The organism is Vibrio hyugaensis, from assembly GCF_002906655.1.
Classification (GTDB): Bacteria; Pseudomonadota; Gammaproteobacteria; order Enterobacterales; family Vibrionaceae; genus Vibrio; species Vibrio hyugaensis.
Map to the genome: position 1 here is coordinate 2,072,989 of NZ_CP025794.1, position 57,671 is coordinate 2,130,659.

Here is a 57,671-nt window from a genome sequence, read left to right on the forward strand (position 1 = left end):
AGATCGAGATCACACAAAGCCACAAACAAAAATGCCCCAACCAATAGTTGGGGCATTTCTGTATAACTTTGCTCGAACGCGGTGTAGGGGCTTAGTGCAGACCGCCAACGTATTTCGACAGAACTTCGATGTCTTCGTCTGTCATTTTCTTTGCGATGTCACGCATCATGGCATTCATATCATTACCACGAGCACCATCACGGAACTTCTCTAACTGAGCTTTGATGTAGTCAGCTTGCTGACCAGAAATTTTAGGGAAACCTGAAAGCTCAGTGCCGTTACCACGAGGACCGTGACACGCGATACATGCGGTTAGACCACGCTCTGCATCACCAGCGGTGTAAAGTACCTTACCTTGCTCGACCACATTTTCAGGGGTTGAGCTCTCTGCAATAGGTAAAGAGGCATAGTAAGCAGATAGATCCGCGATGTCTTCATCACTTAGTGGCATAGCCATACCACTCATTACAGGATCGTAACGACCTTGTTTACCACCACTAGTCATACCTAGTTTTAGATCTTTTAATTGCTTCTCAAGATACTTAGCGTGTTGGCCTGCAAGATTCGGGTACATTGCTAGTGCACTGTTACCATCTGCTCCGTGACAGGCGACACAGGTTTGTGATTTTGCTTTACCAGCTTCAATATTACCTTGGGCCCATACTGAGCAACTGGCTAAAAGACTCAAAATTAGCGCTAATTTCTTCATGACATTCCATTATAATTATCAAGCTTCCAGTACCACGGAATGTGAACATACCGCGTACACTCATGGTACAATAGGCGACCTTATGCCGAGCACGGTTATTTTACACAATTTCACAAAAAAGTAATCAATCGACTACACAAAGTCGAGATGGAGTTAACAGTGAGCGTAAAAATTCATTACCAAAACACGCATTTCATCACCAGCGCACCCGATATTCGTCACTTACCGGAGGACGAAGGTGTCGAAATTGCGTTTGCAGGACGCTCAAACGCTGGTAAATCGAGTGCACTGAATCGCCTGACTAACCAAAAAAGTCTAGCGAAGACATCAAAGACCCCAGGTCGTACTCAATTGATCAACCTTTTCAAAGTACAAGAAGGTTGTCATATCGTCGATTTGCCAGGATACGGCTTCGCTCAAGTACCGGTTGAGATGAAGAACAAATGGCAAAAGTCATTAGGTGAATACCTACAGAAACGTGAGTGTCTAAAAGGTCTCGTGGTTCTAATGGACATTCGTCACCCAATGAAAGACCTCGACCAACAAATGATTTTCTGGGCAATCGACAGCCGCATCCCTGTGCAAGTACTGCTGACTAAAGCTGACAAGCTAAAAAGCGGCGCTCGTAAACAGGTACTACTGAAAATTCGCAAACAAGCAGAGACGTTTGGTGGCGATGTATCGGTTGATGTGTTCTCTTCATTGAAAGGTCTGGGAGTTGATCAGCTTCGTGCCAAGCTGGACGTTTGGTTTGCACCGGCAATCGCACACCTTCTTGAAGAAGACGAACAAGATGACGCTCAAGAGAGCAACGAAGAATAATTAACAAAATTTGTTAAATTTTTTCGACACAGCCCTGCCTTTTGGTGGGGCTTTTGCTTATCTGGGGGCAAGAAAGGTGAATTTGAGGCAATAAAAATCCCCACCTTCCTGGCAGGGATAACGGGAGAGAAAAATTGGTAATTATTGTTATGTGGCGAAGCATTACTGAACTGAGATTCGATTTCAATAGGTTAAAAAGCAATCTTATCTTCTACCTCAAACCAAACACTCTCACCCACACGGCACAATAGTCCTATTATTCATATAGTTAAGTTAAGAAAAACGTCAAAAAGACGTGACTTAGTTTCTTTCGAGAAAAAATAATAGTGTGACTGGCGTAAATTTACAGCATGAATAACGCAATAAATTGGAATGAAAAAACTAGATTTGACAGTAACTTAGAGAGGTCTAAAGAAGCGCATTTTTGCGGGCAATTTTAACTTATTGATCAAAAAGAAAAATTTCCTTTCGCCCAATAAAAAACGCCCCAGTCAAAAACTGACTGGGGCGGCTGAATCAGCCTAATCCAATAACGTGAAACAAAAGGTCTGAAAGATAGAACATCTTACCTCTGTACCCTACGAGAGATAATGTACAACAATTGGTCAGATTTGCAAAGAATTTTTGTAATTTTTTTTCATGAAAGTTTTATTAAGCAACAATAATTCTCATAATTGAATTGCTTTTTTATTAGCACAAAAAAGCCAGCGTTTGTGCGCTGGCTCATATTTAATTAGTAAAATTGATTTAAAAGTGACTAGTGTGCTTGGTCCCAGTTATCACCGTGACCTGCTTCTGCCACTAAAGGCACTTTCAGTTCTGCTGCAGATTCCATCAAATTCTGTACTTTATTTTCAATTTCGGACAAAGAAGACTCTTCAACTTCAAAAACCAATTCATCGTGTACTTGCATGAGAAGTTTCACTCGATCATTACCTTCTTGCTGAATCCACTCATCCACTAATAACATCGCTTTCTTGATGATATCCGCAGCGGTACCCTGCATCGGCGCGTTAATCGCGGCACGCTCAGCAGCTTTACGACGCATACCGTTACGAGATTGAATTTCTGGAAGATGCAGGCGACGACCAAAAATCGTCTCTACGTAACCTTGTGCAGAAGCAGTACTACGCGTGTCTTCCATGTACTGCATTACACCAGGATAACGTTCGAAGTACTTGTCCATGTAAGCTTGCGCTTCACCACGCGGAATACCGAGCTGTTTTGCTAAGCCAAATGCGCTCATGCCGTAAATCAAACCAAAGTTAACCGCTTTTGCACGACGACGCTGTTCACTTGAGACTTGGTCGATAGAAACACCCATGATTTCTGCCGCCGTTGCTGCGTGGATATCTTTACCATCACGGAACGCATCAAGCAGCGCTTGGTCACCTGACAGGTGCGCCATAATACGCAATTCAATTTGAGAGTAGTCGACTGCCAAGATCTTATATCCCGTCGGTGCAATAAATGCCTGACGAATACGACGACCTTCTTCGTTACGAATTGGAATGTTCTGCAAGTTAGGATCGGTTGAAGATAGACGTCCCGTTGCAGTAACGGCTTGGTGGTAAGAAGTATGCACACGGCCCGTTGATGGGTTGATCATCTTCGGCAACTTATCGGTGTAAGTTGATTTTAGCTTCGCCAGACCACGGTATTCCAAAATCAGTTTTGGTAGTGGGTAATCCAGAGCCAGTTCTTGCAGCACTTCTTCATTAGTAGAAGGTGTGCCTGATGGCGTCTTCTTGATAACTGGTAGACCCATTTTTTCAAACAGAAGCGCTTGCAGCTGCTTCGGTGAGTTCATGTTGAACTCTTGTTCTGCAATCTCATAGGCTTTCTGCTCAAGCTCATCCAGACGTGCGGCGATCTCTACCGACTGCGCACTAAGCTTCATGTCATCAATCAGTACACCTGTGCGTTCAATGCGAGACAGCACTGGTACAAGTGGCATTTCGATTTCTTCGTATACGGTTTTTAGCTTCTCATCTTGCTCGATGTTGGCAAACAAACGATTATGTAGACGAAGTGTCACGTCCGCATCTTCCGCTGCGTATGGTGAAGCTTCATCCAGATCGATTTGGTTGAAGGTCAGTTGATTCTTACCTTTACCTGCGATTTGCTCGAATGAAATGCAGCTGTGTTGTAGAAAGCGCAGTGCCAAGCTGTCCATATCGTGTTTGCCACCTACGCTGTTGTAAACGTAAGACGCTAACATAGTGTCGTGCTTGATACCTTTCATCTCAATGCCGTAGCGAGCTAGCACAGATGCGTCGTATTTTAAGTTTTGACCAACTTTCGATTGAGCTTCATCTTCAAGAATTGGCTTAAGCTGTTCGAGTACCCAATCACGATCAAGTTGCTGAGGCGCATCTAGATAGTCATGGGCCACTGGTACATAAGCCGCAATGCCTTCATCGGTCGCAAATGATAGACCTACTAGGTTTGCCACCATGTAATCTAGGCTGTCGGTTTCGGTATCAAACGCAAATAACTCAGACGCTTTTAGTTTGTCTAACCAAGCATTAAATGAAGCTTCATCCAGGATGGTTTCGTATTGGCTACGGTCGATTTTTACTGCTGAGGTGTCCATATCTGCTTTAGATGAAGCAGAACCACCACGCGCTGTACCCGTTGATTCATCCGCTTCAACGACACCTGTGCCGCCTTCTAATAGCTCATTTAACCAAGATTTGAACGTCAACTGACCGTACAATTTAATCAGCTCGTCTGTACTCGGTTCCGCTTTTAATAGTGATTCTGGCGTTTCTTCCAGTTCCACATCCAGCTTAATGGTTGCCAACTCATAAGACATCATCGCATCGTCTTTGTTGTCCACAAGCTTCTTCGCCATGGTTTTGGAACCACGGAAACCAAGCGCAGCGATATCGTCGAGGTTTTCATACAGCTTAGTTAGACCGCCGATCCCCTGCAGAAGTGCAGTTGCAGTTTTATCACCAACACCCGGAACGCCAGGGATGTTGTCGACTTTATCGCCCATCAACGCTAGGTAATCGATGATCAGCTCTGGTGGGATACCAAACTTCTCAATCACCCCTTCACGATCCATCACGACGTTAGTCATGGTATTGATCAAGGTGACGTTATCATCGACAAGCTGAGCCATGTCTTTATCGCCCGTACTGATCAAAACCGGCATGCCCTGTTGTGATGCTTGATAAGCCAAAGTTCCGATAACATCATCAGCTTCTACGCCAGGAATACAGATCAGTGGCAGACCCATTGCACGAATGACGTTATGCAGTGGCTCAATTTGGCAACGAAGATCATCCGGCATTGGTGGACGGTTCGCTTTGTATTCTGGGTACATATCGTCTCGGAAGGTTTTACCCTTCGCATCGAAAACCACCGCAATGCGATCCGAAGCAAACTGACGCATCATACTGCGTAACATGTTCACCACTCCGTAAACTGCGTTAGTTGGAATTTCACCGTTACTCATCGTGCCTGGGTAAGCGTGAAAAGCGCGATATAGATAAGAAGAACCGTCGATCAGAATCAACGGATTTTCAGGAATACTTGCCATAATTGTCTGTATCCAAATCAGTACTTAATAGATCTGCTTAGAATGCCATGACTGCTGATCCGAATCTATCTTGTTCGCTCGATCAAGTTCGCGGAAATTTTCCGATGTTATTCACGAAAAACACCTCTCACTGTGGATAACTCTGTTTATAGAAATTATCCACTGGTTATCCCATGGAAATAAAGACAGAAAAAAACAAATGTAAGCCATTGTTTTAATAGTTATTATTTTAAATAAAAAGACAAGAACAACGATCCTAAAATGATCATGACATGTGGAAAAGTTGCCGATAGAGGCGTCAATTAGAAATCACAGAAAAGAAAAAAGCGACCCAGTTGGGTCGCCTAGCAGAAGTGGTAAAGCTATTTCCATTTGTATGGCAGCTTAACCAAGAAGCTATAAATTACACTGGAAGCAATGTGAGCAATGTCGTGTCAAAAAGAATTAGTGCAAGTTCTGGGGAAAATGTTTCATTACCTTCTCAACACTCGGTTAATTAGCAATTCAACGTCCTTGTGAACTTTCCTCATTCCTTAAGACAGGTTTAATAATAATGATTCTCATTTAACAGTCAATACCTAAATGAGAAAAAATCTCATTTATTTTTTATAGCGCCTTAATGAAGTGCACTCTAGACTCACGTAAGTTCGGTTTTTCTTCAAACTTTTCAATGATGTATTCATTTCTTAGCAACAAGCGAAGCATGGCAGGAAATTGGTTACGAGATTTCACTTTTAAAGTTTTGTAGCCCTGCTCTACTACCCATTCCTCTTGCGCTTCTAATAACATTTGCGCCACGCCTTCATTGCGCGCTTCTGGTGCTACGCCACCAAACCAACTGTAGAAGGTATATTCATCTAACTCGTAGCCGATTTTAAAACCTAGGACCGTCCCTGCTTTCTCAGCCACTAGGATTAAACTTTTTTTATCTCCTAGGCGCTCAGCCATGGATTCAACCGTCTCACCATGTGCAAACTCAGTAACACGAGCTACCACTTGGATCGCCTCTTCCAGCGTGCCTTCACGAATCAGCATTGTCATTGTCTTACTCTCCAGAAATAAATATACCCAAGTAACTTCAAGCCGTGTGTATTCCGTCTTGAGGTTACTTGGGTATATTCAGACCGACAACAATTGTCGGTCTGGCTTTTCTCATTGAGCGATAATTACTCGTCTGTCGCTTCTTGCGCTTTGACTAGGTGCTCTGCAGTTTGTGCGTTTTCTTCCGCTAACCACTCTGCTACATCTTTCGCGAAGTAAGTCAGGATGCCATCCGCGCCTGCACGTTTGAAGCAAAGCAGAGATTCCATCACGGTCTCGTGCTCTTTCAGCCAACCATTCATGATGGCTGCTTTATGCATCGCGTACTCACCAGAAACTTGGTAAGCGAACGTTGGAACTTGAAGCTCAGTCTTAACACGGCGAACCACATCAAGGTAAGGCATGCCTGGCTTAACCATCACCATGTCAGCGCCTTCATTAATATCAAGAGCCACTTCATGTAGCGCTTCATCCGTGTTCGCAGGATCCATTTGGTAGTTTTTCTTGTTGCCACCTTTTAGGTTCGCTGATGAACCAACTGCATCACGGAATGGACCGTAGTAGTTTGATGCGTACTTCGCAGAGTAAGCCATGATTTGAGTATGGATGTGACCCGCTTCTTCTAACGCTTCACGGATTTTACCGATACGGCCATCCATCATGTCTGATGGTGCAACCACGTCTGCGCCCGCTTCTGCGTGAGACAGCGCTTGTTTTACAAGTACCTCGGTTGTTTCATCATTCATCACATAGCCATCTTCATCGATAATGCCGTCTTGACCATGTGTAGTGAATGGGTCGAGTGCCACGTCTGTGATCACGCCGATTTGAGGGACGTGCTCTTTTAATGCACGTACTGCGCGCTGAACTAACCCTTCTGGGTTGTAGGCTTCAGCAGCACATAAGCTTTTAGCGTCTTGGTTTACGACAGGGAAAAGCGCGATCGCTGGTACGCCTAGGTTTGCTAGGTATTGTGCTTCTTCTAGCATTAAATCAATCGACAAACGTTCTACACCCGGCATCGATTCAACACTTTCACGACGATCTTTGCCCATCAAAATGAACATTGGGTAAATCAGATCGTTTACTGAAACTTGGTTTTCAGCCATCAGACGACGACTAAAATCGTGCTTACGCATACGACGCATACGGCGTGCAGGGAATGGACCTTGAATTGATACAGACACCACTTTCTCCTTGTCTGGAAGGTTACGATGATCAAATCATCTGGTGGCAAAATCATATCACTCTTGATGCACCTTGCGAGCAGCAATATGGAAAAACGGCATGAAAAAAACCGAAAATGACCCAGCACTCACACTCAAGTATACTTCTCACTAATTCCATACACCGATGAACCATAGAGACCAACCATGATCGATACTCACGCTCATATTTACGCTAGCGAATTTGATAACGACCGCGACGAGGTGGTGAAACGTGCTTTAGAACAAGGCATTGATAGAATTCTGCTACCAAACATCGATCTTGAATCTATTGAGCCGATGCTAAAAACCGAGGCGGCTTATCCTGAGGTTTGTCGCTCAATGATGGGTCTGCATCCATGTTATGTAGATGGCAATGTTGAGCAAACGCTGGAAGTCATCCGCGGCTGGTTTGAAAAGCATAACTTCATTGCAGTGGGTGAAATCGGTATCGACCTGTACTGGGATAAAACTTTCCGCGCAGAACAAGAGATGGCGTTTGTGACTCAGTTAAACTGGGCAAAAGAGATGAATTTACCTGTCGTTATCCACACACGTGACTCAATTGAAGAAACGCTGACTTTACTTCGTCAAGAACAAGACGGCAGCTTGCGTGGTGTATTCCACTGTTTTGGTGGCAGCGTAGAAGAAGCACAGGCGATCAACGAGCTTGGGTTCCACTTAGGTCTGGGCGGTGTATCAACCTTCAAAAACGGCGGTATGGATAAGGTAATCCCTCATTTGGATATGAACTGGGTGATTCTAGAAACAGACTGCCCGTACCTTGCACCAGTACCACATCGTGGTAAACGTAACGAGCCGGCTTACACTTCTTTAGTGGCTGCGCGCGTGGCCGAACTGCGTGGGGAAAGCCTTGAAGTGATTGATCAAATCACAACGAGCAATGCCGAAACTCTGTTTAATTTGAAGTAACCTTTGAATGAATATCGTGACGGTGAGCTGATTTTTTTAAACTTTCCGTCGCATTTCCTATGAATACGTCGAAATTTTCGTGACCTTTAATTCCACCGTCAATACGCCCAAGTTTTGTTAATCAATGGGACCCGAAACAACGTTCCGTATATTATTTCCAAATAATATGCTTAAGAAGCAAATCTATACCATCGCCATTATTGAAGTATGTACATGATTTCACATAAAATCCCCATCGGCTTATAAAATAAAAAAGATGGGATTCGCAATGTGTAATCACGGAGTGTATTTGCAACGTCAACAACGCAGTTGGTTTCAAAAATTGATCGGAATTAAAGAAGTGTATGTCTGCTCAAAATGCGGCTACGAAATAAAGCTTCGATAAACTGCAGATACAAAAAAGCGGCTTATGTAAGCCGCTTTTTTAATACTAATTTTAAATTACTCTTCCACTTCTTGTTCGTCATCTTTGCGGGTGTAGAAGCGCGCGAAGAACAAGCCCACCTCAAACAGCAAACACATTGGGATTGCTAAAAGGGTTTGCGAGATCATATCCGGCGGCGTCAATAGCATGCCGACAATAAACGCACACACAATAATGTATGGACGCTTCTCTTTCAGATCTTGTGGTGTCGTTGCGCCTGTCCAACATAGCAAGATAATCGCAACTGGCACTTCAAACGCAATACCAAACGCCATAAACAGCGCCAGTACAAAATCGAGGTAGCTCGAAATGTCGGTTGCAAACTCGACTCCACCCAATGAGATAGCAGTAAAGAAGCCAAACACCAACGGAAATACCACGAAGTACGCGAACGCCACACCGCAGTAAAACAGCAACGAACTTGAGAACAACAATGGCATAATCAAACGACGTTCATGCTTGTACAACCCGGGCGCCACAAATGCCCAAACTTGGTACAAAATAAACGGCACCGCGACAAACACCGATGCGATAAGCGTTAGCTTCAGCGGTGTAAAGAAGGGTGAAGCCACATCGGTTGCGATCATCGTCGCGCCTTCAGGTAAACGCTCTACCAAAGGTGCAGAAACAAATTCGTAAATGTGGTTGGAGAAATAAATTAGCCCAACAAACACGACCAATACTGCGGCAATTGCTTTTAGCAGTCGATTGCGAAGTTCTAATAGATGACTAATTAAAGGTTGTGTCTGCTCGACGGTAGACATGGCAAACCTCTTTTTTAAAACCAGATCAAAAAGGAGCTACCAATGTCTAGTAGCTCCTCCTAATGAGACTATTCGGCTTTCTTATCTGCCGCTGTAACCTTAATCTCTTCCGCTTTCTCAACGGTTTCAGTCGCTTTTGCAGCTTCTTGCGGCTCTGCGTCTGATTTGGTTGGTTCCGCGTAAGGGCGGTTTACAGATTGCGCGGCTTTCTTCAGTTCTTCAACGGAAGACTTTAGCTCAGGAGACAGATCATCCATCCCCATTTGCTCAGCTTTACGCAAGTTTTCTTGCAGTTCTTGGACTTTCAGCTCGTGAGACAATTCGTCTTTGACGCTATTTGCCATACTCTTCGCTGCTCCGACAAAACGAGAGACACTGCGGATGGCATGTGGCAAACGCTCGGGACCAAGAACAACCAGACCAACAACAGATATTAATACCAGTTCCCAAAAACCGATATCAAACACGTTTTACGCCTGCTCTTTGTCTTTTTTCGTTTCAGGAGCCGCTTCTTTCTTTTGCTGCTCTTCTAGACTTTTTGGCTCGAAGTCTGCGTCTTTGTCGTCTTTCTTCGCAGACTCATCTTCGCTCATTGCTTTTTTGAAGCCCTTAACGGCACCACCCAGATCGCCACCGATACCACGTAGTTTCTTAGTTCCGAATAGCAATACAACAATTACAGCAATGATTAGAAGTTGCCAAACACTGATACCACCCATTCTTTTTACCTCGGGTCTTTAAACAAAATTATTTCAAGAGTTTAACGTCTACCGACGATAAGCTCGCCAACTAAGCAGCCAAAATGTGACCCCTGCGATACCACAAGCGATCGATAGCTGCCCATAAGCGTTATCCACCAATATTGCCGAGCATACGACTAAAGTGGCGCCAACGCCAAATAAAAACTTTCCTGTCGCCTGCTGACGCTTGCTCTGACGATAACCTTGATAGAGCTGATCCATACGTTGGTTCATGGCTTTACCTTGCTTAAGGCTATCGTAAAGTAGCTCTGGCAGTTCCGGTAACTTCTCTGCCCAAAACGGTGCGCGGTCTTTGATGGCATTCACCAAAGCTTGCGGACCGACTTGGTTCATCATCCATTCTTCAAGGAAAGGTTTCGCCGTTTCCCACAAATCAAGTTGTGGATACAGTTGGCGACCTAGCCCTTCGACGTACAACAGCGTCTTTTGCAACAGCACAAGCTGCGGCTGCACTTCCATATTGAATCGACGCGCAGTGTTGAACAAATTCAACAGTACGTGACCGAAAGAGATTTCACACAGTGGTTTAGCAAAGATTGGTTCACACACAATGCGAATCGCAAATTCAAATTCATCGACATTGGTATCGGCAGGTACCCACCCCGAATCAACGTGCAATTCCGCTACGCGGCGGTAATCACGATTGAAGAAAGCGAGGAAGTTTTCCGCCAGATAACGTTTGTCTTCACTGTTAAGTGTACCAACGATCCCGCAATCCAGCCCAATCCACATCGGATTATCTGGATGCTCCGGTTTAACGAACACGTTGCCCGGGTGCATGTCAGCATGGAAAAAGCTGTCTCGGAACACCTGAGTGAAGAAGACACTCACACCGCGTTCCGCGAGCAATTTCATATTGGTGCCATTCGCTTCCAAGCCTTCAATATCAGAGACTTGGATGCCATATATTCGCTCAGAAACCATGACAGTTTCATTACTAAAGTCAGGAAAAACTTCTGGTACGTAAAGCTCTTCACTGCCTTCGAAGTTGCGACGCAGTTGAATCGCGTTCGCTGCTTCACGACGCAAATCGAGTTCATCAAGTAAGGTTTTTTCGTACTCGCGAACCACTTCAACTGGTTTCAAACGACGTGCTTCAGGCATCGCTCCGGCGACTATACGCGCCATTCGGTGCATCAGTTTTAGATCTGAATCAATGACCGGACGAATATCTGGACGGATGACCTTTAATACCACTTCTTGGTTAGTGTCTTTTAATCGCGCGGTATGCACCTGAGCAATCGACGCAGACGCTAACGGTTTGATATCAAATTCAGTAAACCAGTTTTCTAATGGACCGCCCAGAGCGAGTTCCATTTGTTCTTTCGCTAACTGCCCATCAAATGGCGCAACTTGGTCTTGCAAAAGCGCAAGAGGATCAGCGATATGTGGAGGGAAAAGGTCACGGCGGGTCGACATCATCTGACCAAACTTAATCCAAACCGGACCTAGTTCTTGCAGAGCGAGACGAAGACGCTCACCTAACGGTTTCTCTGGGTGCTTGTTCTTAATCCAGAATAAGCTTTTGCGCATCAAAAGCGGCGCTTTGGTCAGTTGATGATCAGGCAACAACTCATCCAAGCCGTATTCTAGCTGAACTTTAATGATTTGATATAAGCGCTTTATTTCTGCTGGCGTCATGAGTTCTCCAGCGCAGGCTTATCCGAGTCGAACTTATTTAGTAGTACGTTTAGGCGCGCTTCGACACGAGAAGCTTGACTGCGAACGTCATCCACTTGGTCACAGAAGTAGGCGATTTCCAGCGGTGCTGGCGCCAATTTCCATTCTTCTGTTACCACTTGAGCAAGGTGGCGTTGGTGTTTTTTCCGCTTGAGAAGCAAAGAAACCGCCGACGTTTTTGGTGCCTTGCACAAAGGTATGTGCCACGACATCCCCCGTCACTCGAGACAGCCACTCTTCAATATCTGGCTTGCAATCGACCATCAATTGAGAGAATTTCTGTGCAAGTTGGATGTCACCTTCAAGCTCAAGTTTGTCTTGCTTGATAAGGCGAGTGATGTTGGCTTGATCGCGCAGCTCAGGAAGTACGCTTAGATTCAGCGACAGATAACAATCTGGCTGACCTTCGTAATTGCCCAAAACATCGATTTGCTGGCTGAAGATGAACGTCAGCGTCTTATTGATTTCTTTGAGGTGAATTTGAATCACCTGACCTTTAAGACGTGACAAACGACGACCCAATTCAGGGTCATCTTTAATCAGCGTATTTAGTGTCGTTTCAATAACGGCAGTGATAAGAGGTTCAAATGGCATACCGCTTATCCTTAGAACTTGTAGCCGCGGTGCAGCGCCACAATACCACCCGTTAGGTTGTAGTATTTGGTGTTTTCGAAGCCCGCTTCTTTCATCATGCCTTCCAGCGTGTCTTGGTCTGGGTGCATACGGATAGATTCTGCTAGGTAACGGTAGCTGTCTGCGTCATTTGCCACTAGCTCACCCATTTTTGGCAATAGGTGGAACGAGTACGCGTCGTACACTTTTGATAGTGGGTCTAGGATTGGTTTTGAGAACTCAAGTACCAACAAACGACCACCTGGCTTCAATACGCGGAACATAGAGCGCAGCGCTTTGTCTTTATCGGTGACGTTACGTAGACAGAAGCTGATAGTGATCACGTCAAAGTAATCATCTGGGAACGGCAGTTCTTCTGCGTTCGCTTGAACGTAATGCACGTTACCCACAATGCCGTTATCACGCAGTTTGTCACGACCGACATTCAGCATTGAGTTGTTGATGTCCGCTAGGATCACGTGACCTTGGTCGCCAACAATGCGTGAGAATTTCGCTGTTAAATCGCCTGTACCACCACCTAGATCGAGAACGCGTTGTCCCGGACGAGCGCCACTGCAATCAATAGTAAAACGCTTCCAAAGGCGGTGAACACCACCTGACATCAAGTCATTCATGATGTCGTATTTTGCTGCCACTGAGTGGAAAACTTCGGCAACTTTGGTCACTTTTTCGTCTTTTGCCACTGTGGTAAAACCAAAGTGGGTAGTGTCGTTATCTAACGCTGTATTTGATTGCACACTTGTGTCCGTCATTCTGATTCCTCTTGGGCAGCACTTTTTCACTTCGGGGCGGTTGATAACAAATAGGGTCGCCCACTGTACTGCGGGCGATTAGTTTACTTTATCCTCAGCCGGATGTCTTTCTACTAAAGAAGCATTTTCCGAAAATGACTCTGTCTGCGCCAACTGAGCAAGATCTGGCGAGATTGGACGTTTTACTTCCACTCCTAGTTGCTTAAAGCTTTCCGCTTGACGGATCACGTTGCCTCGCCCTGTTGCTAGCTTATTCATTGCGCCTTGGTACGTTTGGTTGGCTTTGTCTAGTGCACCGCCCAGCCCTTCCATATCATCAACAAACAAACGCAGTTTGTCGTACAATTTTGCCGCTCGCTCAGCGATCAACTGAGCGTTTTCATTTTGGCGTTCGTTACGCCACAAGTTATCTATCGTACGTAGCGCCACCAGCAAAGTGGTAGGGCTGACCAAAATAATGTTTTGCTCCATCGCGTCTTTGACCAAGCTCGGGTCAGCTTGTATCGCCACTTGAAATGCAGGTTCCACCGGAATAAACATCAGTACGTAGTCTAGGCTCTGAATGCCTTTTAGCTGATGGTAATCTTTAAGGCTCAAGCCTTTGATGTGTGCGCGCAGCGCGGCTAGGTGATCGCTCAGCGCCTGCTCTCGTTGAATGTCGTTCTCTGCGTTGAAGTAGCGCTCGTACGCCACCAGCGCCATTTTCGAATCGACCACCACTTGTTTGTTTTGCGGTAAGTGAACTATCACATCCGGCTGATAGCGTTTGCCTGCTTCGTTTTGCAAGCTCACCTGAGTTTGGTACTCGTGCCCTTCACGCAAACCAGATTCTGCCAATACACGAGCCAGAACCACTTCACCCCAGTTGCCCTGCTGCTTGTTGTCACCTTTCAGAGCTTGAGTCAGATTGACCGCTTCTCGGGTCATGTGCTCATTCAAGCGTTGCAGGTTCTTCAACTCATGCACCAAGGTGTGACGCTCTTTGGCTTCTTGACTAAAGCTATCATTGACTTGCTTTTTGAACCCTTCTAACTGCTCTTTGAGTGGAGACAGCAAACCTTCCAAACTCTGACGGTTTTGCATGTCGACTTTGGCGGTTTTCTCTTCAAACAACTGATTCGCTAAGTGTTCAAATTGCTGCTTCAAACGCACTTCTGCTTGCTCAAGAATTTGCAGCTTTTCTGCATTAGCTTGGTTAATTTGCTCATGGCGCGCTTGCTGCTCACCAAGTTGGGTTTCAAGGCGCGACTTGTGTTCACGCATCTGCCCTAGCTCATCAAAATACTGCTGACGCTCCTGTTTCACCGCTTCGAAGTAACGTAGCTTTTCCATCGCCGCCATCAATTTGCCATGAGTTTGGCGCACCTCGAATGCCGCTTTATCGCGCTCGTCATCAAGCTCATCCAATTCTTGCTGTGCTTCAGCGAGGCTTTGCTTCACTTGTTCAAGTTGTTGTTGATGAAGCTGTTTTTCAGAGGAGAGCTGTTGTTCGAGCAATTGAGTTTGCGTGGCAAAGCGTTGTTTAACCCACCAACCCACTGCAACACCGCTGATGGTCGCGGTAAAAAGAGAAGACAGAATGAGAGATTGATGCTCAAGAATCCATTGCATAATAGCGAGTTAGCCTGTGTTTTTTATCTTTAATAATGGTATTTACATACTGGATAAATGTCCAGTTTGTTGGATGAAAAATCCTCGCATACACTAGGCGCTCCGTACAACATACTCACCCAAGCTCAAATCAGCATCAATGAGCAGCACTTCATCACACAGAGGTATCATGAACGAGCGTCGCGCCCTAGGATTTGGGCTATCAGCGGTATTACTTTGGTCAACAGTAGCGACCGCATTTAAATTGACTTTGGCGGAATTCACACCGATTCAGATGCTTACCATAGCGAGTATTGTTTCGGCTATCGCACTTATCACTGTGTGTGGTGCACAGGGCAAGCTCAACCAACTGGGTAACACATTTTTATCTAACCCTTGGTATTACCTATTGCTTGGTTTGATTAACCCACTGGCTTATTACCTGATCTTATTCAAAGCTTATGACTTGCTACCTGCGTCTCAAGCACAAGCAATTAACTACAGTTGGGCAATCACCCTTACCTTAATGGCGGCGGTTTTCTTGGGTCAGAAAATCCGAGGTAAAGACTGGATCGCTTGTGGTTTTAGTTACCTCGGCGTGATTGTGATTGCGACTAAAGGTAATGTGTTAGGAATGGATTTTGAAAGCCCACTGGGTGTTGGCTTGGCATTACTTTCGACCCTGCTTTGGGCAAGCTACTGGATTCTTAATACCAAAAACAAAGCCGACCCTGTGGTAGGTGTCTTACTTGGCTTCTTGGTTGCGATTCCATTTGCGATTGGTTTAAGTGTTTATGAAGGCGCGAATTGGGGCCAAATCACAGCCAAAGGCTGGGCAGCAGTGACTTATGTCGGCTTGTTTGAAATGGGCATCACCTTTGTATTGTGGTTATCCGCACTCAAACTGACCGAAAATACCGCGCGTATCAGCAACCTAATTTTCGCTTCACCATTTATCTCTTTAATGCTGCTTGCCACCATCATTGGCGAAGACATTCATCCATCCACTTTGATTGGCTTGGTATTGATCATCAGCGGCTTAGTCATTCAGCAAGTGAAGTTTGGCAGAAAGCAAAAAAAAGCGAATACTGCCCAGTAGTCATATCCGAAACTATTGCAAAAATGAGACGGGATTTATAAAAAAGAGAGCTAGCTAACAGTTTACTCGATTAATGAAGTGTTCCTTGCTTGGATTTGTTCGGGCTTTGGATACGATATAGCCAAAGCCCGATATGAACGTCTAATCAGATGTTAACAACACAAATCCAAGGGCGCTCAGGATGCTTTATTAACTATGTTTCGCTTCGCTATCTCTCCTGCATTGATGACAGACTGGAAACTCGCTCTGCAACAGTGCTGTGATGCCACTAAGGCGCACGGTCAGCTCTATAAATTTAGCTACACTCATCAATGGCGATTGAGTGAAGTCGCCACATCACCGCAGCACCACCGCGAAATTGTAGCGATTTTAGATATCGCGACCGACCGATTCCAACCTGCTCACTTCGATGCTGAGCAAGTTTCCTTTGAGTCACAAACATTAAGCTACTGCCCTGTTTGGTTGCCCAACGGAAAATTGTTTGCAGCTCTGGCTTTGGTTCATCCAAACCAACAGAAGCAAACGGTGGCTGCTTGGTTAAGCGCCATCGCTGGACGAATTAGCTTTGACATAAGCCAAACCTACCTTAAAGAACAACAGCGCCATCAAGTTCAATTGCCAGAATCGCTGCCGACCCTGCAAGAGTTCATCGATTGTTTAGAAGATCATACGTGGATAAAGAGTACCGACGGTCGCTATGCCATGACCAATCGCAGCGTGGAAAACTCATGGCAAATGACCGGCAGCGACATTGTTGGTAAGAATGACTTTGAATTGTTCAGCAGCAAACGAGCTAAGAAGTTCATCGACACCGACCAATTAGTGATCGCGACAGGCAGCCAAAACACCGTTGAAGAATGCACCCTGATAGATGACAACAACAACCCCACTTGGCTTGAAACCATCAAATCACCGATCCGAGATCACAGTGGTGAATTAATTGGTATTTTGGGGATGACAAGAAACGTCACACGCCGAAAAATGGTCGAAACTCAGCTCTCACTCGCATCGAAAATCTTCGACAACTCCCATGAAGGTATGGTGATTACTGACCGCAAAGCGAACATCCTCGATGTAAACAGTGCCTTTACTCATATTACAGGCTATGCAGCCGAAGAAGTGATTGGTAAGAACCCTAATATTCTGCGCTCAGGGCATCATGATGGAGCCTTTTACAAGACACTTTGGCACCAGTTGGAAACCAAAGGCCAATGGAAAGGCGAGTTCATCAACCGCAAAAAAGATGGCAGCATTTACCCGCAGTTAGCCACCATCAGCGCCGTGATGGACGATAAAAATCATCTGATAAACTACATCTGCGTGTTCGAAGACATCTCAGTACGGAAAGCGCACGAAGAAAAGCTGCAACGCATGGCATTTTATGACCCACTAACAAACCTTCCCAACCGAACACATCTGATTAGCCTTCTCGAGCAACACATTGAAAGTGGACAAAAGCACGACCACGCCTTTGCAACGTTATTCCTCGACATTGACCATTTCAAACACATCAACGACAGCATGGGGCACTTCTGTGGTGATCAATTACTAACGAAACTCGCAGAACGCTTTCAAGAAGTCCTACATTTACGCGCGCACATTGCACGAATAGGCGGTGATGAGTTTGTCATCATATTGCCGAATATCGACTCTGAATCACAACTTATCGACACCATTGAAGACATTCTTAGCTTATTCAATCGACCTTTTGAAGTCAGTAAAAACGAAGCGTTACGCATCTCCACCAGCGTTGGCGTAGCACGTTACCCGCAAGATGGCCAAGACAGCGAAACCTTGTTGAAGAATGCAGACACCGCTATGTACTTGGCGAAGAAAAACGGTCGAAATGGCTACGCATTTTACTCTCCAGACTTAACAGATAAGTCGGTCACTCATGTCAGAATGCAATCGGCCTTGCATGAAGCCATCGAGAAAAACCAACTGCATTTGGCATACCAACCGCAGTACAACCTTAGTGAGAACGAGTTGGTTGGCGTCGAAGCATTACTGCGCTGGCAGCATCCAGAGCTTGGGGTTATTTCTCCGGCAGACTTCATTCCAATTGCAGAAAAAACAGGCCTTATTCAAAGCATTGGAAAATGGGTACTTGAACAAGCATGTTTACAAGGGCGAGCTTGGCTAGATAGCGGCATTGATTTTGGTAAGCTCGCGGTTAACGTATCGGCACTCCAACTTCAGCAATCCGATTTTATTACTAAGCTGGGCGTCATTCTTAAAGAGACAAAATTCCCAGCTCATCGTTTAGAGTTAGAAATCACCGAAAGCTTCTTATTAATAGATCCACAACAAGCGATCGCATCACTTAACTTACTACGCGAGCTAGGTATTGAGATTTCTTTGGATGACTTTGGTACTGGTTATTCGTCATTGTCGTACTTGAAAGGCTTACCAATCAATAAGCTGAAAATCGACCGTTCTTTTGTTAGCGATCTACCAAGCAACACCGACAGCAACGCGATTGTGAATGCCATCATCGCCATGGGTCAAACCCTATCACTTAAGGTAGTCGCGGAAGGCATCGAAACCGACGAACAAGCACAATACCTATATGAGCACGGCTGTATCTACGGACAAGGCTTCCGTTTTAGCGCCCCAGTTCGCGCAGAAAAGTTGTTCAAATAAAAAGACCGAGCATTTGCTCGGCCTTTTTCAATTCTTTTACTTAGCTAGTTACACCCACTGCCCTGCGACAAAGCCGCTCGACCAACACCATTGGAAGTTATAGCCACCTAACCAGCCGGTTACGTCCATCACTTCACCGATGAAGTACAAGCCTTTGATGTTCTTACATTCCATGGTTTTTGAAGACAGGTGATCAGTATCTACGCCGCCTAGGGTCACTTCTGCAGTGCGGTAACCTTCCGTACCGTTTGGTGCTACTGCCCAGCTCTCTAAACGCTCAACGATGGTCGTCACCTCTTTCTGGTTGAACTGCTTAAGTGGTTTGTCTGCTAATTCTTTACGTTCAATCAACACTTCAACCAAACGCTTTGGTAGCACTTTTGCTAGCGTGTTCTTTAGGGATTGGTTCGGATGCTTCTCGCGACTGCGTTCTAGTAGTTCAGCGATGTCGTCGTTTGGAACGAGGTTAATCGTCACCTTTTGACCCGCTCTCCAGAACGAAGAAATTTGTAGTACCGAAGGGCCCGACAAGCCGCGGTGGGTAAACAGCAACGCTTCTTTGAACATGGTGCCGTCTTGCGCGGTGATTTCTGCTGGAATCGCAATGCCCGATAGCTCAGCAAAATCTTCTTTGTCTTCTTTATGCAGCGTAAACGGTACTAGACCTGCCGTAGTAGTAATCACCGGAAGCTCAAACTGCTCAGCAATCTTGTAGCCAAATGGCGTCGCACCAAGCTTGGGCATCGACAGACCGCCGGTAGCCACTACTAAAGATTCACACTCGATGTTTTCAGTACCGGCATGTAGACGAAAGCCCGCGTCGATTTTCTCAATTGAATGTACATCACATTGGTAACGCTGCTGAATATTTGGCATGTCGCATTCTGCTAGCAGCATCTTAACAATGTCTTTTGCAGTAAATGCATCAACACAGAATAACTGTCCATGATCGCGCTCTTCAAACTCAATGCCATGCTTGCTGACCATCGAGATAAAGTCCCAGTTGGTGTACTGCGATAGCGCCGATTTCACGAAATGTGGGTTTTGACATAAGTAGTTGCTCGCTGAGACGTCGTAGTTAGTGAAGTTACAACGACCACCGCCTGAGATAAGGATTTTACGTCCTGGCTTTTTTGCATGATCCAGCACGAGCACACTACGTCCGCGTTTGCCGGCTTCTGCCGCACACATCAAACCTGCCGCACCTGCGCCAATTACAACAACATCAAATTTCTTACTCATTGGTAACGCTCAATTACTTATTTAGATTGGTATATCCAAAAATAAAAAAGGATGTGCTCATTGCACATCCTTGCTTTCTGCGGACGCTATTCTAACGACAAATGTCGAATGGGAAAAGCGCTTAAATTCCAAGCACTGCTTGATGACCTAGAGAATAAAGGCCCCCAGTAGGGTCACACCGAGTAAAGCGGTCGATAAAATGAATAATCCGCGAACCCTTTCACACTTGCCAGTAAAGAGTTCATCATGATGATGGTCGTACTCTTTACTTTTGATGTAATGGAACAACCTCACTTGTTTAGTGACATTGCCATGGGTGGTGAAAAATCCATTGCCATCCACCTGCTGATAAAGCAAAGGATGCGCTTCACGCATGATGTAAATAAGAGAACGAAGAGCGGTGAGATAACGGACCATATTAACTCCCGTCACCACCATTAGCGCAAATAAGATTGTGTCTCCACTGATCATCTTTTCCTCCCTACATCTTCAATGATGCTCAAGAGAAAAAGACGATCAATGCTTCGTCCTTTACCCGCTACTTAGCGCGTTGAGAACGCGTTACGCAGCTGGAGCATCCATAATTGAAGATGAACCTTCTTTTGCCATTTGTGCCAGATCTTTGTCGATGAAGAACAATGCTTTGCCGTCTTCACCTACCAATTCGATCTTATCTAAAATCCCTTTAAACAACTTCTCTTCTTCGTGCTGTTCAGCCACGTACCACTGCAAGAAGTTAAACGTTGAGTAGTCTTGGCTTGTAAATGCAACATGCGCCAATTTGTTGATTCTTTCCGTGATCATTTGCTCATGTTCGTAGGTTTCACGGAAAACATCGCCTAGGCTTGCGAAATCATGCTTAGGAGCTTCAATTGCACCTAGGATTGGCATTGAGCCAGTTTCGCTTACATAAGTGAAAAGACGTTGCATGTGCTCCATTTCTTCTACGGCGTGTGCACGTAAAAATTCAGCCGCACCTTCAAAACCTTTGTCTTCACACCAAGCACTCATTTGTAAGTATAGATTGGATGAGAAAAATTCTAGGTTAATTTGCTCATTCAATTGTTCAACCATAGTTTGAGACAGCATGTTAACTCCTATTAATGTGCATGCAATATACCCAAGTAACCTCGAGCTGAGCAGGCTCAGCGAGGATGATTGGTCTAAAGTCACTTGGGTATAACCCACTATAACATGATTACTGAGGCAAGAGTTTGTACCCACGATATTGATATGAGATCACTTCAGCAAAATTATCTGACACTTAGTGCTAATCTGACACTATGACCTTATCAAGGAGATATCAATATGAGTTATAAACACATACTTGTGGCAGTCGATCTTTCAGACGACAGTAAAGTATTGATTAAGAAAGCCGTATCACTGGCTAAGCCTCTTGGTGCGAAAGTCTCTTTCATTCATATCGATGTGAATTACGCCGAGCTTTACACGGGTCTTATCGATATCAATATGGCCGAGGCACAACATCAAGCGATGGAAGCATCCCGTACACAGCTGGCCAATTTTGAAGAGTTCGCAGAATACCCAATTACACATACTTTAGTGGGTAGTGGGGATCTGAATAATGAGCTGTGCGATACCATTCAAGACTACAACATCGATTTGGTCGTTTGTGGGCACCACCAAGATTTCTGGAGCAAGATTCTGTCCTCGACGCGTCAACTTATTAACTGCTCGCCTGTCGATATGCTGGTCGTACCGCTAAAAGACTAATTTGGATTGGCGCAACGATAAAACTTGGTTAGACTGCGGGCACCTTTGTTGTTGATAAAGATTCTCATCTATTATGGCTTATCTATCCGCAGTTACCCTACTTTGGGCATTCTCATTTAGCCTGATCGGCGTTTACCTTGCCGGTCAGGTCGATTCTTGGTTTTCTGTCTTCATGCGTGTCGCACTGGCGAGCGTCGTGTTCATACCTTTCTTAAAATTCCGTGGCGTAAGCAAATCTCTGATCGCGAAATTGATGATCGTTGGTGGCTTCCAACTCGGGTTAATGTATTGCTTCTACTACCAATCTTTCTTACTCCTTTCTGTACCAGAAGTGCTGTTGTTCACCGTATTTACCCCTATTTACGTCACCTTGATTTATGACTTTTTGAAAGGCCGTTTCTCGCCTTGGTATTTGGTCACAGCAGCAATTGCAGTACTGGGTGCTGCGTGGATTAAATTTGCAGGCATCAATGAGAACTTCTTGATCGGCTTCTTGGTCGTACAGGGCGCCAATTTGTGCTTTGCTATTGGCCAGGTAGGTTATAAATACATTATGGAAACCGAACCTGTGGAATTGCCACAGCACACAGTATTTGGTTACTTCTATTTAGGGGCATTGTGCGTAGCGACCGTCGCCTTTGCTTTGATGGGCAACTTAGACAAGATGCCGACAACAGCAACGCAATGGGGCATTTTGACTTACCTTGGTTTAATTGCATCAGGCTTTGGTTACTTTGCGTGGAACAAAGGGGCAACCATGGTCAACGCAGGTGCACTTGCGGTAATGAACAATGCGTTAGTTCCAGCAGGTTTGATAGTGAACATTGTCATTTGGAACCGTGATGTTGATGTAATGCGACTCGCCATTGGCGGCGCGATCATCATGCTGTCGCTGTGGATTAACGAGACTTGGGTGAAGAAGCGCGTAGAGATGAGTTACGCCAATAAGTAACACATCGATCCCAACAAACATTCCAACAATAAAAAACGCTCTCCAACTGGAGAGCGTTTTTTATTTGTTGATTCGATTAATGCATTTTGGCTTGCGAGCTTGCACTCATCAACGCAGTGGATGGCGTTGGTAACAATACTTCTAGCTTGGCATTACGCGCTTCAAGCTTGCGCTGACGTTTGAGCAATTTTTGCTGCTTTTTGGCTAACTTAAGCAACTTCTTTTGCTGCTTATAGTGTTTCTTAACCGCCTTCTTCGCCTTTTTCAGCGCTTTTTTATCTGACAAATCAAACATAGCTGGCGTCTCTAGCTGGGTAGTTGCGGCTGCTACTTTCGCTGCCAATTTTTTCTCTTTAACTCGTTCCACTACGCGCTTAACGATCGCCGCTTTTTCAATATTTTGCTCAGCCGTCATCATAATAGGTGCCTCTTGAGCAAGAGAATGACTTGGCAACGCTTCTGCCAATAACCCACAAGCTTGTTGTTCGGCAATTGGTTTATCTTGGCAACTCTGAGGAGGAATCGCAGCAGGCTTACACAAAGAATCTTTTGATGCAGAAGAGCGGGCACAAGAACGACAAACGAATTTAGGCGCAACCACCAAGCGGTGAATATCACCCAAACTCTCAGCGATTTGCTTTCGGCTCATCTTACATAAACGTTTCGCCATGCTACTACTCCAGCTATCTAGTTTCTGACTATCAGCGACTGCATCAAACAAAGTGTAATAATAATAATTCTTAGTTAGATATACAGTCAGAGTGCCGAATTAGCAAGAGAAAAGTATCAATAAGCTGAGCAAACGTCAGATACAAATACAGCGCCAAATCGGGCGCTGTAAGAAGAAGTTTTTTATTGTCAGTCGTTTAGTTGAATTACGCCATAGACGCCTTCACATAGACATCGAAACGATTCTTTTTAGTCTCAATCGCCATGCTTGGTTTTTGTTCATCTAACCAGTTGGCGTAATCAGGGCGCTTCACCACCACACGTTTGCTCGCCAATGCCATTGCTGGTGCCAGCAAGCCATCTGCATCAAGGTCGGCACCCACCAACGATTGAAACACACGCATCTCTTTCTTCACGAGTGCCGATTTCTTTTTGTTCTCAGGATGAGGGTACATTGGATCAAGGTAGACTACATCTGGCTGCACGAAGTCTTTATCTTGCGCTAATTGGTCGAGGGCGTCATGACTAGAAGCGTGGATCAGCGACATACGCTCTGACACCCAAGCACCAATTTCTGGATCGTGCTTCGCGCGAGCCAAGCCATCATCCAGCAACGCTGCTACCACAGGGTGACGTTCCACCATTTGGACTTTGCAACCTAATGACGCCAAAACGAATGCATCACGACCCAAACCGGCCGTGCCATCTAGAATGGTTGGTGTTGCTCCTTTATTTAGACCCGCCGCTTTTGCGATCGCTTGCCCTTTACCGCCACCGAACTTACGACGATGCCCCACTGCACCGCCAATCAAATCAACAAAGATCGCACCCAGCTTTGGCTCGTCCACTTTACGTAGCTCTAAACGATCTGTCGTTAGAACTAAAGCAAAGTCACTGTCGTCTGTGTGAGAAAGCTGCCAACGCGCAGCGAGTTCATCAAGGTGAGACTGTTGAGATGGGTCTTCACAAATCAATTGCAGTTGCAAAAGGAGGCTCCAGTAAAAATCGGTTTAACTGGCGCTGAGTGTATACCCAACCCGCCTCCAATTGCTAGGTTGAGGACAATCTAGGTAGAGAATAGTGTCGTCCGTTTAAAGTGGTTGAAGTGCTTCGACCAATTCAGCCAATGGCTGAGGGTGACCAATCGCATAGCCTTGTCCGTAATCCACACCCAGTGCTTTTAAGTGTTCGGTAATTTGGTCGTTTTCCACAAACTCAGCAACTGTGACCTTACCTAATTGCTTCGCAAGGTCGTTAATCGAGCGCACCATGACACGATCCATTTCGTTCGTGTTGATATCTCGCACGAAAAGGCCATCAATTTTCACGATATCGACAGGAAGTTGCTTCAAGTAGCCAAAAGAAGATAGACCAGAACCAAAATCGTCCAATGCAATCAAGCATCCCAACGCTTTAACCCGAGTGAAGAAGCCAAGCGCTTGATCAATATTGCTCATCGCAGCGGTCTCGGTGATCTCTAAACAAATCTTCTCACAAGGAATAGAAGACAGCTGCAAACGCTCCAATAAGAAGTCGATAAACTCTTGATTACCCATCGATTGGCCGGACAAGTTAATCGCGCAGCGACCGAGCTTTTCCACCACCTCGGGACGCGCTTCAAACCACTCAAGTGTTTGGGTGATAACTTGCTTATCAATCCAGTGCGCGATGTTGTAGCGCTCTGAAGCTGGCATAAAAATACCTGGAGACAAGTAGTTGCCTTGAGCATCACGGATACGTACTAGAATCTCAAAGCACAGCGGCGAACCTTCACCACGCAAATTCAGTATTTGTTGAGCAAACAATTCCAAACGCTTATTCGACAATGCCTCATGCACTAAGTTAACGCTCTGCATTTCGAGCTGGCGACGCTGCAGCTCTTCATTGTCTAAACTGAACAGGTTATAGCGATTACGACCCTGCTCTTTGGCGACGTGACACGCAGAGTCTGCCTGAGCGTGAACCATTTGTGGTGTCTCGGCGGTGTGGTCAATAATACGAATGCCCACCGAGCAACTCATGAACAAACGCGTGTCTTCCCAACGAAATAGCTGCTCGCTTAATGTTGAGATAATGTGTTTAGCAACGCTGATCGCGCCATATTCATCGCAATCCTTGAGCAATACGGCAAATTCATCACCACCCATGCGCGCAAGCACCGCGTTATGAGGCAGCACTTCTTCAAGCATGCTAGCGCAAAACTGAATGGCCGCATCGCCTGCGTCATGTCCCACCGTATCGTTCAAGACTTTTAACTGATCGAGGTCGAGATAAAGCATGGCATGCACACGACGATGGCTTTCCACTTCTCGTAACGCCGTTTGCAGTTCGAGTTCAAAATAGTTGCGGTTGTAGGTATCGGTCAGCAGATCGTAACTTGCTTGATATTCCAGTTGTTTAGCAAGCTTTTTGGTTTCCGTGATGTCTTCACCGACGATCAGCAATTGGTCAGAATCCCTCAATGGACGGATATTTTCACGAACCCAAACAGAATGACCATCGGCATGACGATACTCAATTTCACGACGCCAAACCCCATGCATCACTTGCTGTGGTTGAAGTAGCACTTGGCGGGGGTACAGTGCTTTTTCGTCAGAGTAGAATGCACACAAGTGATGACCCAGCATATCCAACGGTTGATAACCTAAAAGCTGCTGAGCAAAGCGGTTCACCTCTTGAATCCGATTATTATTATCTAATGTCACCATCATCACAGGTTGCTGTTCGTAGTAACTACGCAAGCTCGACTCACGCTGATAAAGCTTGTCTTCCATTGCTTTTCGGCTAGTGATATCACGCGCTTCAAACAAGTATTGTTCTTGGTCACCCACTTGTTGAGAAAACGGCTTTAACGACACTTCCAGTACCATCGCGCCATGTTCTGTGCTCCAAATTTCAGCTTCAAAGGTCGCCACATTACGATTCTGAGACTGAAAATAGTTGGCGAGCAACTGACGTGCGTCTTCACTCCAGTGTTTATGATGCCAAAGTGGACGATCGAGACGTATATCCTGATGATAAAGCAAAGACTGCAGACGATCGTTGCCCGAGTTGAGCAAACCATGGTGGTCGAGAATCCCCATATACTGCATGCTCTGGTCGAATACCGACTCCAAAATCGCTTGGCTTTCACGGGCAATGCTCTCGCTACGGCGAATACGCTGCAAGTAGTAACTCAGCAGCAGAATCACCATCACCATGACGATAAATAGGCTACCAAACAATTTGATCTCTTTTGCGTAGCGCTCGGTAAATTCTGCGGGCTTATTGAAGAACACCGACGATGCCTCTTGTTCAGCCCCCAATCCCCAGCGAACGACCGATTGGTAATCGAGTTTAATGTCCGATTCCGCCCGCACTACCGCTGGCAACGGCTGCGTTGGGTTACCCAGCACATAGGCCAATAACTTTGCCGCCTCAAAACCTTGACGATAACCACTTTGAATCACACCACCCACAGCACCATGACCCAACCCAATATCGTGCACCATAAATAAAGGCGCGTTCGATGCTTGATTGATGTCTCGCCAATCCTTGTCCGTGGCAACATTGCCATTAATATCGCGGTAGTAAGTCCAAAATAGAACCACATTCTCAATGTTCAGTCGCGAAACTTCCTGTTTCAACATATCGACATTGTCAGGAACAAGATGACGAACTTTGTCGCGATATTGCGGGTTTTTATCAAGAAATTCTTCTATTTGAGCTCGAAGCGCTAATCCAGTGACCGAATGATCACTAACGACAAGAATCTGCTTATGCTTTGGGTGTAATCGCTCGATAAGCGTAAGGTTGGCAAGCAAATCAATATCTTCGATCACGCCTGTGGCTTTTAGTCCCTGATGCAAAGTAGGAATGTAATTGTTGATGCCACTAAAAATGACTGGCGTATTTTGCAATACATCTGACAAACGCTGCATCAGAGCAAGTGCATTGTTATCACTGACGACAATCGCATCGAAATGCTCTTCGCTCAGCTTGGTGCGATAAAGTGATTCGAGTTGATTGAAGAACTGCTGGCTTTGGCTGCGCTTAGAGTCAAGGTACAAAACTCGAATATCGAGTGGGTGATCTTCAAGTTGCTGGGCAAAACCGCGCTGAACAGAGTCGGTCCAAAAGAAACCTTGGTGGTAGGAATGTACAACAAGTACTTTTTGCTCTTGCGCCGATACGATCGCACTGCACAACATCGCGATAAAAAACAGAAAAAGTGGCACATCAACTCCATGACATCAGAGCTACCTCGCGGTTATCCCTGCTAAAACCTTGTGAATCCGGCCCGCTGTGCGTATAAAATGAATTTTACACCTCATACCCAACGGAAAACATTGTATGAATGCGACGCTGCCGAAACTCGACGATCTTGATCGTGCCATTCTAAAAACGCTGATGGCCGATGCTCGAACGCCTTATGCAGAAATGGCAAAACAATTTGATGTTAGCCCTGCAACGATCCACGTTCGTATCGAGAAAATGAAAGCGGCGGACATCATCGAAGGTACTGAGGTGATCGTCAACACCAAAAAGCTAGGATATGACGTATGTTGCTTTATTGGCATTAATCTCAATGCCGCACGTGACTATCACTCTGCGTTGGAAAAACTCAACGCCCTCGATGAAGTGGTGGAAGCTTACTACACCACGGGCGCGTATAACATATTCGTCAAATTGATGTGCAAATCGATTGAAGAACTGCAGTTTGTATTGATTGATAAGCTGCAGGCTATTGATGAAGTCCAATCTACAGAAACCCTGATTTCGCTGCAAAACCCAATTAATCGCAACGTAAATCCATAAGACGCTGAATCATAGAGTAAAAACCGAATCAAAGAATAAAAAGGGCAGCCACTTGGCTGCCCTTTTTCATTCTCAATCGAGATTATGCTGCGATACCGGAATGACGCAGTAGTGCATCAATTTCTGGCTCACGACCTCGGAAGCGTTTAAATAGCTCCATTGGCTCTTCACTGCCACCCATTTCTAAGATGTTGTTCAGGAAGCTCATGCCCGTTTCTTTGTTGAAGATGCCTTCTTCTTCGAAACGAGAGAACGCGTCTGAAGACAACACTTCTGCCCATAGGTAGCTGTAGTAACCCGCGCTGTAACCGCCAGCAAAAATATGACCAAAGCTGTGTGAGAATCGAGCCCACTCAACCGCAGGCAGTACCGCAACTTTCTGCTTCACATCTGCCAAGGTTTCAAGCACACGAGCACCCACTTCTGGGTCGTACTCTGTGTGCAGAGTGAAATCGAATAAGCCGAATTCAAGTTGACGTAGGATGCCCATCGCCGACTGGAAGTTCTTCGCCGCAAGCATCTTATCTAACATCGCTTTTGGTAGAGGCTCGCCAGTCTCGTAGTGGCCAGAAATGAACGCCAGCGCATCTTCTTCCCAACACCAATTTTCTAAGAACTGACTTGGTAGCTCAACCGCATCCCAAGGCACACCATTGATACCCGATACCGCGCCTGTTTCTACTTGCGTCAGCATGTGATGGATGCCGTGACCGAACTCGTGGAACAAAGTCACCACTTCATCGTGCGTAAACAGCGCTGGCTTATCACCTACAGGGCGGTTGAAGTTACACGTTAGGTAAGCAACCGGCGTTTGTAGCTCGCCAGATAGCGTCACACGACGACCACGACAGTCATCCATCCATGCGCCGCCACGCTTGTGCTCACGAGCGTAAAGGTCTAGGTAGAAACTGCCTCGCAATGTGCCTTCACTATCAAAGATATCGAAAAAGCGTACTGACTCGTGCCAAGTGTCCACACCTTCGCGCTCAGTCACAGTCATACCGAATACGCGGTTTAGCACTTCAAACAGACCACTTACTGCCTTTGATTCAGGGAAGTAAGGACGTAGTTCTTCATCCGAGATTTGGAACAAGTGCTGCTTTTGCTTCTCGCTGTAATAGGCAATGTCCCATACGTTTAGCTCAGTCACACCGAATTCACTCTCAGCAAACTGACGCAATTCTTCCACTTCACGTTCGCCTTGTGGCTTCGCTTTGGTAGCTAAATCGTTTAGGAAGCCAAGTACCTGCGAAGGATTCTCGGCCATTTTGGTTGCCAGTGACTTTTCGCTGTAAGTGTTGAAACCCAACATGCGAGAGATTTCATGACGCAGTTTTAGCTGCTCTGTGATGATTTCTGAGTTGTCCCATTTGCCTGCGTTAGGGCCACGATCAGAAGCGCGCGTTACGTACGCTTCGTACAACTCTCGACGTAGTTCTTGGTTGTCACAGTACGTCATGACTGGCAGGTAAGAAGGGATATCTAAAGTAATTAGGTAGCCGTCGAGCTCTTTCGCTTCTGCTGCAGCTTTCGCTGCAGCAAGCGCTGACTCTGGCATACCCGCAAGATCTTTTTCGTCGGCAACGTGCTTAGTCCATCCCATGGTGGCATCCAGCACATTGTTAGAGAATTTTGAGCTCAACTCAGACATACGCTTGCTAATTTCACCGTAGCGATGTTGCTCGTCTGATGGTAAACCGATGCCTGAAAGCTCGAAGTCACGCAGTGAGTCCGAAATGGTCTTTTGCTGTGCACGCGTCAGCGTCGTGTACTCTTCACTTGCTTTGATTGCTTTATACGCTTCGTACAGACCTTTGTGCTGACCAACCCAAGTGCCGTATTCAGACAAAATTGGGAGACAACTTTCATACGCTTCACGTAACGCTTCACTGTTTACGACCGAGTTCATATGGCCGACTGGCGACCAAACACGACTCAAACGATCATCAGCTTCTTCAATAGGAGCAATAACACTTACCCAGCTTGGGTTGGCGTTGTCTTTCAGTACCTCGTCAATCTTGGCACGACAAACCGCAATCACCTGCTCGACTGCAGGTTTAATATGTTCTGGTTTGATTTGCGAAAACGGCGGAAGATCCGTAAACGTAAGAAGTGGATTAGACATGAATAATTCCTTTTGTGTTTTGGCTCTGTAATTGCCTATTCGTATTTGCATAAAAATAAGCGCACCCAATGCTCAGGCAAGCCAACAACATGGATGGGGGGATTTCCGTTCCCTTTCTCTATGCTGCGATGACCGGAGGGGCCAAAGAGAGCTTACTCTGTCCTTGAGTGTTGTTATGCCTAAGTCAAGCTAAGCACTCTGTTGGAGCATGGCAATTCGACTTAGGTTCAATTTGTTTACTCATACTAAGTATGGGTGACTTAAAGAAATTTCAATACCATCCTTCTATCAGTTCAACTGATTTGAATCGAAGTTCTACATCTTCAAGTTACTTGAGTATAATACCGCCATCGCGCAAAAATCACAGACCACACTCAGTCAAAGAGTGTTTCGAGAGTTTAATTTGTTAAGTTACCGCCACAGCTTCCACGCTGGCAACCATGCTGACGTGGTAAAACACATCGTTCAAAGCCTCATTCTTGATGCACTAAAGCAGAAAGATAAGCCGTTTGTTTATCACGATACCCACTCGGGTGTGGGACGTTACGATCTGACTCACGAATGGTCTGAGAAAACGGGCGAATACAAACAAGGCATCGCACGCATTTGGGACAACCCAAATATCCCTGAAGAGATTGCAAGCTACATCGATTCAATCAAAACATTGAACAACGGTGAGAACCTGCGTTACTACCCAGGTTCACCACGCGTTGCACGTGCGCAAATCCGCCCGCAAGACCGCATGGTTCTAACTGAATTGCACCCAGCCGATCACCCGCTGCTTGAGCAAGAGTTCCACCGCGATCGCCAAGTGAGCATCTACAAAGAAGATGGCTTTAAGCGTCTGAAAGGCAGTTTGCCACCGCAAGAACGCCGTGGTTTGGTGCTGATTGATCCTCCATACGAGCTCGCAAAAGAGTACCGTGACGTAGTACAAGCGATTTTCCAAAGCCATAAACGTTGGGCGACGGGTATCTACGCAATTTGGTACCCAGTGGTAAACCGCTGCGATATCGAAGATATGATTGAAGGCCTAGAAGGCTTGGGGATCACTAAAATCCTGCAAATCGAGCTTGGTGTCTCTCCCGACACCAACGAACGCGGCATGACCGCATCGGGTATGATCGTGATTAACCCGCCGTGGAAACTGGAAAGCCAGATGAAAGAGATTCTGCCATTCCTACAAGAAGCGATCGCACCAGCAACGGGGCACTGGAAAGTTGACTGGATCGTTCCAGAATAAAAAACACTGAATTTAAGAATCTTAAAGCGCAACGATGACCTCGTTGCGCTTTTTTGTTTTCTAAAAAATTTTCGCCTGCACTTCGTCTTTTCTTTTTTGCCCTCGTCTTAGGGGTGTAAATAAAATGAATTCTTAAAGAGAGAAACGAACATGCTTAAAGTTATCAGTTTTAAAATTTGCCCATTTGTTCAACGCGTAACAGCAGCACTAGAAGCAAAACAGATCCCTTACGAGATTGAATACATCAGTTTAAAAGACAAACCACAATGGTTCCTAGATATCTCACCAAACGGTCAAGTGCCGGTGATGGTGACAGAATCTGGCACGGCACTGTTTGAGTCGGATGCGATCATCGAATACATCGAAGACGAATACGGTCCGTTAGAGCAAGGCGTGACAAACGAACAACGTGCATTAGATCGAGCATGGAGCTACCTAGGTTCTAAACACTACTTGGCACAATGCGGCACGATGAGCAGCAAAGACCAAGCAACCTTTGAAGAGCGAGCAGAGAAGCTGATCAAAGCGTTCCAAAAAGCAGAAAACCAACTGTCTGGTGAAACCAAGCTCTTTAAATCCGATGAGCTAAGCAATGTAGACATGGCTTGGTTACCGCTTCTGCACCGCGCGGCAATAGTCAAAGCACACTCTGGTTACGACTTCTTCTGTGGTCTGCCAAAAATGCAGGCATGGCAAAAGCACATCCTAGAGTCAGGATTAGTAGAAAAGACGGTATCGGAATACTTCGTGCAGCTGTTTAGCGATTTCTACCTAACCAACACTTATCTAGCGGATGGTAAAGACGTGCAAGCCCAGGGCGGTTGTGGCTCAACAAGCTGTTGTGGTTAATGGTTTGCCCCGACCCTAAGCGTGAAAAACACTAAGCGGAATCGCGCCTTATTCCGCTTTGCTATCCTTTCATCGCTATTTGTCATAAGCAATGTCACTTTTTCCCATTTAGGAAATTGCTAGACTCGATTTATGATAGGGACATGGAATTAACAACAATTCCGTTGGGCTGTTGAGTTCATCACCCACCACCCCAATGTAGTTGTTGTCAGACAAAATTAATAAGCTCTTGGAGAAAGTAATGGCGACTCATTTTGATTATATCTGTATCGGCGGCGGCAGCGGCGGTATCGCATCAGCAAACCGTGCGGCAATGTACGGTGCTAAAGTAGCGCTTATCGAAGCTCAAGACCTTGGCGGTACCTGTGTAAACGTTGGTTGTGTGCCTAAGAAAGTAATGTGGCACGGCGCGCAAGTTGCAGAAGCAATGAACCTGTACGCAGAAGACTACGGCTTCGATGTAGATGTAAAAGGTTTCGACTGGAGCAAACTGGTTGAGAGTCGTCAGGCTTACATTGGTCGAATCCACCAATCTTACGACCGTGTTCTTGGCAACAACAAAGTAAACGTTATCAAAGGCTTTGCTAAATTTGTTGACGAGAAAACAGTTGAAGTAAACGGTGAACACTACACCGCGGATCATATCCTGATCGCAGTGGGTGGTCGTCCAACGATTCCAAACATTCCAGGTGCAGAATACGGCATCGATTCAAACGGCTTCTTCGAGCTTGCTGAGCAACCAAAACGCGTGGCAGTGATCGGTGCGGGTTACATCGCGGTTGAAATCGCGGGCGTTCTGCATGCACTTGGCACAGAAACACACCTGTTCTGCCGTAAAGAATCACCGCTACGTAGCTTCGACCCAATGATCATCGAAACGCTAGTAGAAGTAATGGAAGCGGAAGGCCCAACGCTGCACACCCACTCTGTACCAAAAGAAGTGGTGAAAGAAGCAGACGGCAGCCTAACTCTGCACCTAGAAAACGGTGAAAGCCAAAACGTAGATACCCTAATCTGGGCAATCGGTCGCCACCCAGCTACAGATGCTATCAACCTAGCATCAACTGGCGTTGCAACGAACGACCGTGGCTACATCAAGGTAGACGAATACCAAACAACTAACGTTCCTGGCATCTACTGTGTGGGTGACATCATGGAAGGTGGTATCGAGCTAACGCCAGTGGCTGTTAAAGCGGGTCGTCAACTTTCTGAGCGCCTATTTAATGGCAAAACTAACGCGAAGATGGATTACGAATTGGTACCAACCGTGGTATTCAGTCACCCACCAATCGGCACAATCGGTCTAACGACTCAAGAAGCAGAAGAGAAATACGGCAAAGACAACATCAAAGTCTATACGTCTGGCTTCACTGCGATGTACACAGCGGTTACTAAGCACCGTCAACCATGTAAGATGAAGCTAGTGTGTGCTGGCGAAGAAGAAACGGTTGTTGGTCTTCACGGCATCGGCTTTACCGTTGATGAAATGATTCAAGGCTTCGGCGTAGCAATGAAGATGGGCGCAACCAAAGCAGACTTCGACTCTGTTGTGGCTATCCACCCAACGGGCTCTGAAGAGTTTGTGACGATGCGTTAATCACGCGCGAATAGCTTTGCTGATTTAAGCAGATAAACAAAAAGGGTCATCAATTACTTGATGACCCTTTTTCTATTCACGTTTTCCAACGTTCGGGGGTATTTCGGAGCCGTTTGCGCGTTTTACTTAACTGCGCGAACCAATTCAGCAATACTTTCCCAATCGCCGTTGTCCATCATAGCAGTTGGCACCATCCAAGTACCGCCACACGCTACAACCGATTTCAGCGCTAGGTAATCTTCCACGTTAGATGGGCTTACACCACCTGTTGGCATGAATTCCACTGGGTAAACCGCCGTTAGTGCTTTAAGCATGTTCACGCCGCCTGATGGCTCAGCAGGGAAGAACTTCAGGGTACGTAGACCCATTTCCATCGCTTGCTCAACCAAGCTTGGGTTGTTCACGCCCGGTACGATTGTCACGTTGCGCTGCTGACAGTATTTCACTGTGGTTGGGTTGAAACCTGGGCTCACGATAAAGTCCACGCCCGCTTCAATCGCGATGTCCACTTGCTCAGTTGTCAGTACAGTACCAGCACCGATCAGCAGTTCTGGGTACGCTTCACGCATGATGCGGATCGACTCAGCCGCCGCTTCAGTGCGGAATGTCACTTCCGCACATGGTAAACCGTTTTCTACCAACACTTTTGCCAGTGGCAGAGCGTGTGCTACATCGTTGATTGCGATAACTGGGACGATTTTGATTTCTCTTAATCGTTGTTCAAGTGTTGTCATGGGTAACCTCTAAAGAATAAAGCTTAATGTTGCTACGATAATAAACGCGATACTACCAAGTAACGTTTCCATTACCGTCCAAGTTTTTAGCGTTGTTTTCTCATCCATCTCTAGTAGACGAGAAACTAGCCAGAAACCAGAGTCGTTGAAGTGAGAAAGCACTGTTGCACCGCCTGCAATCGCGATAACGATAAAGCATAGGTCTAGCTCGCTCAAACCTGTTGATGCTGCCACTACTGGCGCGATAAGTGCTGCAGTTGTCGTTAGTGCTACGGTTGCAGAGCCTTGAGCAACACGCAGACAGGTAGAGATAACAAACGCTGCTACGATCACTGGCATACCTGTGTCAGTCAGAACGTCTGCTAGTGCATCACCGATACCACTTGCACGCAGTACGCCACCGAACATGCCGCCCGCCCCTGTTACTAGGATAACGCCACAGATTGGCGCCAATGAGTCGCCACACAGCTTCTCAAGTTTTGCCATGCCGTAGTCTTTCGCGAATACAGCAAGAGACACTAGCAGAGTAATCAGAAGGGCTACTGGCGTTTTACCTAGCATACGTAGGAACTCAACCAGAGCTGTTTTGCCATCAATCACACCCGCAACCGCTAGCGTGTTCAGTACTGTGTCTAGACAGATTAGCAGTACAGGCAGCACTAGGATGGTCATTACTGTGCCAAATTTTGGCAGCTTAGATTCATCAACTTGTGTTTCACCGTTGAAGAACGCTTTTGATAGTGGAATATCGAATTTCTTACCTGCGTACAAACCAAATAGGTAAGCGCCTAGGTACCAAGTTGGGATAGCGACTAGGATACCAACAACAAGCAGTAGACCAATGTTTGCACCTAGGAATTCTGCTGCTGCAACTGGACCAGGGTGTGGTGGAACAAAACCGTGCATTACGGCAAATGCACCCGCTGCTGGTAGCGCGTATTTGATTGGCGAACCACCAAAGCGTGCAGCCACACTTAGGATGATTGGCATCATAACCACTAGGCCAGCATCAAAGAAGATTGGGAAGCCAAACAGTAATGATGCCACACCTAATGCTAACGGTGCGCGCTCTTTACCGAAGCGTCCAATCAAAGTGTCTGCCAGTACTTTTGCACCGCCAGTCACTTCCAAAATCTTACCGATCATTGCACCAAGACCAACCAGCAATGCAACTGATGCCAGTGTGCCACCAAAACCACTCATCATGGTTGGGACAACTTGATCAGAAGAAACGCCAGTAGCAATCGCAGTACCTAAACTCACCATAGTTAGGGAAGCGAAAGCATGCACTTTTAGCTTAATAATCAATACAAGTAACGCTGCAATCGCGAGGACGGCAATCGTTAGTAGGAACGTAGGGTCTGGAGCTTGGGTTAGCTGTTCCATGGGTTCACCTTTAAGAATTATTGTTTGTGTCGTGGTTCACATTTATTTGAGTTACCGGTAACATGTTACCGATAACATGAATAAGATAAACCCATATTTTAAAGTGAATTCAAAAATTGAGATCACGCGCAAATTTGTTATGAGGATAAGTTATGGCTGGTAGTAGTGTCGTCGTTATGGGCGTTTGTGCGAGTGGCAAAACCACAATTGGTGAGCACTTAGCAGAAAAGCTAGGACGTAAATTCATTGATGGAGACAACCTTCACCCACGAGCAAACATTCAGAAAATGGCGTCAGGTCAGCCTCTGAATGACGACGACCGCAAACCATGGCTAGAACGTATCCGCGACGCTGCTTATAGCTTAGAAAGCAAAAACGAGCACGGCATTATTGTCTGCTCGGCACTAAAAAAGATTTACCGTGACCAAATCCGCGACGGTAACGAAAACGTTAGTTTCCTATTCCTAGACGGCAGTAAAGAGCTGATCCTTGAACGCATGCGCGCTCGCCAAGGTCATTTCATGAAAGAGAACATGGTGAACAGCCAGTTTGAGACGCTAGAGCGACCAGAAAATGAGCCTCGCACTATTTTCGTAAACATTGATGCGACCATCGGAGAAGTTGTGGCGAGTGCCGCAGAACTCATCCTAGAGCAAGACGAGGCAATGGCATGACACACCAAGTAATTTTAGACGTTACCCAACGCTTAGTTGAGCGCAGCCAAGAGGCGCGTGCGGCGTTTCTTGCTCGCACTGAAGTCCAAGCAGAAGCGGGCAAAGGTCGTGTCGGTCTATCTTGTGGTAACTTGGCTCACGCTGTTGCGGCATCTTGTTCTTCAGAAAAGAAAAGCATTCTGGATTTCACTCATTCGAATGTGGCGCTGATCAGTGCTTACAACGATATGCTGAGTGCCCACCAGCCGTACCAACACTACCCAGATCAAATCAAACAAGTGCTGTCTGGTTATGGTCACACTGCGCAAGTTGCTGGCTGCGTTCCGGCAATGTGTGATGGCGTGACTCAAGGTCAAGCCGGTATGGACATGTCACTGTTTTCTCGTGACTTAATTGCTCAATCAACAGCACTTTCACTGAGCCACAACGTATTCGATGCGACCTTGCTTCTGGGTATCTGCGACAAAATCGCACCGGGACAATTGATGGGCGCGCTGTCTTACGCACACCTACCAACGGCGTTTGTGCCAGCAGGTTTGATGGCAACGGGCATCAGCAATGAAGAGAAAGTCGACGTTCGCCAAAAATACGCGGCGGGCGAAGTTGGCAAAGACGCACTGCTTGATATGGAGTGTCGCGCTTACCACTCAGCTGGCACGTGTACTTTCTACGGCACGGCAAACACCAACCAGCTTGTGTTTGAGGCAATGGGTTTGATGCTGCCAGGTTCAGCGTTTATCCATCCGCATACTGAGCTACGTAAGGCGCTGACTGATCACGCGGCTCTGAAAATCGCGGCAATGAATGCTGGTTCAGCAAACTTCCGTCCATTGTCTGAAGTTGTCACAGAAAAGAGCCTGATCAACGGTATTATTGCGCTGCTGGCATCGGGCGGCAGCACCAACCACACCATCCACATGTTGGCGGTGGCGCGTGCAGCGGGTTTGATTCTGACATGGCAAGACATCAGTGACCTATCTGAAGTTGTGCCACTGTTGGCGCGTGTTTACCCGAACGGTCCAGCAGACATGAACGCGTTCCAAGAAGCGGGCGGCGTACCTGCGCTATTGCATCGTTTGGACGAATCAGGCTTGCTTCACCGTGACGTGAAACCAGTATTCGGCGAATTCGAAGACCAAATGACACTACCTGCGCTAGTCGACGGCAAACTGACTTGGACACCATGTGGTGGCAGCCAAGACGGCGAAGTGATTGCTGCGCCAACGCAAGCTTTCCAAAACACCGGTGGTACTCGCGTACTCAACGGTAACTTGGGTAAAGCGGTGGTGAAAGTGTCTGCGGTGAAAGAAGATCAGCGCATCATCGAAGCGCCTGCGATCGTATTCCAGTGCCAACACGAAGTGGAAGCAGCGTACAAACGCGGTGAGCTAAACCAAGACTGCATTGTGGTCGTGACGCACAACGGTCCTGCCGCGAACGGCATGCCAGAGCTGCATAAACTAATGCCAATCCTAGGCAACGTGCAGAAAGCAGGCTTCAAAGTCGCGCTAGTAACGGACGGTCGACTATCTGGCGCATCCGGTAAGATTCCATCGGCAATTCACGTTTCTCCAGAAGCAATTCGTGGTGGTGCGATTGGCTTGGTGCGCAATGGCGACATCATCCGCGTTGATTGCCAAACTGGCGAGTTGAATAACCTAAGCGACGTTACTGGTCGTGAGTTGTTAGAGATGGATACTGAAGCCAAACAACAGACATGGGGTCGTGGTTTCTTTAGCGTGATTCGTCAAAGCGTTTCTAGCGCAGAAGAAGGCGCAAGCTTTATTGTTTAAAGCAGGGAGAAAGACCCCGTCATTCCGACAAGCCTAGGCGAGATCAGGAATCTAATATAAGAGTGCTGTGAAGCTAGAGGAAGCACCTCTGCCACAGCACTTTTTTGTTGGTAGCTCTAAAGCTTTATGCCGTCTTCATCACCACAACCGCAGCAATCACAACAAAGATACCAAACCAGCCAATCGGCTTAAGCTTTTGTTTGAACAGCAAAGCGCCACCAATCGCGGTACCTAAGATACCTATCGCGCCCCAAGAGGCGTATGCGATCGCAAGGTCGATCTCTTTTACAGCTTGAGCAAGCAAGGTAAACGCTGCCATCACCAATACAATCGCAGTGATGCCCCACCCTCTGTGCTTAAAGCCTTTAGAGCGAGTCAGCGCCATGTTCGCCATGATGTCGACCAGCGCCGCCATGACAACAAATCCAAATGAAACAGTAAAAAATTGGCTCATGATTAACACCTCGCATTCGATGAGCTTGGCAACTCATCTTTTTGTTGAGGCTGACCGTGCGATTCGCCGAGCGTCACACACACAATACCGACCACCGCCAGCGCCAAACCAAGCAACTGCTGCGTGCTTAAGTTGGCATCAAACAAAACGATAGAAACGAGGCTAATCAAGGCGATACCCAAGCCTTCCCACGTTGCGTACGCGACACCGATAGAGATTTTCTTTGCTGCTTTCGACAAGAAGTAATAGGAAATGGCGATCAGAACGTACATCACCAGATAGCCTTCCCACGCATTACTTTCGCCGATATACGACATGGTGCTGGTGCCAGCAACTTCGGCAACAATGGCAAGCAATAAAAATAGACGTGCAATGAGCATGATTCATCCTCCCCAGAAATTAAAAAACTGCATAACGGAGAATGGTGAATGTCCTTTAAGAATCAGACATTCAAAGAATTGATTATATAAAAAGAGCCGCTTCTCCTGACTATTTGTAGTCAGATTAGCCCTTCTTCAACAAAACAGACAGGTAATTGAGATATTCATTTTTGAATATCTTAAAGGACAGTTTGCCTATCCGATCACGTTAATGGCGTATTGAGGGTTTGCTGCACCACTTGGTGCAAATGGCGATGCAATGGGTGGTTGCGGTAAGTCTGTAAATAGCCACCCGAAACAACAAATTGGCTGAACTCTCGGTTGACCATTGGCATTGGGTAAGACGCAAGTTCGTGCATCAAGTGCGCGGTGCTTTGGCTAGCATACATAATGGCATCGGTCTCAAGCAACATTTGGCAAGCGACGCGCAAGTTGTAGGATTTAAGCAAAACAACGGGCTCGTAACCCATGCGGCGATATTCCGATTCCACCGTACACAGCGGGTTGTAAGACGCTGGCGCAGGCAAAGAGACCAGAGGCAATTCCGACACCGTATCCCAATCATTGCTGACTTGCGACAACGTCGGATGGTCTTTACGCGCCAAAATCACACGCTTTTCAACAAACAATGGACGCATGTAGATGTCTTTCGACAACTCGGTTTCTTGGTCGAGAATGCAGTAGTCGTGCTCTCCCTCTAACATCTCGTCTTGGGAATAGATGTTCCAGCTTGAGAAAGCAAACGAGGCTTGAGGGAAGGCTTGATGGCAACCGCGCAATAAACGTTGACCTTGTTCGTCCATCAAATAAGGGTCAGTCACAATCGCAATCTGATCTTGGTATTCGAGTGGGTCAAAGTCCGAAAACTCCTGCACTACTTTTTCTAGTGGGGACAGCATGTTATCAAACTCTGCCGCTAAACGTATTGCCATTGGGGATGGCTCCACCCCGTGCGCTTTACGAACAAACAGCGGATCATCAAACACGCCTTTGAGTTTCATCACCCCACGGCTAGCGCTGGGTTGCGAAATGCCAAGCTGCATCGCCGCCAACTTGATACTGCGGTTATCCACCACGGCTTTAAGTAAGCGCATTAAATTAAGGTCTAGCGCATCAAGTTGGTGTGGCATGCCCGTGTCCTTATCAGAAACGAATGATGAAAAATAAACGTGAGTGAGTTAGACGCTTTCGCCCGCCGTAATTTGATAGCCCATATCGACTTTGGTCTCTGCTTGCTCTTCACCCTTTAGGCGCGCAATCAGTAGCTCGGCACTTTTCTCACCAATCTCGAAACGCGGTGTATCCACACTGGTCAATTTAGGGCTGATGGTTTGCCCGATGTCTAATGCGTTGTAGCCAACGACCGCAAGTTGATCTGGCACTTTGATACCGCGTTGCTGAGCACTTAATAAGGTACCAATCGCGATGTCATCGTTGGTACAGAAAACACCATCAAGATCAGGGTAAGTTTCCAACGCTTTAGCAAGTAGGTCGTGCGCTAGAGAAAAGCTAGAATGGTCGCCCGTCAGTACATGCTTTGGCTCAAGTCCCGCTTCTTTCATCGCACGATCATAGCCTTGCATACGCAGCTTGGTACGCGTATCCAGACGAGCACCGAAGTACACAATGGTACGCTTGCCCGAATCCAACATGCGCTTTACTACACTATAAGACGCGTCTTCGTGGTCCATACCAACCGCCATATCGAGCGGTTGCGCTGGCAGTTCCATGGTTTCTACCACGGGTACACCCGCGTTTTTGATCATCTGTAAGGTTCGTTGAGTATGGTGACTTTCCGTTAAGATTAAGCCGTCGACTTGGTAAGAAAGCAGCGAAGCAATTTTGCGTTCTTCTTCCAGTTCGTCATAACTAAAGTGCGCGAGCAGCGTTTCGTAACCATTGGCTTTGGTGACGGTTTCAATGCCCTGAACAAAAGACGCAAAAATTTGGTTGGACAATGAAGGAAGTAAGATGCCAATCGCTTTACTGGAAGACTTCGACAACATCGCGGGCGCACGGTTTTCGATGTAGCCCATCTCTTCAATCGCCGCAGCAATCTTCACTCGTGTTTTTTCTGCCACCGAGTCTGGGTTGCGCATGTAACGCGATACCGTCATTTTTGTTACGCCAACTTTGTCTGCGACATCCTGCAATGTCGTTCGTGCTTTTTTATTAGGTTGAGCCATAAATATCTAATTTATCAGTAATGTTACTAGTAACATTATGACCAATACACCGGCTCGCGACAAGCTCAGTAAAATCTATTGGCTACATCATTAATAAAATCATAACTTTACCGCCCAAATAACCATCAAATTGCAATCCCAACATTGTGATTCAAGGCCGAATAAATAAATGACATTAATATTGAGTTTCTTATAAAATGCCGTACCTAAAAACAATAAGATATGAAGCATAGTGCAATTAGGCTCAAGCGAAACCCGGATTTACTATCACCTGCTTGATCTGGACGACTCTCAAAAGCAGCAATACCTCGATGAAATGCAGCAGAGTCAACCTGAGCTCTACCTCCAAATCGCCCCTCTGTTAGCTAGCGAAAACCAAGAAGAACAACTGACTGAGTTGCTCGGCTTCGGTGCGAGTCTGGCAACAACACAAGAGGTCGACTTAACAGGAGCAGTGATCAGTAAATACCGCCTTACCCACGAGTTGGGGCGCGGTGGTATGGGGGTGGTGTATGCAGCACAGCGCGCTGACGAGACCTTCGAGCAAGACCTCGCGATCAAGTTCATCCAAACCAGCTTAAGTAATGTTTTAGGGAAACGAGCATTATTTGATGAAGCTCAGCTTCTAGCTCGCTTGAACCACCCTTATATTGCCAAAGTGTTTGATGGTGGCTTGCATGGTGACTCGGTTTACATCGTGATGGAGCGAGTTTTCGGCCAGACCTTAGACACGTATTTGTTGCTCACGCCAATGGAAGACGATGATAAGTTATTGCTGTTTAAGCAGATCTGTCAGGCAATGGAACACGCCCACCAGCATCAAGTCCTGCATGCGGACCTCAAGCCAGAAAACATCCTAATTGATCGGAATAAACGACCTAAGCTGCTCGATTTCAACCTGACGCAAAAGGTGCAATCAAACAGCGACAACTCGTCTCCCGCATTGATTGCATTCAGTGAAAAATACGCCAGCCCAGAGCAACAAGCCGGAGAGTTTTTAACCGAACAAAGTGATGTGTATTCACTGGGTAAGATTCTGGCTTTGATGTTTCCTGAGCAGCCAATGTGGTCAGACATTTATTGGGTGGTGAGACGTGCAACGCGAACTAAAGCAACGCAACGCTACCTTAACGTTCGCACACTGCGCCAAGATATTGAATGTATTTTGGAACGACGCCCAATTGAGCAAAAGAAGCACTGGCCGCTGTACAGCACGCTTCGTCTAGTACAACGCCGACCGCTGCCCTCGGTGTTATCCGCAATCTTAGTATTATCTGGCTTGCTGTTCGGTAATACTCTGATTCAAAAGAATATACAACTGCAACTAGAGAAAAAGATTGCAGAAGACATCATGTATGAAGTGACGCGCCTTGTCTTCCATGCCAAGGGGCAAAACGTCGAACATATGTCAGTCAGCGCGATGATGGAGCTGACACGTAGGCGGATTCTGTCTAACCCAGATATCCCCAAACACATAAAGCAGAAAATGTTATTGGCAATGATGACGCCGGTGCCGGAGAAGCACCTCACTAAATCAATAAGTTGTCAGCCAAATTGTGCGCAGAAGTAGCGTACTTAACAGCAAAGCTAAACAAACAAAGGCTTAAAATTAAGATGTACACACGTTCCGTTGCGACTTGGCTATCCGCTTTGGTGATAGCGCCAGCATGGGCGAACCCGACTTCTACGATTTCTTCGTCAGAAGCGACAGCGCCTACCATTAAACAAGGTTTCTTCATCGATTCACCGGTGACGGGCTTGTATTATAAAACCAGTTCAAAGCTTTCTGGTCATACAGACAAAGGCTCATTTCAATATCGCCCTGGCGACGTCATTAGCTTCTTCTTGGGTGGTAATGACAATGGCTACTTGCTCACAACGATGTCGAGCCAAGAAGTGCTCACACCAACCATGGCGACCACCAAGCCAAGTCGCAGCATCAACATGACTCGCTTGTTGCTCTCTCTCGACAGCACACCAGAAAACCGCCAAGAGATCGTACTGGCCAATAAGGTACTCTCCGACCCAACTTTCCAAGCGCAACTTAAGCGCCTCGACCTCAACTTCCTAGATGATGCCAAACACCAACTCAATTTGGATTGGGTTTCGGTACAGGAAGCGGTTGAACATCTCAATGAAAGCCAACGCTACATCGAAAAAAACTTCGCTTCGGATGAAATCATCTTTGAGCCAAAAGATGTGCGCTTTAAGAACATCATCATCAAAAAGAAGGACTGGCAAGGTCGCGCCTGCGCGTTCGATATTCGCTACCAACACCACCCACGTTATCGTCCGCCAATTGGTGAGGTCAATTTCACCATCACGGAAAAAAGCCTTATCCAGCATCCGAGTATTGGTGATTACTTCCAAGGCTGCTTTTTATCACTCAACCACAGCGTGACTGAAGACATTATCGAGCCGATTGAAAAGTTTTCTGAATGGGAGAGCTTGGTTGGTTGTGCAGAGACAGGTTGCACTCGTAATGACCTCAACGGTTTTTCGCTCGAGGATTATGATGACGAAGGCGACTGGAAATACCGTTCTGTCGCACTCAACTTCGACCCAAGCACTCAGCTTTTGATGGAGAAAGTGCAAGGTCTAGGCACAAACAAACACGTCAAACACAACAACCGCACTGAGATGTTGTGGTTTACCTATCCTGATTCCGTCGATAGCGAAATTGCCTACCAAGGCGTATGGCAACAAACTCAATATCTACAAAACTCGATGAAGCAATCGTGTCTGCTAATGCGTCATAACCAAGTGTTGCGTTTACCGGTCGATGCCGTTACCTGCCCCACAGACGCCAGCCTATACACTCAAGATGTCACCAACGAGTATTTGGATATGTGGTGGGTCAACAATGACCAGCCAAGTGCCGAGCTGGCGCAGATGAATGTGATGGTGCGTTGGTCACCAAGCCCAGCAGAAATCAACTACACCACATGGGAATACTTGCCCGCTGGTAAGAGCTGGGAGCAAGGTATTTTGTACCGTTATCAACAAGATATCAGCCGCAATCGCGATGGGTCTGATCGCATAGAAACCCATTCTATCTCTGAGTTTGTAAAAGTAAGTGAGAACGTATAACCATGGCTTCCAATTCTACCCTGACGCAAATTATCCAGCAGTGGCAAGCAGGCAATAAACAGGCGGAAAGTGATTTATACCAATTCGCTTACCTGCAACTGCGTAAAATCGCTCAGCAAGAGCGAGAGCGCAACGCAGAGAAATACGGCACCGACAATAAGGTACTGTCGGACAGTGTGAACAGCACTACAGCGCTGATCCATGATGCTTACTTAAAGATGTCCAACTGCGACATGAGTGAGATTGAAACTAAGCGTGATTTCTTCCTAATGGCCGCCAAAGTAATGCGTCAAATCTTGATCGACAACGCACGCTCACATCAAGCGCAAAAACGCCAACACATCACCTTGATGAAAGAGGAAGAAGATCGCTTCGAGCAACTCATCATCATGGACAAAGCGCTCGACAACTTTAGTGTGCGCTATCCGCGCCAATCTAACGCGCTAAAGCTCAAGTATCTGATGGGCATGAAAAACCAAGAGATCTGTGAACTACTTGAATGCAGCGCCAGTTTGATTGAAAAAGACCTTAAATTCTCACGCAGCTGGCTGCAATCAAGAATGGCGCACGCTTAACATCATGATGAAGAAATACTGGATTGCAGGTACATTGGGTACCTGCTTGATGGCGAGCTACTGGCTTTCAGATGAACAAACAGCCGCAGCGGCTGCCAATATAGAGCCAGCACAAAATGGCATAGATAAGAGAAAAACGTCCCAAGGTGAGCGCACTTCGTTGATTGAAGTGAAGCAAGCCTTAACCTCCTCAGTACTAGAGAGAAACAACGATCTTGCCTTTGAAAAAGCACTCGAATCGACCTTGTCAGATCAACCTGAACAGGTTCAAGATGCTTTTGGATCATCGGTGGTCAATTACTCCGGAGACCTTACTCAAACCTACGTGAGTAGCAACGCAAACAATGATGCGACTAACAATGGCAAACCAATCATTAACCTCGCGGTGGAACAGCAATTACAAACCATCATCTTTGGTTGGGAACTGACGCAGAACACCCCTATCAACTACTCATTGGGATTGGAGCAACTGTTTGAAGACCCCGAAGGTGACCTTCTCACTACCCGAATCTGGTTGGAAAACGCCAATGGACTGAGTGTTCTCAACCAAGGACAGATCATGTTGCAAGGCGCACCAAAAGCGTTCGACCAAACCACTTACTTAGCGGTATCTGCGCGCGATGACCATCATGGTACAGAAGACCATGTTTGGGTTACCACGCGCTTTGAACTGCCAGCAGTAACCGAAGAACAAAATGATACTGAACACCCTCTGATCGATGGCATTGTGTATCGTCTTGAATCCACGACATTGCTTGGTGGAAAGAAATACGCCTATGAAGTGGTGTACTGTGAGGCATTTAAATTTGCCGAAGAAGAGGTCTTTTATGCGGCTTCCAACAACAAAACTCATTGTCCTGAAGAGCATGAACTAAAGAAAGTCGGCCAGTATCAGATCAGCGATGAATCATTAATAGTGCAAGCAAACGGCTCACAACAAATTTGGACCACGAAAAAGGTCTATACCTCACGGGTGCATAAAGAGACCGAAAACTATTTCATTACCGTCTTCGATGATAATCGTTTCGAAAGCTACACCATGCAAAAGAACAAACGCTCAATGGAAGAACGTTTGAACGTCAATACAGGGGAGAAGCTATATCAATCCACACTATTTGATTTGCTTATCCCTACTGCGGGAGGTTACCGCCTTGCTACCGCTAGCAACTACATTTTTGACCGAAGCTTCGCTCAAGATGGTGAGTGGTATGACAGCTTTGACTCGGATCTCAACGTAGTGACGTCATACAGCGACCTATTTGGTCATGAGATGTGCCCATTTTGGGATGTCTCTATCATCGCAGGAGAAGGTATGTTCAGTGATATCATCTCCTACTCCGATAAGGCCGATTGTGAAACGGCACCTAAACTGTCTACGTACGCATTTGTCATATTTAACAATGACTATCATCCCAATGATGTATTTCTCCACGGCGAAACGTATAGCTACATTTTGCGCCCACTTCCTCAATACGCCAGTGAAGTTGAAGAGTTTAAAATCAATATGATTTATCACGATCCGATTGGGACAAAAACCACTCAAAAATTAACTAAAAACTCAAAATAAGTCTTTGTATTCCATAATTAGCACCCTTATTGACAATTCAAACAATTAATCTGATCAACAAAAAAATATTCAAAGTTTTTTTACGGTTTTTTTTCGGTTTTTCGTATCTTGAAGCTGCTTCCAAAAACGATCCAAAATGCGCTGCTTTTCCAATCTCACTAGTGAGATTTGAAGATAAAACAATAAAAAGCGACTTTCTCATTCGGAAACGAAACAAGGATTAAAACAATGAATAAGGTGAGTTTACTAGCAGCGTCAGTGGCTATCGCGCTAACAGGTTGTGGTGGTTCAGATGGTGGCTCAAACGGCGGTAATGCTGGCGTAGTGATCACAGGCTTTGATGGCTACTTCAAAGAAGCAGTCGTTTTTGAAGATGTAAACAACAATGGAAAGCTAGATAGCAGCGACCCAATTATTGGTCTAACCAATGATAAGGGTAAGGTGACGCTAACAGATAAACAATACTCTGCTGAAAAGAACCTTGCGATTCAAACCATTGTTCCGGGTGGTACTATTCAAGCTGAACTGATTGCTCGCGATCCACAACTTTTTGCTGGTACATACACGGTTGATATGGACAACCCGACTCAAGCTATGGCTCATGAAGTTGTATTCCGTACACTTCCGGGTGAGAAGGTTATCTCTCCGCTGACTGACCTTGTTGTAATCCAAGCGGGTGCAAACCCAACACCAGAAAAAATCCAAGCAGCGAAAGACAAAGTAAATGAGACATTAGGTGTCGAAGGTGATACTGCATTTACTGATGTAATCGCCGCTAACAATACCGCTTTACATAAAACAGCTCAGATTCTAACCGAGTCTAAAGCACAAGCAAAAGACAGCTACTCTGCAGAAACCGCTATCGCTATTGCCGATAAAGCAACTGACGTCGTTAACGATAAAAACAACGCAGACAAACTAGACGATCCAAACTTCAAACCAGTTATTGAAGTCAACAATGGCGTAGTAAGCAAACCCGTTATCAACAACAAGTTATTTGCAAATGAGAGCGTTGTAAAAGCTATCAATACAGAACTGGCTCCTCTTGATAGCCACTCAATCAATCTAGAGCTACCTCTCGCTGTTGGTGAACTTGCTCTTTTTAAAGATGAAGATAACAAAAACATCGACATCACAGTAAGCGTCATCACACTTGATGGTTCTGTGGTCAAAAACCTAACAACAACGGCTATCAATGGTGATAAGTTGACGATTTCAGGTGAACTGACTCCAATTCGTCCTGCTTACCAAATCAAGCTAACGGCAACTGACTACAATTCAGATAAGCAAGATAAGTCTTTTGGCGCAGTAACAACCGCTTTCGACCTACAAGTAAACGTTGAAAACCCAGCACCAACAATTAACAAAGAAGCTGCTGACACAATCGAAGAGTGGATTGACAGTATTGAGCTATACCAAGGTGTTGAAGTTCAGAATGAACAATACCGTATTGACAACTTGTTCTCTGACAACGAAAAACTTTCGTTTGAAGCATACACATCAGTTGATGGCTTAGCACTTGAGCTTGTAGAAACTCAAGGTCAAACTGAGCTAAAAATCACCGGTAAACCATCTCGCGTTTACCCTGAAGGTCAAACAATCACGATCTCTGCATTTGACGGTATCAATACAACTTACAAAGTATTCGAGTTAGATGATATTGAAAAACAACCTGAAGCATCGATTGAAATCGATCGCGGCGATCTTGCAGAACTTCAACAAGAAATCACGGCACAACTAACAGCACTTAAAGTTGATGAAGCTGTTGATGTAGATTTCAATATTACTGAAATCTTTGAAGCACAGCACACGTCAGGTGCAATCGAATACTACGCTGGCACAGAAGAAGATGAGCACGCAACAACCGTTCCGGGTCTAAAAGTCGATGTTGATAACAACGGCACACTGACTGTTTCTGGCACACCAACTAGTGCAGCGAAAAACGGTTCATTCGTGATTGCGGCGGGTGTAAACCCAGATGCTGAAGATGCCGTAATTTCTGAGTATGTAACGATTACACTACCAAACGTTCAACCAGCAGATGACGTAACACCTCCTCCTGCAGGACATCCGTTAGAAGGCAAATTCCTACATTTCGTAGAAATTGGTCACAATGGCAGCAATTACCCTAAAGCATGGTGTGATTCAATCTATCTAGATGTGCAAACCAAAACGATGTACTGGAACGACCGAGATAGCGATAACCTATCAACTTGTGACACAGACATGTCAGAGTTTACAGAAGGTGTCCCATACACAATCGTTGGTGACAAAATTATCTCCCAAGAAGATGGCATGAAAATGACATTGGATGTCATCAAACAACACTCTTTTGATGATGACGAGCATTTCCTTGTGTCATTCACAGATGAAGAAGGCGATGAGAAATCAACAGAGCTGTACTCTTACCACACAAATGCTCAATATGTAGAAGAAGCACTTAACAACGACGTTAGCGAATCTCAAGAAGATGCTAATTGGGTAGACCGTGAAACATTCATTGCGATGCCATCTTCAGAAGGCGCGAATGATATTGTCGTAACTGAACTAAAAGTTTCTGGCATTGTTCAGCAATTTAATGATTCCCAAGGAAACCCTTACTCTTCCGCTTCAATCTATGGTCGTAATGCAGAAACTTGTGAAATCCTAAAAGATATATACCTCGATTACGGTAGTATTCAAGTCCACGGTGATAACTACGGTGCTGACAACTACTTCAACAGCCAACCACAATATAGAGATGTTGAAGGCTCTTGTTACATCGATTTAATGCCTTTCGATCATTCAGTTGCTATTCCAGAAGGGCTTTACACTATCGAAGCTACTCCAGAGCGTACTGATGAAGCAGAACGCATTATCTTTAGTTTTGAAAAGTAATAGCTAGAAGCATATAAACACAGAGCCCCGCTCAAGCGGGGCTCTTTTATATCCGTGTCCTTACTTCACACAAATCACATTCAGCAACGAGGTGCCTGTTAACTGATTGGGCTCTCGGTCAGCAAACAAACCCTTCTTATCTTTACCCCAGTACGGCAATTGTAATGGCCAATTATTTTTCTCCATCACACCAGAGCCACGCAGCGTTTTAAACTCAGACGCGCTCGCCAAGTTCATCGCCAATTGCTGACACACTTGCTTCGAACTCGCGTAATTTAAGCGATTCCACGGCTTGCCATGTTCCATGTAGAACTGGTTGTTATTCTCAACCAAGTACGGCACCACAAACGTCTTACCTTGTAAGATGGTTTTCAAACGTACCTGAACGTTATTACTGCTGATCACAGGTTGAGCAGGCTTAGTCATTTTGGCAGGCTTTGCGGCAACTTGGGTCGCCGAGGTTTGTTTGACGGTTTGTTTTGCGGGTACCTCTTTGGCCTTAAATGCCCCTGTATCAGGTCGAGAAGCGGTCACTGGCTCGACTGGTTTTGGTTTCGAAACTGGCTTGGGCATTGGCTTCGTCTGTTCCACAGGTGCTGTACCGCCTTTGCCGACAACACGAATAAAGGCTTCTTTATAGGTCGACAGGGTTTTGACTCGCTGTAAGTCCTGAGAAGCTTTGGCAAATTCAGTATAAGGGCCAATAAGACAACGGTAGCTTTTTTGCTCTGGCTTCATCCAAACATCAGTGGTGATTTTGCCGTAGATCGGCTTGGCTTTGGCTAAAGACATCGGTTTTGGTAACAGACCACATTGGATCCAGAAGAAATCATTGCCTCCTTGCGGCACTTTCTTTCCCCACACCCCTTTCCCGATCGGACAAGATTGCTCAAGTACTGGCAGTTCTTTATTACTCGCTTGAGAGGCTTGGCAAAGAAAACCCTCCGCAAATACCGATGTCGAAAACTGGGCGCACGCCACCAGCAACCCAAGGCTCAAGCCGGATTGGACGATACGAGAGGAGTAGTGTGCCTTCTTCATTTCCATACGCTTCACTCTAAACAGTAGGTGATGATATTATCGCGACAAAGCGTCAATAAAACATGCATAAAAACTGATAAGCAAAAAAAGAGCCGGAATTGCATCCGGCTCTCAGTTTAGAAAGAATTTTGCTAAATAAGCAACTTACAGGCGCGTATTTTCGGTGATTAACCCTTGTAGATTTTCGGGTTGAACACATCACGTAGCCAGTCACCCAATAGGTTAATAACCAATACCAACGTGACCAGTACAATACCCGGGAAGGCGGTAATCCACCACGCACCAGAGAAGATGTAGTTAAAGCCGATGCTGATCAGCGCGCCTAACGACGGTTGGTCTACCGGTAGACCTAGACCGAGGAATGACAGTGCCGCTTCCGACATAATTGCATTCGCTACCTGTACTGTCGAGATAACCAAGATTGGCGATAGACAGTTCGGCAGAATATGGCGGAACATGATACGTGGCGCTTTAAAGCCCATAACACGCGCCGCTTCGACGTATTCTTTCTTCTTCTCTGCCAGTACCGAAGCACGGATGGTACGTGCGTATTGCGGCCATTCTGCCACACCAATAATCACCACCAGCATGACTACTGCATATTGACTATAAAAGTCACTACCAAAACTGGCTTTGAAGATTGCCGAGACGATGATCGCCACCATCATGGTAGAGAACGACAACTGTACGTCAGCAAAACGCATCAAGAAGCTATCAATACGTCCACCGAAGTAACCCGCCGACAGACCGATGATGATGCCTAAAACCAGTTGAAGACCAACCGCAAGGAAACCGATAGTCAAAGACAGACGAGAGCCGTACAGAATGGTCGATAAAATATCACGGCCTTGTTCGTCTGTACCCAACACGAAACGCTCGTCACCGTCTTCCATCCAAGACGGCGGTAATTCCGAGTCCATGATGTCGATAGACGTGAGATCATAAGGGTCTGTCGGTGCCAGTACAGGGGCGGCAATCGCCAGTACCAAAAAACACCATAAATACGGTGAAACTGGCCATCGCGACTTTATCGCGCTTAAAGTAGTACAAGAAATCCGAGTTTTTAAAACGTTGCCACGCAGAAGGTACTGCTTCAGGAGCGGCCGTTACATTTGATTGGCTCATGGTTAAGCTCCTTTTCCAGTTAGGTTCACTGTCGGGTTGATGATGCCGTACAGCAAATCAACAATGGTATTGGTTACCACGAAAATCAGACCAACAAAGATAACGTAAGCAGTGATCAACGGTGTATCTACACGGTTGATTGCCTCAAGGAAAAGAAAGCCCGTACCCGGCCATTGGAACACGGTTTCAGTAAGAATGGTGTAAGCCACCATGGTACCAATCTGCACGCCACCCACAGTCAAAACTGGCAGCATGGTATTTTTAAGTGCATGTTGGTAATAAATTTTGTTTAAGTTCAGGCCTTTTGCTTTGGCGAACTTGATGTATTCCGAGCTCAGCACTTCCAGCATTTCTGAACGAACTAAACGGATGAACAGCGGCAACATGATTGAAGCCAGTGCCACACACGGCAGAATCAAGTGCTTAATGCCATCAATGGTAAAGAAGCCAGATTCCCACCCAAGAATATTAGCCGTTTCCCCCCGCCCGTAGGAAGGTAGCCAGCCCAGTTCAATGGAGAAAACGTACATCAGCATGATCGCGGTTAAGAAAACCGGAATCGAGATACCGACACTACTCATCGCCATAACGAATTTCGTAAAAATACTCTTCGGATGAATCGCGGAGTACACCCCAAGAGGAATCGAGAGAAGAATGATAATGAGCGTCGCACCAAACACGAGCTCTAGCGTCGCCACCAGTTTATCGAGAATGACCTCAACAGCAGGTCGCTTGAAGAAGTAAGATGTACCTAAATCACCTTGTAGCGCATTGCCCACAAAGCGAGTGTACTTTGTGATAAAGGGATCGTTCAGGCCCAGTTCGTCTCGCAGCGCTTGACGCTCCGCTTCTGAAACCGACTGACCTACAAGCTCACGCAGCGGGTCACCCAGGTTATCCTGAATGGCAAACGCCACCAAACTGATCACAAACATCACTATCAGTGCCTGAAACAGGCGCTTGACCAGAAACGAAAACATTCCTTGCCCCTTAACTATCCATAGATCTCTATTCAGAGAGAAAATCCAGTCTGTAAAACCAACTCAGTCCGACTGAAACAAAACTGAGTCGAGCGCTTTAAGTTGAGGAGGGACATCCATCCCTCCTCCAAGTCGACTAACCGTGATTATTCAACCACTAGGTCGCCGAAGTAAGGCATTACCATTGGGTTAACGATGTCTGCAGCTTTCACGTTAGACTTCGCGCCCCACGCTTCACTTTGCCAGTGTAGCGGTACGAATGCTGCGTCGTTGTATAGTGTTGCTTCTACGCCTTTCAACATTTCAGCACGTTTTGCTGGATCCGTTTCTACGTTCGCAGCTTCAACCACTTTGTCCATTTCTGGGTTTGAGTAGTAACCACAGTTGTACTGACCACGACCAGTGTCTTCGTTACGCGTCATGGTTAGGAACTCGTTGAAGTTCGCCGAATCTTCCGTATCTGAGTGCCAACCGATCATCAACATGTCTGCCGCACACTTGTCGAACTCAGGCCAGTATTGCGCTTTTGGCATCGTCTTCAGATCAACCTTAATGCCGATCTTAGACAACATTGCCGCCGCCGCTTGTGCTACTTTCGCGTCGTTCACGTAACGGTTGTTTGGCGCGATCATCGTTAGCGTCAGGCCGTCTTCGTAGCCCGCTTCTTTCATCAGCTCTTTAGCTTTCTTCAGATCGTAGCGAGGAACCAGCTTGTCATCGTGACCCACGTAACCTGCTGGGCTTTGTTGACCAGCGGCCGTTGCGAAGCCTTTCATAATCTTCTTCACGATGCCTTCGTTATTGATTGCGTGAACAATCGCTTGGCGAACGCGAACATCTTTCAGTGCTTCGTTGCTGTTTTGGTTTAGTTGGAACGTGATGATACGTGTACCAGGTAGTGTTACTAGGTCGATGCCGTCTGCATCTTTCACACGTTTGTGATCGTTTGGTGCTACCGGGTGAATCATGTCAACGCCGCCAGAAAGTAGCGCAGCTACACGAGTCGCGTCTTCTTTGATTGGTACAAGCGTTAGCTTATCAACGTTACCTTTCGACTCTTTGTCCCAGTAATCTTTAAAGCGTTCGAATTCCACTTTTACGCCCTGTTCACGTGAAGTCACGATGAATGGCCCCGTGCCAGATACGTTAGTCGATGCAAATGAGTTACCGTGCTTCACTAGTTCAGACTTGTCTTTGCCATCTTCTGTCTTACCAGAGTAGAACTTGCTGTCCATTGGGAAGATGTAAGTCGCCGTTTGCAGCACAAGTGGGTAAGGACCTTTAGTAACTAGATCCACTGTGTAATCATCAACCTTTACGATTTTTTCGTACGGGTCGAAGATAGCTTTGAAGTCTGGAGAGCTTTGTAGACGTTCGAAAGTCCATACCACGTCGTCAGCTGTCATGTCGTTACCAGAATGGAACTTAACACCTTGGCGAAGCTTGAAACGTACCGTTGTATCGTTCACACGTTCCCAGCTTTCTGCTAGACGAGGTTCAAAGTCCATGTCTTGTGTGAAGCGAACTAGTGGATCAAATACCATGTGTGACATTTGCAGCGTACCGCCTGATAGCTGCTCATGCGGGTCTAGTGATACTGGGTCAGCTGCGTAGCCAACTTTGATATCTGCTGCCATTGCGTTAAAGCTTAGGCCCGCTGCCATTAGCGCCACTGCTAATTTGCTTTTCATGGTTTTCATTTGCATAACTCCTTCATGCGGGAATTCGAATCCCTTGTTGTGTTTGCGTCTTTGTTATGACTAAGGTTTGTTGACCTTGATGGTCAGCCAAGCGAAAAACTTGGTTTATGCCGTTTTGATTTCTTCTCTCAAACCCGTGAATTCGGGCATCAAAGAAATCAGTTTCTTACTGTATTCATGCTGAGGAGCGGTAAACAGTTGCTCAGTCGGCGCCACTTCCAGTAGCGTACCCATCTGCATCACACCCACTCGGTCACACATCTGACGAATAACAGGTAAGTCGTGACTGATAAACAGCATCGTTAGGTTCAGTTCACTTTGCAGATCTTTCAGCAAGTTCAGAATTTGTGCCTGTACCGATACATCCAACGCTGATGTCGGTTCGTCACAAATCAGTAATCGAGGACGGGTCGCCAGTGCGCGCGCAATTGAAATACGCTGACGCTGACCACCGGAGAATTCATGAGGGTATTTCACGCCCGCCATTTTGCCCAAACCTACGTGATCAAGCAGGTCATTCACAATCTGACGTGTTTCCGCTTCATTCTTAGTGAGCTTATGGAAACGAATTGGCTCCGCGATGATCTCGAAGATCTTCATTCGCGGGTTCATTGACGTGTATGGATTTTGGAAAACCATCTGCATCTGACGACGCAGTGGACGACGCGCTTTTTCCGATTTTAGCGCCGTAAGTTCAATGCCTTCAAAGCTCACTTGACCTGAGTTTGGTTCGTACAAACCAGCAATCACACGTGCGATGGTCGATTTACCTGAACCGGACTCTCCCACCAAACCAAACGTCTCACCTTCGTGCACTTCAAAACTGACATTGTTCGATGCCTGCACGTATTCGCGGCGGCTTTCAAACAACGAATCTTTGGTCACGAAACGTAAGTTAACGTTCTTAACGTCCAATAAAGGACCAGTGTATTCACGTTGGTCTTGGCTTTGGCCTAGCCAATGGTTCTTAATATCCAGCTCTTGTAGCTCTGACGCTTCTTCGATATAGCTCACCAATGGGAATCGGTCGAGTTTTACATCAGAGCGAGGAACCGCAGAGATCAAGCTGCGTGTGTATGGGTGGTCTGGATCGCCAAGCACTTTCGCCGTTGGGCCAAACTCCACCAAATCACCGCGGTACATAACCGCAACACGGTCAGTAACGTTTGAAACCACCCCCATGTCGTGCGTCACCAACATACAACCTACGTTGTTCTTAATACACAGTTCACGGATAAGGTTTAGGATTTGGTCTTGGATTGATACGTCGAGTGCCGTAGTTGGCTCATCTGCGATGATCAGTTCTGGCTCACCAGCCAGTGCGATAGCAATAACCACACGCTGGCGCATACCGCCAGAGAATTGGTGTGGGTACTGTTTAAGACGGTTTTCAGGTTGCGGAATGCCAACCTGTTGCATTAAAGAAAGCGCACGTTGATACGCCTCTTCATCCGACACCTTCATGTTGGCGTGGATGGTCTCTTTCAATTGCTGCTCAACCGTAAATAGAGGGTTAAGCGAGGTCATTGGGTCTTGGAAGATAAAGCCAATCTTAGAGCCGCGAACTTTACGCATCGCTTCTGGCGTCAAACCAGAAATTTTCTCTCCATCAAGGTACACGTCACCACTGGCAACACGACCCGGAGGGCTAAGCAAATCAATAACGGCGTTACCAACGGTGGATTTACCCGCACCTGATTCGCCAACAACACCCACAATTTCGCCACGATCGATATGAAAAGAAAGCGATTTCACGGCCGCATGGACACCGTGACGGGATGGATATTCTATACGAAGGTTTTTCACCTCTAATAGTGACATTTCAGACCTCTACTGCCTTGTCTGTGGTATCGAATCGCGCAATAAAAGCGCCATTCATTACCTGAATGAATCCGTTCAAATTCAGAATAATACTCTGAAATCTTAATGCGGAAACAATTTGGCAAAAATCACACAAAAAAGCAACAATTAAAGTATATTCCGCCGAAAAAACATTATTTACACGCACAATGAGCGAATAGAAATGCATTAACAAGTATTTAACCATTTTCATAACACATCATTTTTGTGCGCTACGCACCAATAAAAACAGAAAAATGCTCTAAATTCACGCATAAACTCACTATTGATAGTATCCCTATTATTCACGCACCATTATTAACATTTACCAAACAATATTCCGTTCCTATTGGGATTTTTCGACATAAAATGTTACTAACAAAATAGTCTGCATACATAAAAAGCCAAAATTCCCCTACACACATAGAGGTGAAAACGTGAGCAGATCTGCAAAACAAATGAAATCTGTCACCTAACCTTGGTTATGCGTCAGTTATGCGATTTTGTGATTAAAGTGATTTTGATGCAGCAGAAAACTCCGTGTCAGCAACCTGATTAGCCCTTAAAAAGCACGTGTTGAACTGGTGATTTTGCGCTTTCCACTGTCATTTTGAGTAAGATAAGAGATAATTAAAGCCCAACGTCGAGTAGTGAATGAAGGAGCCCTTGTGCTTAAAGCGATATTTTTTGATATGGACGAGACTTTATGTGGCACATCTCAAGCCGATAAAGTGGCAGGGCAAGAGTTTGCCGATTGGATTACTCAAACTTACCCTCAGGTCGCTGACTCCACAGCCTTCGTACAGCGCTACTTGCAAGGCGTATATAAGAAGTTAAACGACGAATTCCCTCAACTTATTGCTCTTCTACCTAATGAAAATGCGTTCCGCTGCGGTTTAATCCAAACCATCTTGGCAGAACAAGGTATCGAGATCGATGCAGAACAAGCCCAGCAGGCACAAAGCTTCTTCGATTCAGCTCGCATGGGTGCTTTTACGTTCTTCCCTGGCGTGAAGGAAATGCTGACTGAGCTACGTCAACACTACAAGTTGGTGGTAATCACTAACGGCCCTATCTTCTCGCAACATCCAAAGCTCAAAGCGACACAAATGAGTGAATGGGTGGATCACATCATCGTAGGTGGCGAAGAGCCTGAAGAGAAGCCTGCTGCAAGTATCTTCCACAAAGCACTCAACCTTGTTGACGCAAAACCAGAAGAAGTGATTCATATTGGTGACTCTCTACCAGCCGATATTGCGGGTGCCAACAACATGGGCATTCCGAGTGTGTGGGTTAACGAGGCAGGCACAGCAAACCCAACCGATATCAAGCCAAACTATGAAGTGAAAGAGACCATTGAGCTGAATGAAATTCTAAAAACGCTCGCTCAATAAAGCACTTAACTCAAGAAATACAAAGCCCCAGCCACCGTGCTGGGGTTTCTTTTATCAGCTCG

At 46.1% G+C, this 57,671-nt stretch carries 46 protein-coding genes and 2 pseudogenes; 18 read left to right on the forward strand and 30 right to left on the reverse strand.

The genetic code is table 11. From position 1 onward, the window contains the following. Nucleotides 1-91: 91 nt before the first annotated feature. Complete coding sequence (locus tag C1S74_RS10240; RefSeq protein WP_038877007.1) at nucleotides 92-709, reverse strand: c-type cytochrome; 618 nt, start codon at nucleotides 707-709, stop codon at nucleotides 92-94. A gap of 159 nt (nucleotides 710-868) precedes the next feature. On the opposite strand from C1S74_RS10240, the gene yihA reads away from it, so the two are divergent. Continuing rightward, nucleotides 869-1,531: a ribosome biogenesis GTP-binding protein YihA/YsxC gene (gene yihA, locus C1S74_RS10245; protein ID WP_038870014.1), complete on the forward strand. Its 663-nt coding sequence runs from the start codon at nucleotides 869-871 to the stop codon at nucleotides 1,529-1,531. A gap of 516 nt (nucleotides 1,532-2,047) precedes the next feature. On the opposite strand, the gene spfP is transcribed toward yihA, so the two are convergent. The 4 genes from spfP to hemB all read right to left on the reverse strand — a co-directional run bounded on the left by spfP (nucleotide 2,048) and on the right by hemB (nucleotide 7,309). Then, nucleotides 2,048-2,095: a small protein SpfP gene (gene spfP / locus C1S74_RS27160; RefSeq protein ID WP_438356636.1), complete on the reverse strand. Its 48-nt coding sequence runs from the start codon at nucleotides 2,093-2,095 to the stop codon at nucleotides 2,048-2,050. A gap of 193 nt (nucleotides 2,096-2,288) precedes the next feature. After that, nucleotides 2,289-5,081 (reverse strand): DNA polymerase I, encoded by a 2,793-nt coding sequence (gene polA / locus C1S74_RS10255; RefSeq protein ID WP_045399479.1) that lies wholly within the window; start codon nucleotides 5,079-5,081, stop codon nucleotides 2,289-2,291. A gap of 606 nt (nucleotides 5,082-5,687) precedes the next feature. Next, nucleotides 5,688-6,122, reverse strand: coding sequence for a GNAT family N-acetyltransferase (locus C1S74_RS10265; RefSeq protein WP_045399482.1), 435 nt, complete (start codon nucleotides 6,120-6,122; stop codon nucleotides 5,688-5,690). A gap of 125 nt (nucleotides 6,123-6,247) precedes the next feature. Continuing rightward, nucleotides 6,248-7,309: a porphobilinogen synthase gene (hemB, locus tag C1S74_RS10270; RefSeq protein WP_045399484.1), complete on the reverse strand. Its 1,062-nt coding sequence runs from the start codon at nucleotides 7,307-7,309 to the stop codon at nucleotides 6,248-6,250. 186 nt (nucleotides 7,310-7,495) lie between these two features. Between hemB and C1S74_RS10275 the strand changes: the two genes are divergently transcribed. Continuing rightward, a complete protein-coding gene (locus tag C1S74_RS10275) occupies nucleotides 7,496-8,260 on the forward strand; it encodes a TatD family hydrolase (protein WP_045399486.1) in 765 nt (254 codons plus the stop codon). Between the two features lie 441 nt (nucleotides 8,261-8,701). Here C1S74_RS10275 and tatC read toward each other — a convergent pair whose 3' ends face one another. The 7 genes and pseudogenes from tatC to rmuC all read right to left on the reverse strand — a co-directional run bounded on the left by tatC (nucleotide 8,702) and on the right by rmuC (nucleotide 14,885). After that, the gene (tatC, locus tag C1S74_RS10280) at nucleotides 8,702-9,448 is read right to left on the reverse strand and encodes a twin-arginine translocase subunit TatC (RefSeq protein ID WP_045399489.1); all 747 of its coding nucleotides are present in this window, start codon (nucleotides 9,446-9,448) and stop codon (nucleotides 8,702-8,704) included. A gap of 68 nt (nucleotides 9,449-9,516) precedes the next feature. After that, a complete protein-coding gene (gene tatB, locus C1S74_RS10285; RefSeq protein ID WP_038870003.1) occupies nucleotides 9,517-9,915 on the reverse strand; it encodes a Sec-independent protein translocase protein TatB in 399 nt (132 codons plus the stop codon). A gap of 3 nt (nucleotides 9,916-9,918) precedes the next feature. Next, nucleotides 9,919-10,167, reverse strand: a complete 249-nt coding sequence (tatA, locus tag C1S74_RS10290; protein WP_045399492.1) for a Sec-independent protein translocase subunit TatA — start codon at nucleotides 10,165-10,167, stop codon at nucleotides 9,919-9,921. A gap of 48 nt (nucleotides 10,168-10,215) precedes the next feature. Beyond that, nucleotides 10,216-11,850: a ubiquinone biosynthesis regulatory protein kinase UbiB gene (gene ubiB / locus C1S74_RS10295; RefSeq protein ID WP_045399495.1), complete on the reverse strand. Its 1,635-nt coding sequence runs from the start codon at nucleotides 11,848-11,850 to the stop codon at nucleotides 10,216-10,218. Further along, nucleotides 11,847-12,483: pseudogene (locus tag C1S74_RS10300) on the reverse strand (ubiquinone biosynthesis accessory factor UbiJ). Before C1S74_RS10300 ends, ubiB begins: the two are co-directional and overlap by 4 nt. 11 nt (nucleotides 12,484-12,494) lie before the next feature. After that, on the reverse strand, nucleotides 12,495-13,274 hold the full coding sequence (gene ubiE / locus C1S74_RS10305; protein WP_005434558.1) for a bifunctional demethylmenaquinone methyltransferase/2-methoxy-6-polyprenyl-1,4-benzoquinol methylase UbiE: 780 nt from the start codon (nucleotides 13,272-13,274) through the stop codon (nucleotides 12,495-12,497). Between the two features lie 78 nt (nucleotides 13,275-13,352). Beyond that, entirely contained in the window at nucleotides 13,353-14,885 is a 1,533-nt protein-coding gene (gene rmuC, locus C1S74_RS10310; protein ID WP_045399499.1) for a DNA recombination protein RmuC, read from the reverse strand. 169 nt (nucleotides 14,886-15,054) lie between these two features. On the opposite strand from rmuC, the gene C1S74_RS10315 reads away from it, so the two are divergent. Continuing rightward, nucleotides 15,055-15,963, forward strand: coding sequence for a DMT family transporter (locus tag C1S74_RS10315; protein ID WP_045399501.1), 909 nt, complete (start codon nucleotides 15,055-15,057; stop codon nucleotides 15,961-15,963). A gap of 195 nt (nucleotides 15,964-16,158) precedes the next feature. Continuing rightward, nucleotides 16,159-18,606 carry a sensor domain-containing protein gene (locus tag C1S74_RS10320; RefSeq protein WP_038869985.1) on the forward strand — a complete coding sequence of 816 codons (2,448 nt, stop codon included), beginning with the start codon at nucleotides 16,159-16,161 and terminating at the stop codon, nucleotides 18,604-18,606. Between the two features lie 48 nt (nucleotides 18,607-18,654). Here the strand turns inward: C1S74_RS10320 and C1S74_RS10325 are convergent, their stop codons facing one another. The 3 genes from C1S74_RS10325 to ftnA all read right to left on the reverse strand — a co-directional run bounded on the left by C1S74_RS10325 (nucleotide 18,655) and on the right by ftnA (nucleotide 20,937). After that, nucleotides 18,655-19,848, reverse strand: coding sequence for a BaiN/RdsA family NAD(P)/FAD-dependent oxidoreductase (locus C1S74_RS10325; protein WP_045399503.1), 1,194 nt, complete (start codon nucleotides 19,846-19,848; stop codon nucleotides 18,655-18,657). 147 nt (nucleotides 19,849-19,995) lie between these two features. Next, a complete protein-coding gene (gene uspB / locus C1S74_RS10330) occupies nucleotides 19,996-20,319 on the reverse strand; it encodes a universal stress protein UspB (RefSeq protein WP_045399504.1) in 324 nt (107 codons plus the stop codon). A 90-nt stretch (nucleotides 20,320-20,409) separates the two neighbouring features. Beyond that, the gene (gene ftnA / locus C1S74_RS10335; RefSeq protein ID WP_038869973.1) at nucleotides 20,410-20,937 is read right to left on the reverse strand and encodes a non-heme ferritin; all 528 of its coding nucleotides are present in this window, start codon (nucleotides 20,935-20,937) and stop codon (nucleotides 20,410-20,412) included. A 219-nt stretch (nucleotides 20,938-21,156) separates the two neighbouring features. On the opposite strand from ftnA, the gene uspA reads away from it, so the two are divergent. Beyond that, a complete protein-coding gene (gene uspA, locus C1S74_RS10340) occupies nucleotides 21,157-21,582 on the forward strand; it encodes a universal stress protein UspA (RefSeq protein WP_045399505.1) in 426 nt (141 codons plus the stop codon). A 73-nt stretch (nucleotides 21,583-21,655) separates the two neighbouring features. Further along, the gene (locus C1S74_RS10345; RefSeq protein ID WP_038869969.1) at nucleotides 21,656-22,534 is read left to right on the forward strand and encodes a carboxylate/amino acid/amine transporter; all 879 of its coding nucleotides are present in this window, start codon (nucleotides 21,656-21,658) and stop codon (nucleotides 22,532-22,534) included. Between the two features lie 76 nt (nucleotides 22,535-22,610). Here C1S74_RS10345 and C1S74_RS10350 read toward each other — a convergent pair whose 3' ends face one another. The 3 genes from C1S74_RS10350 to C1S74_RS10360 all read right to left on the reverse strand — a co-directional run bounded on the left by C1S74_RS10350 (nucleotide 22,611) and on the right by C1S74_RS10360 (nucleotide 27,420). Continuing rightward, nucleotides 22,611-23,204, reverse strand: a complete 594-nt coding sequence (locus C1S74_RS10350) for a hypothetical protein (protein ID WP_045399507.1) — start codon at nucleotides 23,202-23,204, stop codon at nucleotides 22,611-22,613. Between the two features lie 205 nt (nucleotides 23,205-23,409). After that, a complete protein-coding gene (locus tag C1S74_RS10355; RefSeq protein ID WP_038869965.1) occupies nucleotides 23,410-24,189 on the reverse strand; it encodes a class I SAM-dependent methyltransferase in 780 nt (259 codons plus the stop codon). Between the two features lie 105 nt (nucleotides 24,190-24,294). After that, nucleotides 24,295-27,420, reverse strand: a complete 3,126-nt coding sequence (locus C1S74_RS10360; RefSeq protein WP_045399509.1) for an EAL domain-containing protein — start codon at nucleotides 27,418-27,420, stop codon at nucleotides 24,295-24,297. Nucleotides 27,421-27,535: 115 nt separating this feature from the next. Between C1S74_RS10360 and asnC the strand changes: the two genes are divergently transcribed. Continuing rightward, complete coding sequence (gene asnC / locus C1S74_RS10365; RefSeq protein WP_038869962.1) at nucleotides 27,536-28,000, forward strand: transcriptional regulator AsnC; 465 nt, start codon at nucleotides 27,536-27,538, stop codon at nucleotides 27,998-28,000. Nucleotides 28,001-28,082: 82 nt separating this feature from the next. On the opposite strand, the gene prlC is transcribed toward asnC, so the two are convergent. Next, nucleotides 28,083-30,125, reverse strand: a complete 2,043-nt coding sequence (gene prlC, locus C1S74_RS10370) for an oligopeptidase A (RefSeq protein ID WP_045399512.1) — start codon at nucleotides 30,123-30,125, stop codon at nucleotides 28,083-28,085. A 403-nt stretch (nucleotides 30,126-30,528) separates the two neighbouring features. On the opposite strand from prlC, the gene C1S74_RS10380 reads away from it, so the two are divergent. The 3 genes from C1S74_RS10380 to gorA all read left to right on the forward strand — a co-directional run bounded on the left by C1S74_RS10380 (nucleotide 30,529) and on the right by gorA (nucleotide 33,814). Further along, nucleotides 30,529-31,368, forward strand: a complete 840-nt coding sequence (locus tag C1S74_RS10380; protein WP_038869958.1) for a 23S rRNA (adenine(2030)-N(6))-methyltransferase RlmJ — start codon at nucleotides 30,529-30,531, stop codon at nucleotides 31,366-31,368. A gap of 150 nt (nucleotides 31,369-31,518) precedes the next feature. Beyond that, nucleotides 31,519-32,217 carry a glutathione S-transferase family protein gene (locus C1S74_RS10385; RefSeq protein ID WP_045399514.1) on the forward strand — a complete coding sequence of 233 codons (699 nt, stop codon included), beginning with the start codon at nucleotides 31,519-31,521 and terminating at the stop codon, nucleotides 32,215-32,217. A gap of 241 nt (nucleotides 32,218-32,458) precedes the next feature. After that, complete coding sequence (gene gorA, locus C1S74_RS10390; protein WP_038877049.1) at nucleotides 32,459-33,814, forward strand: glutathione-disulfide reductase; 1,356 nt, start codon at nucleotides 32,459-32,461, stop codon at nucleotides 33,812-33,814. Between the two features lie 122 nt (nucleotides 33,815-33,936). Here gorA and C1S74_RS10395 read toward each other — a convergent pair whose 3' ends face one another. Together C1S74_RS10395 and C1S74_RS10400 are read right to left on the reverse strand one after the other, a co-directional pair. Further along, nucleotides 33,937-34,548, reverse strand: coding sequence for a bifunctional 4-hydroxy-2-oxoglutarate aldolase/2-dehydro-3-deoxy-phosphogluconate aldolase (locus tag C1S74_RS10395; protein WP_045399517.1), 612 nt, complete (start codon nucleotides 34,546-34,548; stop codon nucleotides 33,937-33,939). Between the two features lie 9 nt (nucleotides 34,549-34,557). Then, the gene (locus C1S74_RS10400; RefSeq protein WP_045399519.1) at nucleotides 34,558-35,934 is read right to left on the reverse strand and encodes a GntP family permease; all 1,377 of its coding nucleotides are present in this window, start codon (nucleotides 35,932-35,934) and stop codon (nucleotides 34,558-34,560) included. A gap of 152 nt (nucleotides 35,935-36,086) precedes the next feature. Between C1S74_RS10400 and C1S74_RS10405 the strand changes: the two genes are divergently transcribed. Beyond that, a complete protein-coding gene (locus C1S74_RS10405) occupies nucleotides 36,087-36,608 on the forward strand; it encodes a gluconokinase (protein ID WP_045399522.1) in 522 nt (173 codons plus the stop codon). Further along, the gene (gene edd, locus C1S74_RS10410) at nucleotides 36,605-38,401 is read left to right on the forward strand and encodes a phosphogluconate dehydratase (protein WP_045399524.1); all 1,797 of its coding nucleotides are present in this window, start codon (nucleotides 36,605-36,607) and stop codon (nucleotides 38,399-38,401) included. The genes C1S74_RS10405 and edd overlap by 4 nt, the downstream gene beginning before the upstream one ends. 124 nt (nucleotides 38,402-38,525) lie before the next feature. On the opposite strand, the gene C1S74_RS10415 is transcribed toward edd, so the two are convergent. From C1S74_RS10415 to C1S74_RS10430, 4 genes are all read right to left on the reverse strand, one after another. Further along, entirely contained in the window at nucleotides 38,526-38,855 is a 330-nt protein-coding gene (locus C1S74_RS10415; RefSeq protein WP_005434604.1) for an SMR family transporter, read from the reverse strand. A gap of 2 nt (nucleotides 38,856-38,857) precedes the next feature. After that, nucleotides 38,858-39,235, reverse strand: coding sequence for an SMR family transporter (locus C1S74_RS10420; RefSeq protein ID WP_045399527.1), 378 nt, complete (start codon nucleotides 39,233-39,235; stop codon nucleotides 38,858-38,860). A 203-nt stretch (nucleotides 39,236-39,438) separates the two neighbouring features. Continuing rightward, nucleotides 39,439-40,365, reverse strand: coding sequence for a LysR family transcriptional regulator (locus C1S74_RS10425; protein ID WP_045399530.1), 927 nt, complete (start codon nucleotides 40,363-40,365; stop codon nucleotides 39,439-39,441). A gap of 48 nt (nucleotides 40,366-40,413) precedes the next feature. Next, nucleotides 40,414-41,421 carry a LacI family DNA-binding transcriptional regulator gene (locus tag C1S74_RS10430; protein ID WP_045399535.1) on the reverse strand — a complete coding sequence of 336 codons (1,008 nt, stop codon included), beginning with the start codon at nucleotides 41,419-41,421 and terminating at the stop codon, nucleotides 40,414-40,416. A gap of 232 nt (nucleotides 41,422-41,653) precedes the next feature. Here C1S74_RS10430 and C1S74_RS10435 point away from each other — a divergent pair, with 232 nt between their 5' ends. The 5 genes from C1S74_RS10435 (at nucleotide 41,654) to C1S74_RS10455 (ending at nucleotide 49,530) form a co-directional block, all read left to right on the forward strand. After that, nucleotides 41,654-42,991: a serine/threonine-protein kinase gene (locus C1S74_RS10435; RefSeq protein ID WP_045399537.1), complete on the forward strand. Its 1,338-nt coding sequence runs from the start codon at nucleotides 41,654-41,656 to the stop codon at nucleotides 42,989-42,991. 44 nt (nucleotides 42,992-43,035) lie between these two features. After that, complete coding sequence (locus C1S74_RS10440; RefSeq protein WP_045399540.1) at nucleotides 43,036-44,511, forward strand: hypothetical protein; 1,476 nt, start codon at nucleotides 43,036-43,038, stop codon at nucleotides 44,509-44,511. Between the two features lie 2 nt (nucleotides 44,512-44,513). Then, complete coding sequence (locus tag C1S74_RS10445) at nucleotides 44,514-45,086, forward strand: sigma-70 family RNA polymerase sigma factor (RefSeq protein ID WP_045399541.1); 573 nt, start codon at nucleotides 44,514-44,516, stop codon at nucleotides 45,084-45,086. 4 nt (nucleotides 45,087-45,090) lie between these two features. Continuing rightward, the gene (locus tag C1S74_RS10450) at nucleotides 45,091-46,653 is read left to right on the forward strand and encodes a hypothetical protein (protein WP_045399544.1); all 1,563 of its coding nucleotides are present in this window, start codon (nucleotides 45,091-45,093) and stop codon (nucleotides 46,651-46,653) included. Nucleotides 46,654-46,881: 228 nt separating this feature from the next. Next, nucleotides 46,882-49,530: a hypothetical protein gene (locus tag C1S74_RS10455; RefSeq protein WP_045399546.1), complete on the forward strand. Its 2,649-nt coding sequence runs from the start codon at nucleotides 46,882-46,884 to the stop codon at nucleotides 49,528-49,530. Nucleotides 49,531-49,590: 60 nt separating this feature from the next. Here C1S74_RS10455 and C1S74_RS10460 read toward each other — a convergent pair whose 3' ends face one another. The 5 genes and pseudogenes from C1S74_RS10460 to C1S74_RS10480 all read right to left on the reverse strand — a co-directional run bounded on the left by C1S74_RS10460 (nucleotide 49,591) and on the right by C1S74_RS10480 (nucleotide 56,197). Beyond that, entirely contained in the window at nucleotides 49,591-50,577 is a 987-nt protein-coding gene (locus tag C1S74_RS10460) for an SPOR domain-containing protein (RefSeq protein ID WP_045399549.1), read from the reverse strand. Nucleotides 50,578-50,738: 161 nt separating this feature from the next. After that, nucleotides 50,739-51,696: pseudogene (locus C1S74_RS10465) on the reverse strand (ABC transporter permease). Between the two features lie 2 nt (nucleotides 51,697-51,698). Further along, complete coding sequence (locus C1S74_RS10470) at nucleotides 51,699-52,676, reverse strand: ABC transporter permease (protein ID WP_038869935.1); 978 nt, start codon at nucleotides 52,674-52,676, stop codon at nucleotides 51,699-51,701. Between the two features lie 146 nt (nucleotides 52,677-52,822). Then, nucleotides 52,823-54,376, reverse strand: a complete 1,554-nt coding sequence (locus C1S74_RS10475) for an ABC transporter substrate-binding protein (protein ID WP_038877076.1) — start codon at nucleotides 54,374-54,376, stop codon at nucleotides 52,823-52,825. 105 nt (nucleotides 54,377-54,481) lie between these two features. After that, nucleotides 54,482-56,197 (reverse strand): ABC transporter ATP-binding protein, encoded by a 1,716-nt coding sequence (locus tag C1S74_RS10480; protein WP_045399552.1) that lies wholly within the window; start codon nucleotides 56,195-56,197, stop codon nucleotides 54,482-54,484. 686 nt (nucleotides 56,198-56,883) lie between these two features. Here C1S74_RS10480 and C1S74_RS10490 point away from each other — a divergent pair. Beyond that, the gene (locus tag C1S74_RS10490; RefSeq protein WP_045399555.1) at nucleotides 56,884-57,609 is read left to right on the forward strand and encodes an HAD family hydrolase; all 726 of its coding nucleotides are present in this window, start codon (nucleotides 56,884-56,886) and stop codon (nucleotides 57,607-57,609) included. Nucleotides 57,610-57,671 lie beyond the last annotated feature (62 nt).

What these genes read in the sequence shown, in the direction of transcription:
- C1S74_RS10240 (WP_038877007.1), bottom strand. Translation starts at nt 709, where the DNA reads ATGAAGAAATTAGCGCTAATTTTGAGTCTTTTAGCCAGTTGCTCAGTA.
- polA (WP_045399479.1), bottom strand. Translation starts at nt 5,081, where the DNA reads ATGGCAAGTATTCCTGAAAATCCGTTGATTCTGATCGACGGTTCTTCT.
- C1S74_RS10265 (WP_045399482.1), bottom strand. Translation starts at nt 6,122, where the DNA reads ATGACAATGCTGATTCGTGAAGGCACGCTGGAAGAGGCGATCCAAGTG.
- C1S74_RS10275 (WP_045399486.1), top strand. Translation starts at nt 7,496, where the DNA reads ATGATCGATACTCACGCTCATATTTACGCTAGCGAATTTGATAACGAC.
- tatC (WP_045399489.1), bottom strand. Translation starts at nt 9,448, where the DNA reads ATGTCTACCGTCGAGCAGACACAACCTTTAATTAGTCATCTATTAGAA.
- tatA (WP_045399492.1), bottom strand. Translation starts at nt 10,167, where the DNA reads ATGGGTGGTATCAGTGTTTGGCAACTTCTAATCATTGCTGTAATTGTT.
- ubiB (WP_045399495.1), bottom strand. Translation starts at nt 11,850, where the DNA reads ATGACGCCAGCAGAAATAAAGCGCTTATATCAAATCATTAAAGTTCAG.
- ubiE (WP_005434558.1), bottom strand. Translation starts at nt 13,274, where the DNA reads ATGACGGACACAAGTGTGCAATCAAATACAGCGTTAGATAACGACACT.
- rmuC (WP_045399499.1), bottom strand. Translation starts at nt 14,885, where the DNA reads ATGCAATGGATTCTTGAGCATCAATCTCTCATTCTGTCTTCTCTTTTT.
- C1S74_RS10315 (WP_045399501.1), top strand. Translation starts at nt 15,055, where the DNA reads ATGAACGAGCGTCGCGCCCTAGGATTTGGGCTATCAGCGGTATTACTT.
- C1S74_RS10320 (WP_038869985.1), top strand. Translation starts at nt 16,159, where the DNA reads ATGTTTCGCTTCGCTATCTCTCCTGCATTGATGACAGACTGGAAACTC.
- C1S74_RS10325 (WP_045399503.1), bottom strand. Translation starts at nt 19,848, where the DNA reads ATGAGTAAGAAATTTGATGTTGTTGTAATTGGCGCAGGTGCGGCAGGT.
- uspB (WP_045399504.1), bottom strand. Translation starts at nt 20,319, where the DNA reads ATGATCAGTGGAGACACAATCTTATTTGCGCTAATGGTGGTGACGGGA.
- ftnA (WP_038869973.1), bottom strand. Translation starts at nt 20,937, where the DNA reads ATGCTGTCTCAAACTATGGTTGAACAATTGAATGAGCAAATTAACCTA.
- uspA (WP_045399505.1), top strand. Translation starts at nt 21,157, where the DNA reads ATGAGTTATAAACACATACTTGTGGCAGTCGATCTTTCAGACGACAGT.
- C1S74_RS10345 (WP_038869969.1), top strand. Translation starts at nt 21,656, where the DNA reads ATGGCTTATCTATCCGCAGTTACCCTACTTTGGGCATTCTCATTTAGC.
- C1S74_RS10350 (WP_045399507.1), bottom strand. Translation starts at nt 23,204, where the DNA reads ATGGCGAAACGTTTATGTAAGATGAGCCGAAAGCAAATCGCTGAGAGT.
- asnC (WP_038869962.1), top strand. Translation starts at nt 27,536, where the DNA reads ATGAATGCGACGCTGCCGAAACTCGACGATCTTGATCGTGCCATTCTA.
- prlC (WP_045399512.1), bottom strand. Translation starts at nt 30,125, where the DNA reads ATGTCTAATCCACTTCTTACGTTTACGGATCTTCCGCCGTTTTCGCAA.
- C1S74_RS10385 (WP_045399514.1), top strand. Translation starts at nt 31,519, where the DNA reads ATGCTTAAAGTTATCAGTTTTAAAATTTGCCCATTTGTTCAACGCGTA.
- gorA (WP_038877049.1), top strand. Translation starts at nt 32,459, where the DNA reads ATGGCGACTCATTTTGATTATATCTGTATCGGCGGCGGCAGCGGCGGT.
- C1S74_RS10395 (WP_045399517.1), bottom strand. Translation starts at nt 34,548, where the DNA reads ATGACAACACTTGAACAACGATTAAGAGAAATCAAAATCGTCCCAGTT.
- C1S74_RS10400 (WP_045399519.1), bottom strand. Translation starts at nt 35,934, where the DNA reads ATGGAACAGCTAACCCAAGCTCCAGACCCTACGTTCCTACTAACGATT.
- C1S74_RS10405 (WP_045399522.1), top strand. Translation starts at nt 36,087, where the DNA reads ATGGCTGGTAGTAGTGTCGTCGTTATGGGCGTTTGTGCGAGTGGCAAA.
- edd (WP_045399524.1), top strand. Translation starts at nt 36,605, where the DNA reads ATGACACACCAAGTAATTTTAGACGTTACCCAACGCTTAGTTGAGCGC.
- C1S74_RS10415 (WP_005434604.1), bottom strand. Translation starts at nt 38,855, where the DNA reads ATGAGCCAATTTTTTACTGTTTCATTTGGATTTGTTGTCATGGCGGCG.
- C1S74_RS10420 (WP_045399527.1), bottom strand. Translation starts at nt 39,235, where the DNA reads ATGCTCATTGCACGTCTATTTTTATTGCTTGCCATTGTTGCCGAAGTT.
- C1S74_RS10425 (WP_045399530.1), bottom strand. Translation starts at nt 40,365, where the DNA reads ATGCCACACCAACTTGATGCGCTAGACCTTAATTTAATGCGCTTACTT.
- C1S74_RS10430 (WP_045399535.1), bottom strand. Translation starts at nt 41,421, where the DNA reads ATGGCTCAACCTAATAAAAAAGCACGAACGACATTGCAGGATGTCGCA.
- C1S74_RS10440 (WP_045399540.1), top strand. Translation starts at nt 43,036, where the DNA reads ATGTACACACGTTCCGTTGCGACTTGGCTATCCGCTTTGGTGATAGCG.
- C1S74_RS10445 (WP_045399541.1), top strand. Translation starts at nt 44,514, where the DNA reads ATGGCTTCCAATTCTACCCTGACGCAAATTATCCAGCAGTGGCAAGCA.
- C1S74_RS10450 (WP_045399544.1), top strand. Translation starts at nt 45,091, where the DNA reads ATGATGAAGAAATACTGGATTGCAGGTACATTGGGTACCTGCTTGATG.
- C1S74_RS10455 (WP_045399546.1), top strand. Translation starts at nt 46,882, where the DNA reads ATGAATAAGGTGAGTTTACTAGCAGCGTCAGTGGCTATCGCGCTAACA.
- C1S74_RS10460 (WP_045399549.1), bottom strand. Translation starts at nt 50,577, where the DNA reads ATGGAAATGAAGAAGGCACACTACTCCTCTCGTATCGTCCAATCCGGC.
- C1S74_RS10470 (WP_038869935.1), bottom strand. Translation starts at nt 52,676, where the DNA reads ATGTTTTCGTTTCTGGTCAAGCGCCTGTTTCAGGCACTGATAGTGATG.
- C1S74_RS10475 (WP_038877076.1), bottom strand. Translation starts at nt 54,376, where the DNA reads ATGAAAACCATGAAAAGCAAATTAGCAGTGGCGCTAATGGCAGCGGGC.
- C1S74_RS10480 (WP_045399552.1), bottom strand. Translation starts at nt 56,197, where the DNA reads ATGTCACTATTAGAGGTGAAAAACCTTCGTATAGAATATCCATCCCGT.